This is a genomic window from Lacrimispora sp. 38-1 (genome assembly GCF_049890855.1).
Lineage (GTDB): Bacteria > Bacillota > Clostridia > Lachnospirales > Lachnospiraceae > Lacrimispora.
On record NZ_JBANEW010000043.1, the window covers coordinates 1 to 57,671 of the forward strand.

Below are 57,671 nucleotides of genomic sequence, written 5' to 3' on the forward strand. Positions count from 1 at the left end.
GTATAACCGAGGAAAAAGCTACTACAGTAGCATCGTAAAGTAACACACATTCGCAATAAGCTCTTTACAGCTGAGTAAATATATCTTACATATAAAAAAGTGGTTTTTGGGGGTGCACACCCGACATATCGGGAGAGCGCTTGAATGGCATTCAAGAGGTCATGGGTTCGAATCCCACTATCTCCACTTAAACAATAAGCCGCAGGCATGAAAGCTTGTGGCTTAAATTATAACTTATAGGGACGGGACACTTGATAAATCAAGGACAAAAAAGGTACATTTTCAGTGAGGTGACCCCTTAAAGTTAGACTTTATGGCGAGGTGGATTTTTCCACTTCGCCTTTTTGTTTATGCTGCCAAAAGGCTGAGTCTGTATTCTACAGGGCTCATCCAGCCTAGTTTCTCTTTTATTCTTTGCTCATTGTAATACTTTATGTATTTCTCTATCGATTCTTTCAGTTCATCATAACTATAATAAACTACTCCATAATACATTTCTTGTTTCATTATTCCAAAGAAGTTTTCCATAACTGAATTATCATGACAATTCCCTTTTCGAGACATACTCTGAAGGATTCGATTTTCCTGTAAGGTGTGTACATATGCCTTCATCTGATAGCCCCAACCTTGATCTGAATGAAAGGTTCTACGGTATGGGCAATCAGATGTAATTTCTATTGCACTGTTCAGGGCATCCATTATGTTTGTGGCAGACGGTATTGGAGATATACCGTAGCTAAGAATTTCTCTGTTATACAAATCCATAAATGGATCTAGGTATAACTTTTTGATAATCATTTTTCCTTGAGCATTAACATCATAATACTTAAACTCCGTAGTGTCAGTAGTAATCTTTTGATGTGGTATCTTTGTATCAAAACGTCTACGCAATCTATTTGGAGCTGTTTTACCAACTTTCCCTTTGTAAGAACTATATTTGCGACTTTTTCGGGTAAAAGAAGTAACTTGTATGGATATTTTCTGCATTATTCGTTGAATCCGTTTCTTATTTACGAAATATCCCTGTTTTCTTAGTTCGCCCATCATACGTCTGTAACCAAAGTCTTTGTGTATAAGACGAATCTCTAGAATTTTCTCTTCCAGTCCTTTGTCAGGATTTTCTCGTTCAAATCTTTTTTGCCAGTACATGTAGGTTGCCTTTGGAAAGCCAACAACTGCGAGGATATCTTTTAATTTGAATTCTCCTCGGAGGCTGTGGATGATCCTCGCTGTTTTTTCAGAAGAGTTTCCTCTTCTAAACGCAGCCTCCTCAGTTCTTTTAAATAGGCATTTTCAATCTTAAGTTTTAAAAGTTCATCTTCAAGTTGCTTCACGCGCTCAGCACTTGTATCTACAGGAGTATTATCTGAAAATGAATGTACTTGATTATCCTTATTATCTGATTTCAAAGACTTCCTACGACCTTTCTTCTTAGGTCTCAAAGCATCAGATCCAGCGATTCTAAAATCATTTACCCATTTGACTATCTGTGTAGGATTATTGATTTTTTGTTGAAGAGCTAATTCCTGATACGAAACCTCATTTGTTAAATATAACTCTACCACATGAAGTTTGTATTCGAAAGAATATTTTATTTGTTTTCTAGAACGCATTAATCCTTCATCACCAAAAGCTTGATAATTATTAATCCATTTTTGGACATTGCTTAGCGCAGGGACATTATATTTATCCGCTAGATATCTAGTTCCTCCTTTGCCAGCCAGGTAATCTTCAACTATTTTTTTCTTGAAATCAAAGCTATATTTTGCCATGAAAAAACCGACCTCCCAATCGTTAGATTTTGGGTCTAACTTTTGGGGGTCGGTTCATCAGTTTAGAAAATGTGCCTTTTTTCTATTGAAAAGAGTAAGCAGAATCAGATTATACCATAGAAAGCAAGTGAAAAAGGGGAAAGTCATAACAATTGTGGAATTGCTTGAATAAAAACCGAGAGTCCCTCTTAATAAGAGTTGAAAGATTTGAAGAAATAACTACTTTTCTTGAAGAAATAAGTGTTTCAAATTTAAGGAAAAGTGATTATAATAACGGAAGAAACTATAATAAAGTGATATTTTTGCGCAAGATATCCAGACATCTGAAAAATACTTGCAAAAGTAAAATCCACATGCCGAAGTTTGTTTTTCATGGAATGATATCTGTCTGCAAGATGAAAGTGAAATAGTAATTAATGTCTCAAAAGTTTCGGTGTTAAAATAATCTTATCGGATTCAATTACATGTAGCTGTAATAATTCAAGCAGCTTTGAATCAAGAAGCAACTGAGCCAGTTCAAATGGGGTACGACCATTAAAACTGGCTCTTGCTGTACTGTTTATATGGTTAGTCATTAAAATGATGTCCTGTGGCGTATAATCGGTCAGAGAAATACCCTTAGGTATAATTTTGCGGATATATTCATGATTTTTCTCCAGTTTTCCTTTCTGCCAGGAAGCAAGAGGATCGCAGAAAAAAATCTTTGTCCGTAACGAACCATCCAGACTAGTCTCCAATGCCACAGGATTTTTGAACTCGGAGCCATTATCTGTGATGATGATTCCGAATAGGCGACGAAAGAGTTCAAGTCCTAATCCTTCTTCTAGCCTATCAAAAACTTCCTGAACGCATAACTGTGTGCATTCCTCCAATAAAAATATCAGCATGAAGTTACAGTTGCGAAAAAGCATGGTTAGTAATACCTTGCCCTTTTTGTTAGAACCATGAACTGTATCAAGTTCAACGACGTTTTCATAAGGATGTTCAGAAATATAATCTTGTAAATCTTTGTAGGTACGATTTTCACGATAAGTAAAATTTGTCTCATTATCTGCCCTTTTCTTTTTTCTAACTTTGTATTTTACTTTTTTGGGCAGATCAATATTTCTAATCGTAAGTATGTTTTGATTAATGTAGTTATAAAGTGTTTTCATGGAGCAGGGAATTTCATCTTTGTGTACGCAATAGATGTGAGCGATGGATTGTCCTTGTTTGATCAGTGGAGTGATCAGACAGTCAAGTTCATACAATTCCTGTCTGGAAAGTCCGATGCCTTCTCTGGAGTTTTTTAAAGAGTCAAGATAAGCTGTATGTGCAGAATTAGCTCTGTAATAAAAGTGAGGCTTGGAACATTCATAAACCATACTTCAACCATTACAAACGAAAGGAGACTTTGTTGTATAACGACAAGAATCAGAGAAATAGTCAGGGCATAGAGAACGACAATCGGTTTTGCGACAGATAGAACATCGCTTGTCAAGAGGACAATCAGCGCATAAATGTTGTTTGGGACATTGAACTTTGTGCAGGCAGTCATTAGAAGGAGAATTACGTAGAGAGTTTCCGACTCTACGTTTGAAAACTTCTTTAGAAATAGTGGTTCTGTCCCTTCTAAGCATATCTGCAATGCGTGAAAAAGAATAGTTGCGGTTTAAGCCTTCTTCAATATCGTATCGATCCTGAAGGGTAAGATGTTTGTATTGGTTATTTTTATCATCCATAATAAAATACCTCCTGTGGCAGGCAGACATCATATAAGTATTTATAACATTTATGAAAGAGTAACTTCCCAAAATTTGAACGACTAACATCCTAAAAAACAGAAAAAGTTGTACTTAAAAATACATTTAACGACTTAAAAATACATTTAACGAAAAATTGAAGGTCGATTTCAAAATGTGAAACTCGCTTACAAAACGGGAAACTCGGAATGCTATTGACCCAAAACTGCGGTAAAGTTGACATAATATTACCCAAAATTACATGTAGCCGGTTAATTGTTACATAAAACACAAATTTGACGATTTATGGTATATAATGTAACATTAGAATTGTATTACATATTGATTAATAAAAAAGTCCAAACAGATGCGAGAGGTGCTATTTTATGAATGCAGTAACATCAGGGAATCTAATAATCATCAGCGATCTGAACATCAGTGAAATTCAGGAATTTGATATGAAGATAGAGAAAAACTGTCATACCGCTGCCAGGATCACAGGAATCCCTGCCAGTCCTTTATTCCTCTAAATCTCCTTAAACTATCATATTCCATCAGTGCTTCCCGTCCATCCGGATAATTCACTTTCTCCAGAAGTCCTACGAGAGTATAACTGAAGCATGGGTCTGCTTAGTATGTATCAATATAATGCTTTAGGCCATAGAATTGGAAAAACGGTCTGGGATAAAAAATACCCCGGCGGTGAGAGTGAACAGGAATATGTTCTTGATTTTACTAAAAGAGGAAAAAATCTGCTGGAGAAGATTGAAAACGGAGAAACAGAGGATTATGTATGGGATAAAAATGTTGTAAGTTCTATTGAAAAATACTGTAAAAAGCAATTCTTAAATGACGAGATGGGAAGTAGTATCCGTGCCTGTTACAGCAATGGACGGCAGGCTGGATTATGGGAATATGATGAGTTTGGAGAAGCAGCGGATCAAGGCGGGAGGACGGAGCAGATATTTGGATTTACCGGCTATCAATGGGATGAATCCAGCAGGACCTATTATGCTCAGGCAAGAGAATATTCTTCATCTTTAGGGGCATTTATCAGCGAGGATGCTGTAAATGATATTATTGGACTTCCACAGACTTTGAATCATTATGCGTATTGCTATGGAAATCCCAGCAAATGGATAGATGTAAACGGGCAATTTACTCAGAAAGAAGCGAATCAATTGATTGCCGACTATTTAGTCGATGAATATGGGAGGACATTTGAGGCTTGGAAGGATGATATTACCGACAAGATAGATCAGGTGGGGAAATCTGTACATCATGGTGTAGATGTAGTTGGGAAAGTAGTTAATGACGGGGTGCAAGTGGTAAAAGATGGAACTAGTAAGGTAAGTGCCGCTGTTAACGAATTCTGGAGTAATGAAATATATGGAGAAGATATTGAAATATTTAGTAGGGGGGATTTAAGTGTAGATTCACACATCGGAGGAAATATTATAGTAATTTCACAAGATTTAAAATCTAAATTTAAAGGTTGGTCGATTAATTTATCTGTGGATATACCAGGTGCCGATACTTCAATAGGTTTTAAAATGTCTGGAAAAGATATGAATATTAATTCGTGGAAGACAAAGAGTTATATAAAGGTAAAAGATGTTGACAAAAAGCTTAATTACTCAACTGGAATAGGGTATAACAAAAACGGGATTTATATTAATGAAAGCTGGAGTGGAGGAATGGATACGTTACCTTTAGATCTCCCAAATGGGGTAACTATTGATTCATTTGAAAATGTTACATGGTCAATTTCGAAGGATGAAACAATAGTACCATGGAAAACAGTATTAGAGTGTGTTTCTGTGGTAGCATTAGTTACTGTAGCGATAGTTTTAATTCCAGAAACAGGTGGTGGGTCCTTGGGTCTGCTATGTGGAGCATAGTATTGAATAATTAGTCAGAAGGAGATATCAATGAAAAGAATAATAAAATGCATAGGACTTTTTATGCTTGTAATACTGGGATTATTTATGATGCTGGTTGTTTTAATTATAATTTCTGCATTTAACTCAAAGAATAATAGAAGTAACGAAAGTGATTCTGGAAATGTAATAGTGAAGTTTGAAGGGAGCGGGGAGATGCCAAACTTTGAGGAGCAGGATCCTGTTTTTGCAGATACAATGGAAGAGGCACTTACTGTGGTAAATCCCCAAGTCTATTTTGGCGAAGATACATACATAGACCAAGTAAGTTATATCATAAAAGTTTTTGAAAATGATAGATACTCCACAATGTTCTACCTTTCAGATAAGAATTCAAAGGAAGGGGCATTTGTTGCAGCCAAGTTTAGTATAAAGGCTGTAAATGGAAAAAAACAATTTGCATTAATTGATATAATACGTCAGGGATATAGTGATTCTGGAAGCCATAAAGTAACACCTGAAAAAACATTTAGCATATTTTGTCAAAAAATACAAGTGTTTGATTTTGGTAATTTGAGTAATTTTGGTATTGTCGAAGGAAATAGATTCATATTTGGAGGGATTGATACAGTGGATGTAAAAAAACTTAAAATAGAAGGTCAGAGTCCAACTGAAATTATTGAGTTTCCCCTCTATGGAGAGAAAAATTATTTTTGGTATTATGAAAATTTAGTTAGCGATAAACCAAGTTCAGAATTTGATATAGAAGTGGAGCAATAGTGAAAATCTGTTTTTTCTGTACTTACATAAAAAATGTTATAAATGAGAAGAAGAAACACCTCTTTTTATACTTATTACTTTGTAGATGAGGTAAACGCCGCTTATTATGCTCAGACAGAGATGATACTGCTGATACTTAGAAAAAAACAAATTAATTTAATGTTGGCGTGAAGGTTATTTAGATGAAAAGATCCGATATCTTATATTTTTATTATATGGTTGTAGTCCATTGTGTTATACTTTTATTTTTTGTATATCTTGTTGCCCGTAAGAAAAAGGCTTCTGATGCATTAAAAGAGGGTATACTCAAGGAGTGGGTGGAAACAGGTAAAAATCAGTATTATTTTGAAGTGGTATTTAGATTATGTATGCTTTTAGTTGTGGTATGGTATTTTGGAATTTGTATACCGTATTTTAAAGATATTTCTTATGCTAGAAATAAAGATTTTAATATTGTTACTGGAATAACAAAATCTCAAGATCATAGCCGAAATAATACAGTTAGAAAAAGATATTTGACGATAACTGAAAATGAGACAAACAAAGAGATTAGAGTTAAGGTCCTAGATAGGTTTATAGATAAAGGGGAAATAATGACAGTTGTGTATCTACCGAATACAAGATTTGGTAGTAGAATTCAGAAAGAGGAGTTCAAATAGAGATGCAACATTTTATAGGTACTTTTTTAGGGCTGGCATTTACGGTTACGGTAATAAATATATGGATTAATTGTTTAAAAAAACAAAAAGAAAAGGTAGAAAGTGAAAGTAAGGTTGTCAGAATACCACTACCTTATAGGTACTTAGGAATCTTTACTTTGGCAGTAGGCGTGCCAATGACAATATTTTTCTTTGTTGGTCATGCTTTATTGCATATTAAGATTATAGGGATGCCAATAAACTTATTAGGATTGTTTATTATTTATATTACATATCATTGGAAGATTTTAGTAAATTTTGATAGTATAATTGTGGTACATAATTTTAGATACAAACGAAAAAATCCATTTTCATCTATAGAAAAAGTAATATTACGAAATATTATAATTACCAATGTAGAAATGGGAGAGAGTATGGAGATTTTTGTGAGTGGGAAAAAAATTACTAATCTAGATGAATGCTATGAAGGGTACAAATATTTAAAAGAAGTATTAATAAAAAATTATGTCAAAATAGAGCAAAAATGAATCTTGTGTCTAAGTTAGGCTTAAAAGCAGATTATTCCGCCAAGACAATGGTCTGCTTTTTTCATGGACTGTGCCAGGGGGCGTGATGCGCCGTGAAAGAGAACTCCTCATGAACACAGGAAATTATATTTATGAAAAAGAGGATCTAGTGATAAATGGAAATCTGCCATTAAGTTTTCAGCTGTTCTAGCCAGAAGGTGCAAATTCCGGCTCAACTGAGCATGTGAACGCGTTTCCGCTTCAGATGAACAATAAAATATCTATCATGTTATAGCCCTTTCGTAGTCATTAATTGATTACGAAAGGAGGCATATATGCAAGACTACAACACAATCATTGGTACAATTCAGATGTGTCTGAATAAGTGCCCTACCAGATCCGTTATGGATCGGTACAAAATTGGCTAAGGCACAGTATCACTGATTATGAGTCGATATGAATCCGGAGGATTTTCAATTGAGGAACTCCGGATAGTGCCACCGAAAGAGGTTGAATCCTTGTTTTATCCGCAGACTAATCTTCAGCGGAAGGATGTTTTTCTTCCAGATTTCCAGTATTACTATGATCGGATACATACCCAAAGCAGTTCTACGAGTACTATAATAAGTTTGTGGAAGACAACTACGGTGGTGAGCACGTTTCCATGCCATTTTACTTTATATACATCAAGTATTTGTATAAAAAAGAAGCAGAAACGTTGGGGATTAGAGGTTCAATTATGTAAAAAAGCTGCTGAGGAGTTTGGAAATTTTACAGAACAGAATATAGGAAAACATATAGGTATTATTATTGATCAAGAGATGTATTCCTATCCACTAATTTCGGAAAAAATTGAAAATGGCATATTTGAGATGGATAATATTAAAGACGAAGAGAATGCATTAATTATTAAATACTTATTTTTATCTGAATATTTACCCTATGAATTTTCGCTTCGTCAATAAATTTATAAGTTGGAGGAATATGCTATGAAAAGATTTATAGCAGCTATAATTGATATTGTTTTATTTTATATTTTTATATTCCTTGGCAAATCTTTTTTCTGTAAAACGGTGTTATTTAAAGACCTGCATAGTAGCTAAGAATTATTATTGATTATGGTTGCAGAAAAACTAATATACATAAAACCAGAACAAATGTTCTTTTGTATATTGCACTCCACGATATGCTCAGTTATAATGTAAGAAGCGATGTGGGAGGTAATGTAATGATACGATTATTTGAGTTTAAAGATGTAGATAGAATCATTGAGATCTGGTTGGAGGGAAATGTAAACGCCCATTCATTTATAGAAGAATCCTATTGGAAAAATAATTATAAATCTGTAAGAGCCATATTACCCAATGCGGAAGTATACGTGTATGAGGTTGGAAATGAAATACTGGGATTTATCGGAATGGATGCAGATTATATAGCTGGAATTTTTGTGGCAGAAGGCCATCAAGGACAGGGGATTGGTCATCAGTTGGTAGATGCAATGAAGCGAAAAAAGAGATTATCCTTACATGTCTATGAAAAGAATAACGGAGCGGTGGCTTTTTATAAAAAAGAAGGTTTTTGTATTGAAAATTATTTAACAGAAAAAGAAACTGGTGAGAACGAGTATCTAATGGTATATAATGCGGCTAATTCTGGTTCCTCAGTAAAAAACATTCATAATATTGTTCTATAATACGTTTTTTTGTCAACATACAGACAGGACTTGAACAATTATCGGCGTGGGTTCTATGGACGGGAATACTGGCCGCCCTGTTTACGGCATTGTCGCTGGCACACCCTTTGAGTTTGGCATTTGTTTTAGTAAAGAATAGAAAAAACTTGACGTGATATATGTTTTCGCTTATTATAAAAGAAATATAGTATTTTTACTGGGAAAGGTAATAACAAATATGAACTCCATACTTAAATGGGTAAAACTGGAATCTATTATGATCGCAATATTTCAAGTTAAGGCTAGAAGTGCGTCCAAATTTAATAGATTCAAAGTTAACCATATAAGGTTTTTGGAGTGTTCAGATTAATATCATTTGTTATTACGATGATAATTATATGAATTGCGACCCAAAGCTTATTGGCTTTGGGTTTTTTGCGTTCATTTTTAAGAAAAAGTAGAGTCAGGTTTTAATTATATGAAAGGTCAGGTAGAGTCATGATAGAATTAAGTATTAATAATTTAACGAAATTTTATGGAGCAAACAAGATATTTGAAACAATAAGCTTTGAGGTAAAAACGGGGGAGAGAATTGGACTGATTGGTAAGAATGGGTGTGGGAAAACTACAATTATGAAGATTATTATGGGTAAGTTTAAGGAAAGCAACTTAAATTTACAAGGAACGATTGAGGATACAGAGCAGGTGAAGGTTGGGGAAACTTCGTATGGGGAGGAGGCTTTGGAAGATTATCAGGCTGGAGAGGTAAATCTTCGTAAAGGGATTAAGGTAGGGTATTTAAATCAGATACCTGTTTACAGTGAGGATACCAAGGCGATTGATGTAATCCGCATGGCTTTTCAAAAAGTCTTTGATTTGAAGAGACGGTTATCAGAGCTTGAAGGGATGTTTCAGACTTCTTCGGGTGAGGAGCTTGAAAAAGCACTGTTAAGTTACGGACGGCTCACGCAGGAGTATGAGATAGCCGGAGGATATGAGCTGGAAACGAAGATTAACAAGATTACAGAGGGACTTAAAATTAATGATATTTTAAAGCAACTGCCATTTCACAGTTTAAGCGGCGGAGAAAAAACCAGAGTGATTTTGGCGAAGATACTTCTTGAGGAGCCAGATATTCTGCTTCTTGACGAACCTACCAACCATCTGGACTTAGAAACCACAGAATGGCTGGAGGGCTTTTTAAAGGATTATAAAGGTTCTGTTCTGATTATATCCCATGACAGATATTTTCTGGATCATGTTGCTATGAAAATCGTGGAGTTAGAGTTTAGCCGGGCTAATATTTATCTGGGGAATTATAGTTATTATGTATTGGAAAAAGAGAGACGGTTTTTAATTGACTACAGGAATTATATCAACCAGCAGAAAAAGATCGAGCAGATGGAAAAACAGATTGAGCGTTACCGTATCTGGGGAAATATGAGAGACAGTGAAACGATGTTTAAACGGGCAAAGGAATTGGAAAAACGTCTGGAAAAGATTGAAGTATTGGATAAACCGGTCCTTGAAGGCAGGAAGGTGCGCCTTAATCAGGATATCGCAAACCGTTCCGGTAAAATGGTATTGGAAACCGAACACTTAAGTAAAAGTTTTGGTGATACAGTATTACTAAAAAATATTGATATGAAAGTATATTATCAGGATAGTGCCTGCATTATCGGGAATAACGGCTGCGGTAAATCTACCCTGCTAAAGCTGATATTAGGAGAATTAAAACCAGATTACGGTACGGTAAAAATTGGTGCTCAGGTTAAAATCGGTTATCTGCCCCAGCAGGTTGTTTTTGAAGATGAAGTCCAGACCATACTTGAGTACTTTTCCGCTCTTCACAATATTACTTATGAAGCTGCCAGAAACCAGCTGGCAAGAGTATTATTCTTTAAAGACGATGTCCATAAGAAAATAAGATTCTTATCCGGTGGTGAGAAGAGCCGGTTAAGGTTATGTTCTTTAACCTTTGAAAAAGTGAATTTTATGATTCTGGATGAGCCAACCAATCACTTGGATATTGATTCCAGGGAAGTGCTGGAGGAAACTTTAAACGCATTTGAAGGAACCCTGTTATTTGTATCACATGACCGGTATTTTATAAATAAAGTTGCAGGTAAAATCATGTCATTTGAAAATAACCATCTTATTACTTATCCGGGAGATTATACGTATTATCAGGAAGAATTGCAAAAGGCGGGAAATTTTAAGGAACAGTCCCAAAAGCCGTCTGAAAAGAAACCTTCCATTGGGGTAGAGGTGAATCAATACAGCAGAACGGATAACAAATCCCGGAAGTTGAATACGAAAAAGTCAGATATTCTTGAGAATGAGATTATAGCCATGGAAGCTGCTTTAAAAGCGCTGGAACAAGAGATAAATAATAATAATTCCAATTCCGCATATTTAATGGAACTATTCTTAAAAAAAGAAACTATGGAAAAAGAACTGGATTCCGCTTATGATAAATGGGAGAACTGTCAGTATCTATAATAATTCTTATATAAATTCTACGACTCGTGGGTGTGATTATATAAGTGATTGAAATATAATATCCTCAAAGAAAGGCGGTGTCGGTTTGAATCAGGTTAAAATCGGAAGATTTATTGCAAAAATGAGAAAACAGCAGAATTTAACTCAGTGCGAATTTGCTGATACCCTTGGAATTAGCAATAAAACTGTAAGTAAATGGGAATGTGGCAACGGAATGCCTGAATTGTCCCTTATGATGCCAATTTGTGAAATTCTCAAAATTAATCTTAACGAACTGTTTTCAGGAGAAAGGCTGACCGATGCAGACTACAAAAAGAAAGCAGAGGAAAATATAATGAAACTTATAGAAGAAGCGGAGAAAATGAAAAAGAATATTGTCGGTGGTAAAGTTTTAGGTGAGGTGGCTAATATTGTTATGAATGTGAGCGAAGCTCATAAAACTAATATTGAGTTTTGGAATACAATAGGTAGTGAATTTTTGGGTGTAACAGCGTTACCAAAGTGGGGAGGTTATTTACCATCAGAGGAGAAGCTGAACTTACTTGGGGATTTGTCAGATAAAAGTGTACTTGAAATCGGCTGTGGTAATGGTCACTCCTTAAAATATGTTGCAGATTTAGGGGCAACTGATTTATGGGGCTTGGATATATCTGCAAATCAAATTGAAAGAACTGAAAAATATCTTCAGACACAAGGAATCAGTTCTAAACTAATTTGTTCACCTATGGAGGAAGAATGTGGATTACCAATTAATTATTTTGACTTAGTTTATTCTGTTTATGGAATTGGTTGGACAACAAATTTGGACAAAACCTTTAAGCGCATTCATTCTTATTTGAAGAAAGATGGAGTATTTGTTTTTGGTTGGTCCCATCCTATTCATAAATGTGTGTCAGTTGAAGATGGCAAACTTGTTTTTAGTAATTCTTATTTTAATGAAGAATGGTATTGTGCTGATATGAGTAACAAAGAAATTATGCTCTCTAATCGTATGCTGAGTACATATATTAACTCTTTAGCCAGAAATGGTTTTATTGTTGAAAAACTAATTGAAGAAACTGATAAAGAAAAAGCAATGGCATCAGATAATGATTTTGGCAGAAAAGCATTAATGTTGCCAACAGCTTTTGCCATTAAGGTGAGAAAATTGTAGGAATATGGGAATTGCGATGATAGTGATAGGTATTGGATGTTTATTATCTGGCGTGGCAAGCCTGTTTATTGACGGTGCGAAAAACGGTATCGTATTTGGTGTTCCCTTTGCAATTGGTATCCTCATGATGTTATACGGGCAAATAAAATATAATCATGGATTATTTTAAACGCATCTTAGTCTGTCGTTGTGTAAATATCAAGTTTAATAATAAGAACACATTAGAAGCTACTAACTATGAAATATTAAGTTAGTAGTTTTTTATGCAGCAAACTAAAATTTGAAGCACAAGTACCTTGCGTTTTTATTTAACGGGGGGCATTTTTTATACTTGTAGACACTTAAAAGTTGTAGTACAATAAAATGAGAACATATATTCGGTAAAGATGAAGGCTGTTATATTGTGATGTATAGCAGGGGGAGGTATCCGATGCAAGGTTCTAATCTATTAATGTATAGAACCTAAGACGGGATTGCAAAAATTGGAGTGACATTTGATAATGATTCGGTTTGGCTTTCAATTGATCAAATGGCCGAATTACGGGGAGATGGATGACGATGAACGGAAAAGATGTAAGAGTAGGCGCATGCCTATTAGCTGGCAACATGGACAGCATGGTTCGATTTTACAGAGATACATTGGGCTTTCATACTCAATGGGATGGTGGGAATTTCGCAGAGTTTGAAACGGCAAGCGGCGGACTATCCTTGTTCATGTATAGCAGGGAAGCGTTCGCGCAGGCAATTGGGGAGAGCTACGTCCCTCCAAAAGGAATCAATCAGACATTTGAAATTGCCCTATGGTTGCCCTGTTTTGCCGATGTGGATGCGGAATATGAGCGACTATTGAAGCTGGACGTGCAATTTCCAGCTGGAGAACCCATAACCTATTCTTTTGGCATCCGCAACTTTTATGTTGCCGATCCGGAGGGGAACCTACTTGAGATAGGCAGTACGAGCGAAACGTAGATCGGAAATTCGCTCCATCAAAACGAAACAAATTAGGATAATCAGCGATGCCGCCAAGGAACTAACGGTTACAGGCGGCATCTTTTATAATACTCTGACATCCTATGGTGAGGCGCTAGAAAGTGCATTATGCTGCGGTTGTGTTGATAGCCTGGTTCGGTTCACGAAAGACCTGCTACTGCATTTCGACCGCCTTCGCTTTCAAACGGAAAATCTTTATCAGATTATTATTACCTAATATAACAAAAATTATAAGGGCTGACATAATGCCGATCATACCTCCGAATAGAAATGGTGCGTTGGAATTAATATGATCCCACAACAGCCCGGCAATAATTGAGGATAGGAGCAAGCCAATACCCTGAAGCATCCCGTAAAGCCCAAGTATGGTTCCCTTAAATTCAAACGGAGAGTTTTCTACAATAAAAGCCCGTTCCGCGCCGCTGACAAAAGCGGTGTATGCGCCGTATGCGATAAACAGAAGCAGGATGGCAGGCTTCACTGATAGAAACGCGAACCCGAGATAGACAAGGCCGTAAATCAAGTATCCCGGTACAAGTATTTTGCTTCTCCCGAATTTATCGGACAATTTACCTGACGGAATGGCAAGAATGGAAGTGGCTACATTAAAAATCAGATACAGTAAAATGACCTGCGATGCTGAAAATCCCCGTTCCTGGGCTTTCAGTAGTAAAAATGTATTCGATGAATTTCCAAGGCAGAAAACAAATATTACGGCAAGGTACATTTTCAGCTTCCTATCAAGCTTTAACCCTCTCAGTGTGAGCTTTTCACATGTTGTAACACTGCTTTTATCTTCTCTGACGGTAAAAATGATCAGAATCCCAATGACCGCAGGTATGATGGAAAACAGGAACGCTTGATGAAACCCAAAGTTCGTTGCCACAAAAATGTAGGCAAGCAGAGCACCGAGGGATGATCCGGCCATATCCAGCATTTTATGTAGTCCGAATGACCCGCCAAGTTTTTTGCTGTCACTTGACTGTGCTACAAGAGCATCGCGTGGAGCGGTGCGGATACCTTTTCCGGTGCGGTCGATCACTCTTGCGACTAAAACGCCGGGCCATGACGTGGCCAGAAGGAGAAATATCTTATAAAAAACAGACGCGGAATATCCGGCAAAAGCAAGACGCTTTTTGTTGTGGTACACGTCTCCGATATAACCACTAAACACCTTAAGCAGCGATGCAATACTTTCAGCAATTCCTTCAATAACCCCCACGATGGCGGGTGACGCTCCAAGCGTGGCTGTCAGGAAGAGAGGTACCAGCGGATAAACCATTTCGGTACTCATATCGGCAAACATGCTGACAAGTCCGAGCAATACAATATTGGATAAAACTTTTTTCTTTTTCATTTTAACCACCTATGCTTTTTCATTAAATTCATATACTTTGTTACAGAAGTCATTCAGAACCTCCGTACATTTAGACAGCATTAATTTTACTTTTCCCTGAAGCGGGGTACAAAAAGAATCCCTTGCTGCTATTTTTTCATACCATTGTTTAAGTTTGCTGAGTTCTTCCTCATTTTCCTCGATTTCAGCAAACGTAAAATTTTCTCGGGCTATTTCCTTGTCGATTTCCTTAAAAAATTCTTCGCATTGTTCTATAAGTTCCCCGTATTCCTCATCTCTTGCCGCATTGAATTTTTCAATAATTATTTTTTGACCATCTTCATTAACAAAGATCGACATAACAAACGCCTCACCGCCATTTTGGAGAACCTCATTTTTAATTTCATTTAATAAGCTGTAGTTTCCGGCATTTGAAGACAATATCCACATGGATTGTTGTATACTAACCGCTCCGATTTTTTTCAGCTTTCTCCATATGGATACTCTTGTTCTTGACGGCTCCCTCGGCAAGGTATAATTAATCGCTATCCACTCGTTTTGTTCCATAAAATCACCTCTGAAAATGTAATACTGGTTACAGACATAATATTATCATATTGTAATACTGGTTACAATATGATTATTATAAATTACTTCAATTTCTACGCGGTCGTTTTTATTTGTATCACTCAGTCAGCTGGTTTTATATAATAATTTATAATGAAATGATAGAGGTGAATTACCATGGTTCAAACGCCGGACGTTCCGGATCTTCCATATACACTGCAAAACGGGATTAAATTCTTTGAACTCATTGCCGAGCCGGTGAAAAGAGAAATACTCCCCGGCCTGTATATAAACGGCTGGGGGTACAACGGAAGTATACCTGGCCCGACCATTCAGGTATACTACGGAGACTATGTGAATATTAGAGTTGTCAATCATCTGCCTCAGGCAACAAGTGTGCATTGGCACGGGTTGGATGTGCCAAATGTAATGGACGGTGTGCCTGAAATAGAGCCGTCGCCCCAAATTGAACCCGGTGAGTATTTTGATTATCATTTTAAGATAACAAATCCTCCGGGCACTCATATGTATCACACGCACTTTAATACCCCTGTTCAACAGATGATGGGGCTTGGCGGAGCGTTTATTATTTTGAGTCACAATAGGAATACAAACATACAGCGCGACTATTTTCTGATGCTTCAGGAATTCACCGTAACTGGGCTTATGATGGGAGAAATAACCCCGGGTACTTATGACCTCAATCCAATGTCTCATGATTTTAACTTTTTCACAATCAATGGACGCTGCTTTCCGTATGTAACTCCGCTTAGGGTGAAAGCGGGAGAAAATGTCAGGATCAGGTTAGTAAACATCGTACACGACGCCCATCCCATGCATATCCATGGGCACCAGTTTACTGTATCAGCCATCGATGGCAATACAATATCTGCTAATAACAGACTTGTAAAGAATTCGGTTAATGTAGCTTCGGGCGAGACATATGACTTGGAATTCAAAGCAAATAATCCGGGATACTGGCCCTTCCACTGTCATATTCCTCACCACATGTCCAACAATATGCAAATGGCAATGGGCGGGATGTCAACTGTAATCGAATATCAGTAGTGGAGGAAATGTACGCTCAAAGCGAGATACGCTTTCCTTAACGGAACTGGTAATGTTATTCCAAGATCTGCTTCTGCCATAAGGTAAGCAGCGGAAATCCCAATTCCAAGAGCACAAAAACCAAATAGCTATTGGAGGGCAGACCGCACGATAGTATGGAAATAAAACGACCTATTCCTCCAAGGAAAAATAATAGCGCTATAATCCGAAGAGTTGTTTTTTCATGGTTGATCCGCGGGATCAGCCACAACAAGACTATACCAATGCCTAACCATAGACCACTATAAAATCGTACATTGCTATCTAACATAAGGAGACCTTTTGAATATTCCTGCCCAGCAGAAAATCCATAGTACCAGTTGACTGCCCCATAGGCAATTCCCAGATAAGCTGTATATAGGGCTAATATACTAATCAAACCAAGAATCAGCTGCATGATACGCGTTGATATATTCCTCTTTTTAAAATTCTTATTTTTCACTCCATCGTTCAATACTAATTCACGCTTCTTTCTTTATGTATCTAATTAATATATATCGTTTCGATATTGTTGGCTGAAAAAAATGCACTTTCCTTGCTTTTTATATAGGAAATGTGCCCCTAATTATAAATAGGTCTTATTTTTTGTTTATAGGTCATTTAGAATGGCTCTTGCCAAATCATCTGCTGTTTTTCTGGCTCTGTCACTAAAATCTGAAGCATCGCTAAATGGAATGATGAACTCACCAACAAGTTTTGTATGGAACATACCTTTATTCTCACCATCAAAACTTCTGCGGAAAAATTCCTGTACCAAATCTGCATTACCTTCTTCCTGTCCGGCACAGGTAATGAGTAGTGCCACACGTTTTCCATCTAATAGTGGTGTATTGGTCAGACTAAAAGACCGGTCAACAAGAGGCTTCAACTGTGCAGTGAGATCAAAGCTATATAGAGGGGAAGCATAGATCACAGCATCTGCAGAAATAATACGCATAAATACCTGTTCAGTATCGTCTTTTTGTATGCATCCGGATGCATATTTGTTTTGCATACAGGCGTAGCATCCCAGACAGCCATTTATGTGATAATCAGTTACATTAATTCGGTCAATTTCATGCCCTTGGGACATCAGTTTTTTCTCTAAAAATTCAAGTGCGGCAGCGGTTTTTCCATGTCTTTTGGGACTTCCCATAACAGTTGCAATTTTCATATTTTTTCTCCTTCGATTTGTATTAATAAGTTATTGCACCAGTTAATTATAAATTGATAATAATTAACACCATAAACCATTGTAGAATACAGAAAGGTGAACTGATTCACATCATATGCTTTTTCAACTTCCGACTTTTCTTTATTTAACTGATTAAAACATGATTCCACTTCTGTTATAAATGTTTTTATATTCAATGTTGCTTTTTCTTTAGGTAAATATCCATAGAAGTAGAAATAAACTAAATGCTCCTGTTTCGTTTTAGAAAAAACAATGGGTTTTTCCAGCCAGCTTAAAAAATATGACTTACCTATATCAGTAATGGAGTATAGTTTTTTGAATTTACTGCTCTCAACAACTTCACGACAACTGATGAAGCCTTTTTCTTCCAGCCTTTTTAAAGCTGGGTAAATGCTTCCAAAACTAGCGTCAAAGAAGTAGGATGTGCAGTTTGCCATCCACTGTTTTAAATCATATCCGCTCATATCTTCTTTCATCAGAAAACCTAAGATTATGTATTCTAACATATGACCTCCTTATATCATTAATATATGTATCGAACCGATATATTTAATATTATAATAGCAAAATTGGATTTGTCAATAGCTTATATTTAGAAATGTACGGACGTGGATATTGATTCCAGGGAAGTGCGGGAGGAAACTTTAAACGCATTTGAAGGAACCCTGATATTTGTATCACATGACCGGTATTTTATAAATAAAATAGCAACTTTTATGTTGCCGATCCGGAAGGGAACCTACTTGAGATAGGCAGTATGAACGAAAAGTAGATTGGAAATTCTTAGCCGCTTCTGTTTCATAACAGAAGCGGCTAAACGTAAAATTCTCTTTTAATGAGCAGATGTTGGGGTTAATTGAATTGCAGGGATTGGTGGCTCAGACATTCCATGCCCAATGAAAAAGCTGGTGTGGGGAGGCTGATTGTAGGCCACATTTTGCCAGGCAATTCCCATACGGTATACAGGATCATGCATGAGAGTATGAATACGCCGTGTTGTGAAATCAGTCGTTGTATATATATTCAGGTAACGACTGTCGGATGTTCTGAATACAACCTCTTCTCTCCAGTCACCAAAGAGGTCGGCCTGTAAACATGGGGTTGCTTTGGTCCCGTTGTTAGAGGCACAGCCGTCGGCACGGAGTAAGGTTTTGCCCCCATACTTAGTAATGGTTGTTCCGTCTAATAATTCTCTGAGTTCATCACCATCCCACCAGATGGCAAAATTCACCTGGGAGGGTGCAGTGCCTATGATTTCTCCGGTACTGCTGTATAAGGGGGAGCCTGAGGCCCATACTTCCTCTCCGGGATAGCTTGCTGTCAGATCGGCAGAGCAGGCCCTGCCCACATCACCTGAAGCGTCATATTTAAACAGTATATGGCCTGTTCTGGCATCACGCATAGCCGCCCCCACTCCGCCGTTCGTCTTCGTGGACTCAAAAGAACTCCAGATTTCTAAACCGGGATGATTGGGATTTAAGTCTCCTAAATGCATGGCATCACCGTGCTGCAAGCCAGTTGTATATAATCCTTTTCCGTTGTGATCAATGGTACAGGCTCCATAGATAATTTCATCCATTCCATCCCCATCTACATCAGCAACGCTGAGATTGTGGTTTCCCTGTCCGGCATAACCGGAATTGCCCCGGCTGTTACTGTCAAAAGTCCAGCGTTTAATAAGCTTGGAACCGTTCCAGTCATAGGCTGTAAGAACTGCTCTTGTGTAATATCCGCGGCACATAACCAGACTGGGATGTTCACCGTCCAGGTAAGCTATGCATGCAAGAAAACGATCTACACGGTTTCCGTAGGAATCTCCCCAATCGGATACGTTTCCTCTGACCGGTTCATAATTGGTTGTATAGAGTGCCTTTCCGGTAAGTCCTTGAAATACAGTTAAATACTCAGGACCTGATAGTATATATCCGGAAGAATTTCTGTAGTCAGCATTGGGATTTCCTATGACGGTACCAAGGGCGTCTCTGCTTCCATCCGCTGTCTTACAGGCAATCTCGGCTTTTCCGTCGCCGTCTAAATCATAAACCATAAACTGGGTATAGTGTGCACCTGCTCGTATATTTTTGCCTAAATCAATTCGCCAAAGACGGGTTCCGTTCATTTTATAGGCATCCAGGTAAACGTTGCCTGTATATCCTTTTTGGGAATTGTCTTTTGAATCAGAGGGATCCCACTTCAATATAATTTCATATTGTCCATCTCCATCCAAATCTCCCACACTGCAGTCATTTGCACTGTAGGTATAGGAAACTCCATCCGGTGTCATACCTCCTGATGGGATCTGCAGAGGAATTTGCAGATAATTTTTATCCCATACACGAACGGCAGATGATTTGTTTTGTTCGTTACCATTTACAACAGCGCTTACTTCATAAGTGGAACCGGTGGTTCCTGTTGTATCTAAATAATTGCTGGCTCCGTTAATGGTTGCTAGTTTCTTTGATCCACGATATAAGTTATAAGATACATTTGATTGTTCGGTCCCTAAAACCCTCCAGCTGATAAAGACACCATTATTTACTTTAACAGCTGTTACACCGCGGTCTAAATACTCCATCTGCCTTGCCGGTGCTGCGCCTGCCTTTTCCTGTGGGATGGAAAGTACTAAAAAAACAGTAAAAATAAAAAGAATGTACTTAATTTTTTTAAACATAAATTTACCTCACCTCAATTGATTTAATGAGACATATCAAATGAATGGGATAATGGCTTAAAAGTTTATCCCTAACTTTTTTTACCAATATTCATTTGAACTGAAATGAAAGGTTGTTAAATACCTTTCATCTGATAGAAATAGTTCTTTATTTGTTTTGTAAACTAAGGAAACAAAAAGAAAAAAACGGAAAACAGCCTCCCAGTTGATTGCTTATACAAAGTATATCAAATGGGAGGCTGTTGTTATTTAAGTTATTTAATTACATTCGTTTTTATAATTTGCTTTAATTCCTTCTCGTGAGTAAGTGGTTCGGTTGGGTAGCCCAGTACAATGCCGGAAACAGGTACAAAGCCTTCAGGCAGATTAAGTTCTTTAATTAATGTCTGATCTGCGCTAAATGCGCATAAGGCTCCTAAAATATATACACTGCCGAGTCCGGCATCAGTTGCAGCAAGTGTCATATTTTCTATTACGCAGGCTGCATTTGCAAGTTCGATATTTGGGAACTGCTTGTTTGGTATACAGGAAACCAGTACAAATGTTGGTGCACCATATAATGGGTCAGAAGAGGGGGTACCAAATACATTTGCAGCAGTACTTGATATTTTCTTAAGAATTTCAGAATTTTGAATAACTGTCAGATAAACTGTATCATACATTCCTCTTCCTATTGGTGCGGCACATCCAGCGTTTATTATGTTCTTTAAAGATTCATCACTGATTTGTTCTGGTTTATAACTTCTTGCAGACTTACGCATAGCAATAGCTTTCATCATTTCCATGGTTATTATCTCCTTTATCATTTATAATTTACTCAAGTTAAAATACTTGGTATAATAATTATACCTATACCGTTATTTAATAACAAGTACGCAGAAATATATGATCTGGTACTATTTTTCTTACCTTGGAGGTATGTTATGGCTAATGAAATGGAATTGGATAGATACTTAAATATACTTAAGTCAACAGAGAGCAATAATGAATGTCCAGTAAAATGTACACTTGAGATAATCGGCGGCAGGTGGAAGCTAAGAATATTACTACAGCTGCTAAAAAAAGAGGTAAGTCGTTTTAATAAGCTAAAGAGAGAAATACCAGGCATTACAAATACAATGCTTTCAAATTCATTACATGAACTTGAAGAAAGCAGGCTGATTCAAAGGATTCAATACAATGAAATGCCTGTAAGAGTTGAGTACTCATTAACGGATTACGGTAAAAGTCTTTTGCCTTTATTTTACGAAATAGCTGCCTGGTGGAATAATTACAGCCATTGAATTGACATGAGGAACATTCATTATGAGAGAGAAATTAGTCAGTAAAAAAAGCCAGAAAAGAAGTATCTTATTCATGACCTCTTTGATGGTGGTTATTGTTGCAGTTTTATTAAAAGAGTATTCCATTTGGGAATTAATGAAAGCGGTTGGAAATGTTCATTTATTCTACCTTATTACCGGAATTGCATTAATGTTTTTCTTTGCCGGGTGCCAGGCCATGAATTTTTATATGATTATGCCCCATGCTGCTGATAGCAGGTTGGAAAATAAATAATGATCGGTGAATGATATAGCCAAACATATCCACGGCTTAAAAACAGTAGGGTAATATCAGCATTCTTTTAATCTTCTATCATACTTCTATCATACTTCTATCATAACTTTTTATTAAAATTTAAAATATAAAATCTATTGGAGGAGATTAAACTTGAAAAAAAATAATTTTATTAGAGGATTAAGAATAATTATTTTACTTGGATTGTTAGCTTATGTTACATATGGAGGGTACATGCATCAAGTTTTAGGAGGTGGGAAAGCCCCTTCTGTTCATGCACTTTGTCCATTCGGTGCGTTAGAAAGTTTGTATACGTTGCTTTTTATGGGAAGTTTTATACAGAAGATATATTCAGGGACGGTGGTTTTACTGCTATTAACTGTAATTATGGCAATTCTGTTCGGACGCAGCTTTTGCGGCCTGCTGTGTCCCTTTGGTGCGCTGCAGGAACTGTTTGGAAGAATAGGAAGGAAAATTTTAAAAAAGCACTTTATCATGCCTGCATATATAGACAGACCTTTGCGGTATTTAAAATATTTTATACTTCTTTTAACCACAGGAATGGCATGGCATTATGGGGCGCTCTGGATGGCACCATACGATCCATATTCTGCATATGCGCATGTATCAGTATTTAGCGAGTCCATAAAAGAAGATCCATTAGCAGTTATCGGCTTTCTATTACTTATAGTCACAGTAGCTGGATCTTTTATATATGATAGATTTTTCTGCAAATATCTTTGTCCGGTAGGAGCCTTTTATGGTATTGTTAGAAAAATCAGTCCTACAAGGATAGAACGTAATGCAGATTTATGTATAAATTGCAAAAAATGCAATAAAGTATGTCCTGTAAATATAGAAGTAGAAAAGTCGGAGAAAATCAACAGTGCGGAATGTATAAACTGTAACGAATGTGTTCTTGTATGCCCTAAAGAAGGTGCGCTGGAAATCAGGACGGCAGGAAAGAAAATTCAGCCTTTCACATTTCTCCTGATTGTTGTTGGAGTGTTTTTTGGAACCATACTTGTAGCTTCGTTAACCGGAAATTTTCAAATTATGCCTTCAAAGCTGGAAGAAGGGCAAGTTATCACAATATCGGAGATTAAGGGGTATTATACAATTGAAGAGGCAGCTATTGCAACAGGATTGTCATTACAGGAAATATATGAAATATTAGGTATTCCAGAGAATATTTCAAAAAATACTCAAATGAAACAAATATCAAATGAAGTTGAGAGCTTTGACCTGGATGAAGCAAAGTTAAAGGCATCAGGAGATGCTTCTGTAGTTAATGAGACGGTAATGCCTGATGTATCGGATAGTTCAGATCAAGTTGATATAAGCGGAATAAAAGGATCAATGACGATTCAGGAAGCATCGGATTCTATGAAGATGGAAATAGAAGAGTTCTATATTCTGTTTAAAATTCCGGAAAGCGTACCTGAGCAAACAAGGATGAAAGATATTGAAATCGTTTCACCAGGGTATGATTTTGAAAGTATTAAGGAATCTTTGAGGTAACTGTAAAAAAGAATCACATACGGCATATTCTTTTAAACCCTGATAGTTTTGTGACAGAATCACATAAAATCCGATTTTATATTTGAATTATCCGTAGTATAATTTATACATATAAATCCTGGGGATATTGTGATGCAGTAAGAGGTGAAGGGAGTAAACCATGGATAAAAAACAGATACTGGTAGTAGATGATGAACAGGGAATCCGTGATATTATAAAAGAATATCTTGTATTAGAAGATTTTGAAGTAATTGAGGCTGCAGATGGTGTAGATGGATTGAATAAATTTAAAAACCATATGATTTCGTTAGTAATACTAGACGTAATGCTTCCGAAAATGGATGGTTGGAAAGTATGCCGTGAAATAAGACTGACTTCCAGTGTGCCAATTCTTATGTTGACAGCAAGGGGTGAGGAATATGATAAACTCTTTGGTTTTGAACTTGGAGTGGATGACTATATGGTGAAACCTTTTAGTCCAAAAGAGCTGCTTGCAAGGATAAAAGCAATTTTAGGAAGAAGCAATAAAGCAGTCAAGGAACTGGAAAAACCAAATAAACTGCAAGTAGAAGAGATTCTGATTGATTTTGATGCAAGGAGTGTTTTTTTGGGAAATGAGTTGTTAAGCATGACTCCAAAAGAATATGATTTATTTTCTTTTTTTGTAAATAATCAGGGTAAGGTATTTTCAAGAGAACAGCTGTTGAATCAGGTTTGGGGATATGAGTTTTTGGGTGATGTCAGAACGGTGGATACTCATGTAAAAATGCTTAGAGAAACACTGGGAAAATACCGAAAATGGATTACGACAGCCTGGGGAATTGGATACAAATTTCAAGCGGGTGAAAATAGTTGAAAAGTATAAGAGCAAAACTCTGGGCTGGGATGATGATACTTGTAGGAGTAATTGTTATCCTTCTATGGCTTTTTCAAATTGTTTTTCTAAACAAATTCTATACTGTGCTTGAGATAGGAGGAGTAAAGAAAAACGCAGAAAGCATAGTTACACAAATTGAAAAGTTAACTGATTTAAATCAGATAAATAATGAAGAAAGTATTCTCGTGAATATAGAAAGTTATATCTACGAAAAACAGTTATCAGTAAGAATCATTAATTATGATTACAGGGTACTCTATCAGGGAACTTCCGGAAATAATATGAATATGCCTGGGGTTATGCAGGAAGCTTTTTTAGAAATTACACAGAATGCAATGAGCGGAGAAGAATCAACACAGGAGGTTGTGCATCCGAAATATGGACATAAATTCACCATAATAGGTATACCAATTTGGAGTGAACATGTAATAAAGGGTGTCATGATTGTAACCATGCCAATGGCTTCTATTGAAAAAACAGTAGATATTCTTAAAAGCCAGCTTGTTATTATAACCTGTGTCCTTCTTGTAGTATCGCTGCTTATTTCATATATACTGTCTAAAAAGTTTGCCGATCCGATATCTAAGATCAGCCGGCAGGCGGATAGTTATGCCAAAGGAGATTATCATGCACGAATCAATCATATAAGTGATGATGAAATCGGAAAATTGGCTGAGAGAATGAATGATATGGGTGAAGCGCTAATACGAAATGATGTACTTCAGAAAGAGCTGATTGCAAATGTATCCCACGAACTTCGTACTCCACTTACGTTAATACGTGGTTATGCAGAAACACTTCGTGATGTAACAGGAGAAAATACGGAGAAAAGAGAGAAACAGTTAGGTATTATTATTAAAGAATCAGAACGTCTGGGAAATATAGTGGAAGATATTTTAAATCTTTCCAGACTTCAGGCAGGAGCAGTCACATTGGCAATTGAAACATTTTCACTTAAAGAAATGCTTCTATCAATCAAAGAGCACTTTGAGCTGGGTGAAAAGGACAGGATCTTAGATTTGGCTGGTGTATTGGAATTAGAGGGGAATCTGCTGGGAGACAAGAACAAAATACAGCAGGTTTTCTATAATCTCATAGGAAATGCGTTCCGTCATTCCAGGCCTGACCAGCCAGTGGCTGTGGCTGTAATACCCAATGAAAAGATGGTGAGAATTGAAGTCAGGGATCGTGGTGAAGGAATAGCCAGAGAAGATATTGAACATGTTTTTGAGCGTTACTACAAAGGAAAAAGATCGGATAGTAAAAAGGAGGATGGAACAGGGTTGGGTCTGGCCATAGTAAAAAGCATTCTGGATATGCACCAGGTACCATATGGAGTAGAGAGTAAGGTTGGAGAGGGGACCGTATTCTGGTTCGAATTAGAGAGAGATAATGACAAGTTGTCATATATATAACCTGACAAACAGCTGTCATGTTACTTATACTATAATATCCATAGTAAGTAAATAACTATTAATTATTTCTCTCGAGGGAGGTAAGTCATGAGTACAGAGTATATTAATCTGACAGCAGACAATTTGATGCAAAGGGCAAGGTAAATTCGAAACAGTCATTTATTAAATGAGGGATATTTGAAGAAGCTGCTTAAGAGGGAGATATGATGAAACCAGATGATATTTTAGAATACTGCACATCGAATTTAGATGGAATAGTTCTTATAGAAAGCTGGGGTGAGAAAGGTATTTATTATAATCCCTGCAATACATTAAAACGCGGTGTATATATATTAACTATTAAAGAAAAAGATGGCGATAATGATAAAAGTTCAAATCTTAACCGGGATAATATATTCCGGGTCAATCTGGGTATAAGAAAAACAACATTTAAAGAGCTTTTTGGCGAAATTCCCAAACGCCCTTCTGCAGGTAATACCGTTGATATGAATTACGATTTTACGGAATTAGATAAAATTATTCCGCACCCAGTCTATGCCTGGATGGGGTGGATCAGCGTACTGAATCCATCGATAGAGACTTTTGAAACTTTAAAATCTTTCATTGAAGAAGCATATGGATTTTCCAAAGAAAAGTTTAGTAAAAAGAAGTAAAAATATAGATGGCGCAATTAAATTTCTTATGATACAGATGTATATGGACAGTCTTTTTAAGGCTTTCAACTAAATAAAAATCTGTTGTGAGACCGCTCATTTTCAGAGTTTCTATTAGAGAGAAACTTGCTGATCTGAAAATCGACGGTCTCTTTTTATAGTAATCCGCAGAGGGATATACCAAATGAAATTGAAGGCAATTAACATAGGATCAGCAAGCCCTGGTAATAATAAAAGATATCAACTTTGACATGAGGATTATACATTATGAGAGAAAAAATAGTCAGTAAAAAAAACCAGATAAGAAGTATCGTATTTATGGCCTCTTTGATGGCAGTTACTATAGCAGTTGTATTAAAAGAGTATTCGATTGGGGAATTAATGGAAGTGGTTGGGAGCATACATGTATTTTACCTTTTTACCGGAATTGCATTAATGTTTTTCTATGCCGGATGCCAGGCCATGAATTTTTCTATGATTATGCATCGATTAGGATCAGCTGCTTCGTATAAAAATTGTATTGATTATGCGTACATCGGAAATTATTTTAGCGCAATTACACCTGGAGCATGCGGCGGTCAGCCTGCTCAGATGTATTACATGAATAAGGATAAAATCCATGTTGATATCTCTGCCATCACTATATTTCTTATGGTTTTTGAAAGTCAGATTGTAATTGTATTAATGGGCGGAGTCTTTGCGGTGTTACGATTTTCGATCTTAGCAAAGTCTGCGAATTGGTTTATCTGGCTATTATTTTCAGGAGCCTCTGTTATGCTTTTTCTGACGGCTGTTTTATCGGCATTGATGTTTTCCAGAGTAATGATTCCTTTTCTGATTGATCTGGTATTACAACTTGGTGTAAAATTCCATCTATTTAAAAAGCCAAAGGACATAAAAGAAAAACTGGATATTCTGATCATCTCTTACCGTGAAAAATCAAGAATGATTATAAAATACCCGGATTTGTTCCTTAAGGTGTTTGTAGTTTCAATGTTTCAATGGATTGCATATTGCTTTGTAACATATCTGGTTTATTTAAGCTTCGGTTACAGGAAGAACGATTGCCTTGATCTGATGGCAGGTCAATCCTTTATTAATATTGCAGTTGCCGCAGTCCCCCTTCCGGGTTCAGTTGGAATTGCAGAAAAAGCATATTTAAATGTGTTTGGTCAGTTTTATCCGGGTGAGCAGCTCCCATCCGCTATGATCTTAAGCAGAATTATTAATTTTTATTTTCCTCTTTTAATCAGCTATATTGTTTATGCTTTTGCGCATCATAGGATTATGAAGGCACAGAGGCGTTCGAGTATCTGAAATTAAAGGAGTTCACGAGCATGAAGAAAACACCTAAAATAGAAGTTTGTTCATATTGTTCTGGTTTTGACGTCAACGAACTAAAGAATAAAGTAAATGCAAAGATTGGCTGTATTGGAAAATGTTCGAAAAAGAATCCGGAACTTAATGGAAAAGTATATGGATTCCTTAACGGTGAATTTACAGTTTGCGATACAAAGGAAGAGTTCTTTGAGAAAATAGACAAATTAGATTCATTTGTTTCAGATAGCAATAAGAGCCCTTTAGTTGACGCATTTTTAGAGCACCATGAAAAGTGGTATGATGAGCATGAAAAGCTGCGAGAACTTTGCCTGGCTTGTCAATTGACAGAAGAATTAAAGTGGGGGCAACCCTGTTACACGTTAAATGATAAAAATATTGTTATTATCGGCGGATTTAAAAATTACGTCGCACTGTCATTCTTCAAGGGAGCATTACTCAAAGATGAAGGTGAAATTCTTGTTCGGCAGACGGAACGTGTTCAGGCTGGACGACAGCTTCGGTTCAGTTCAGTGGAAGAAATTACTGAGAAAGAGACGATGATCAAAGCATATATCGGAGAAGCTGTGGAAATTGAAAAAGCCGGTATGAAAGTGCCTGTTGAAAAAAAGACAGAGATCAAAATTCCGGACGAACTGCAGGCGAAATTCAATGAAGATCCAGCCTTTAAAAACGCATTTTATGCATTGACTCCAGGACGTCAAAGAGGATATATTTTTTATTTTAATGGAGCGAAGCAGTCTGTAACCCGGGTATCGCGAATAGAAAAGTGTATGACTAAAATTTTTAAGGGATTAGGTGTAAATGATTGAAAAGAAGGATGAATTAAAATAATATTTTTTGTTGACATATAGTCTGGTTGGACTAAAATATACACATAGTCTAATTAGACTAACTATTAAACTAAAGCTTTTAACGCATACCCCAAATGAATTGATCGAACCTGGGATATCGTAACGATAAATCTGTTTTAAAAGAAATTGTTCATAAAAACTTATAATAATTTGTTGATTGGCAGAATTACATAATTCTAAATTCCAAATTAACAAAATAGGAGGTTATATGTCAAATAATCAAAATGGGAATGTAAACGAAATCATTTTTGGGTACTGGCAGGGATATACGAAAAGTGACGATGCACCGCGAGGGTTGAAGGATACACCTGCCAAAGTGAATGTTGTGTCTCTCGCATTCGGAGTAATTGATGATAAGGATCCCAACAATATTATTATGTCGTTTCTGACGAGTAAATGGAGCAGACAGGAGATTATGGAAGGTATTAGTTTTCTACATGCACGTGGAACAAAAGTGCTCCTTTCGCTCAACGGCCAGCCCAAATTACAGTACGGCGGCTGGCCTGCATTGGACCCCGAAAAATTCGCATCGAATACAGCAAAATTATTAAACGCTTGGAATCTTGACGGAATCGATCTTGATAATGAAGACAATTATAAACCAGGCGATGAATTTGTTGAGGTCATTAAGGCATTACGCAGGGTATTGAACCCCGGAGCAATCATTTCACTGCCTGTATACCTTGGAAAGTGGCGTGACGAGTATCTCTTTAAAGTTCGTGAAATTGTAGACTATGTATGGACTATGGCTTATTGGAATGACTATAATGGACAACGGGAGCTTTTAAACGTATATCAAAAACTGCTTTACCCATCAAAGGCCGGCATGGGTGTAGGCATTCCCGGAATGGCTAATCCTGGGCAAAGCACACCCCCTGATGCTGTGCCGGATATGGCAGCCTACACACCGCAATCTGGTATTATGCTCTGGGCACTGAATTCTAAAGATGCTCCTGCATGGTACAAAATGATTATTGATCACATGCCGCATAAAAGTATCGATTTGGCAACACCGTGACGTCATAAACGTGTGGCTTTAAATAAAAATACGAAATACGAATTTAAACCCTCCAGTATACCACCACCTTGAATTAGTGATGGTATACTGGTTTTGTTTTATAAAAGAGAATAAGGAGATGATAGATGACGTGTTCATTAAAATTAAAGGTGCAAAAGAAAATAATTTAAAAAACATTGATGTTCAGATCCCTAAAAATAAGCTGATCGTATTTACCGGACTGTCCGGCAGCGGTAAATCAACACTGGCACTGGAAACGCTGCAAAGAGAATGTCAGCGGCAGTATATGGAATCCATGGGTATGACAATGGAGATGGGAAGCAGACCGAAGGTTGAGCGCATTGACGGATTGTCACCGGCTATATCAATAAACCAGCATCAAACCAGTAATAATCCGCGTTCAACAGTAGGGACTGTTACTGAAATCTCCGCATATCTGCGTGTTTTGTTTGCCAGGCTGGGCGAAAGACCCTGTCCTCACTGCGGTAAAATAATTGCACGGAATTACTATGATACAGAGAATGTTCTTTATTCAGAAATGCCGGATCAGGAAGCTGACAATATGGAACTGTATGAGGATACACTTCCCTGTCCCCACTGCGGCAGGCATGTTGTAGAACTTACAGCCAGCCATTTTTCCTTTAATAAACCACAAGGTGCATGTCCCGTTTGCCGGGGAATTGGAGTTGTGAGTTTGCCGGATATCAGCCTTCTGATCGACAAATCCAAAAGTATCCGGGAATTTGCGGTTTCCGGATGGGATCAGGTTTTTATTGACCGATACGGAACTTCCATGCTTCAGGCGGCCAGGCATTATGGATTTGAAATGGATCTTGATATATCTGTGAACCGATATAATGACGTTCAGATGGAACTGCTTTTATATGGTGTTTTGAGCAAACAGTTTCAGAAGCGTTTTCCGAATATCGCACCACCGAAGACAGTACCAGAAGGCAGGTTTGAAGGTGTCGTAACAGGTCTTATGCGAAGATATATGGATAATAGTTCTGCGAGTGCCAGACAGAAAATTGAGAAGTTTTTAATTCGCCGGGAATGTCCTGAGTGTCATGGGATACGCTTCAGGACAGAAACACTGGAAGTAAAGGCTGGTGGAGTCAATATTAAGGAACTTCTCTCCATGTCCCTGATCAGTGTCGACAAATGGCTGAAAATGCTTCCTGCTTCTGCAGCACCGGAGAGCTGGAATATTGTAAGACAGGTTGCTGCTGATTTGGAGAGCAGAATCCATCGAATTATTGATGCAGGTGCAGGGTATCTGAGTCTTGATCAGCCTGCCGCATCCCTGTCTGCAGGGGAGTGGCAGCGTATCAAGCTGGCTTCCGTACTGGGAAGTGGTCTGACCGGAGTGCTGTATGTGCTTGATGAGCCGACTTCTGGTCTTCATTCCCGTGATACCGGAAGAATCATTGAGGTGTTAAAGCGCTTGCGGGATATGGGCAATACGGTTATTGTAATTGAACATGATGTGGAAGTCATGAAGGCGGCGGATTATATCATCGATTTCGGACCCGGCGCTGGCAAAGACGGTGGAAGGATCGTAGCCTGCGGCAGTGTTCAGGAAATCATCAGCTGCGAGGAATCTGTCACAGGAAAATATCTTCAGAACAGCTTTTATCAGGCGAAACGGAATAAGCTTCCTGGCAGCAAAGACTATATAGGCATTAGAAATGCAAATGTTAACAATTTGAAGAACATCAATGTTGATATCCCGCTTGGGCGGTTTGTTACGGTGACAGGCGTCTCAGGAAGCGGTAAATCAAGCCTGATCTTCGGACACCTGGCGGAAGCGGCAGATGCCTATTTCCGCCAAACAAAAATGAACAGCACTCCGGATATATCAGGTTTGGAAAAGCTTACAGCCGTTGTGTCCATAAACCAGCAATCCATTGGACGCTCCAACCGTTCCAATGCGGCGACCTATACCGATCTCTTTACTGACATACGCGATTTATTTGCCTCTCTGCCGCAGACAAAAACAGGCGGTCTTACAGCAAAGCATTTCTCCTATAATGTGGCTGGCGGAAGATGTGAGAAATGTCAGGGTACCGGCAGACTGTCCATTCCCATGCACTTTCTGCCGGATGTGGAGGTGATCTGCCCTGTTTGCCGAGGCAGGAGATACCAAAAGCCAGTTCTGGATATTCGATACAGGGGACATAATATCTCGGATATTCTGGAACTAAGCATTGATGAAGCACTGGCCCTGTTTGTTGATGAGAAAAATATTGCTGCCAGATTGCATATTCTTCAGGATGCAGGGCTGGGATATCTGGGGCTTGGGCAGTCCACTGCAACCTTATCCGGCGGAGAAGCGCAGAGACTGAAGCTGGCTAAGGAGCTTTTAGGCGGCGTCGGAGGAAGAGTACTGTATCTGTTTGATGAGCCAACTACCGGACTTCACCCCCATGATGCATGCAGACTGGTTCATGTATTTGACCGTCTGGTAAAGCTTGGAAACAGTGTAGTGGTAATAGAACATAATTCGGAAATGATACTGGAATCAGACTGGGTAATTGACCTCGGTCCGGAAGGCGGGAATGAAGGCGGCGAAATTATAGCTCAGGGAACACCGGAGGAAATTATGAAAAATCCCTGTTCCTTCACAGGCAAAATCCTTTATGGGCTTTCCAGCAGGCTTTAACTATTTACAATAGTATAAAGAAAGGTATAATGAATAATAGAAATGATAAGGAAGGAGGCAGTTCATTGGCAACTTATAGAACAACTCAGATAGCAAAGCTCATCGGGGTTCATCCCAATACAATACGGTTTTATGAGGAGATGCAGCTGCTTCCTGTGATACCGAGAACAAAAAGCGGTTATCGTATTTTTGACGACAGACATCTTGAACAGCTTCGTTTTCTTCGCACTGCTTTCCGTGCTGAAATTATCAGTGACAGATTAAGGAAGGAAGTCTATAATATAGTGAAAACGGCTGCTGCTGGTGATGTCAGCGAAGCATACCAAAACACACAGAGATACCTTGAGCATCTTCGGGAAGAAAGAAAAAGGGCTGAGGAAGCAATTCGCATCACACTGGATATCATTGAGAACAATGGAAAATCAGATGAAAACGTTGTTTTCTGCGGAAGAGTAAAGGCCGCTGAAATTCTCGGCATCACCATAGACGTTTTACGTGACTGGGAAAGAAATGGTCTGATTCTGGTACCCCGCAGTTCCAACGGACATAGAAAATATGGAGTAAAAGAAATGAACCGGTTGAAAATTATCCGAACTCTTCGTAATTCTCATTATTCCATGATGTCTATACTGCGTATGCTGAATCGTCTGGATCAGGGAGACCGGAATATCCGTGAGGTTATTGATACACCTGATGAAGAGGAAGATATTGTATGCGCGGCAGACAGATATATTACAGCACTTGGCATGGCTGAAACGGATGCACAGGAAATGACAGAAATGCTTGAAATGATGATGAAAAGATTCTCGGTGCAGTAAATATTAATTTACTCGAAAAGCTTAATATTGCCAGGCGCAATCATTGCAGGTAAATCGGAAGGCATTGAGATAAGGTGAATCTTGTACAGAGGGTACATAAAAAACTACTGACATGTATTCAAAGAAAAAATAAGTCTAGCACAGGGTTTAGAGCCTGTGAACACTAGATATTAAATGGAGGATAGAAAAATGATGTATTATTTTGTTGCTCAGATACTAATAAATGATGAAGAAGAATATGAAAAATATCTGAAAGATACCGATGAAGTATTTAGTAAATTTGAAGGAAAGTACCTGGCTGTCGATACAGATCCAACAGTGCTGGAGGGTACATGGAATCATGAAAGAATTGTCATTATTCAGTTTCCAGATAAGATGAAATTTGAACAATGGTATGAGTCACCAGAATATAAAGCAATTCTTAAGTACCGTCTGAAAGCTGCCAAATGTGATACATTATTGGTTAAAGGATTACTATAAAGAGTGTATGAATCGGTAAAATTATTACGAGGTAACCACTAAATAATATTTGAATAATTAATAAACCTTCCAGTATGCCACCAGTTAAAAAGCTGATGGTATACTTTTTTTATAAAATTTAGCAGGAGGAGTAATATGGATTTCAATAAGAAACAAAAACAAAAATGGTGGACAAAGGCGATGGCATTCCTGATTGGTCAGGGTATTTCACTCTTTGGTTCGCAAATCGTCCAAATGGCAATTATCTGGTATGTAACACTGGAGACATCATCTGGAATATGGGTTACAATTCTGACACTGGCAGCATTTTTACCGCAAATGATTATATCGTTGTTTGCCGGAGTCTGGGCAGACCGCTACAACAGAAAGCGAATCATAATAACCGCAGATACAGTAATTGCTGCAGCAACCCTGCTGCTTGCCTTTTTTATGATGTCGGGGAACCTTGGTGAAGCTGCCCTGCCAGCAATTATTGCAGTCGCTGCAATCCGATCCATAGGCAGTGGAATACAAACACCAACAGTAAATGCGATGATTCCTCAGATAGTGCCTGAAGATAGACTTATGCGTGTAAATGGTATCAACGGGAGTATTCAATCCGTTGTTCAGTTTGTCTCCCCTATAGCGGCCGGAGCAATCATGGCGGCCGGTCCTATTTACAACATCATGTTTATTGATGCAGTTACTGCAGTTTTTGGAATCAGCATACTGGTTTTTATAAAAATACCGAAGCATCAGGCAGCTGAAAGAACAGAGCCGACATCAGTATTTGCAGAAATGAAGGAAGGACTTCAATTTACCTGGAATCATAGATTTCTTAAAAGGTTGCTTATAACATATGGTATCTACATTTTTCTCTGTGTACCTTCTGGTTTTCTTACGGCACTCATGATTCAACGTACTTTTGGCAACAATGTTACATTTCTGACAATTAATGAAACGGCAGGCTTTGCAGGAGCTTTAGTTGGAGGACTTCTGCTTGGGGCAACAGGCGGATTTAAAAACCGAAGCAAAACATTGTTTCTGGGAATGATACTTTATGGAGTTGCTTCTCTTGCAGTAGGTTTCACTAATATTTTCTGGATTTTCGCTCTACTTATGTTTTTTATTGGATTGACCATACCAGCTGCCCAGACAGCAGTTTTTACTCTGGTACAGGAAAAGACCGATCCTTCCGTGCTTGGCCGGGTTTTCAGTCTGGTTAACGTGATGTTCACGGGTTTTATGCCACTTGGCATGGCTGTTTTCGGACCACTTGCTGACGTCATCAGAATACAGACGATGGTTATTATATGTGCGGTTTTTATTATTATTCTGGGTTTGAGTATTGTACTATACCGCAATTTTTATAAGGAAGGAGTTACGGCATCGTTGGTGTAAGAAGATTTTTATTTATTTTTTTAATTATTATTATTTATTCTTGTAGGCATCTAAATGCTATAGTACAATGGAAGGAGAACGTATATTCGGAAAAGCGGAAGGCGTTTTTATTATGACGTAAGGCGGGGGAGATATCTTATGCATATTTCTAACCTATTAATGTTTACAATGGAAGACTGGATTATAGGATACAATTATGAAATATGGATTCTGGTTATACAGAAGGAGAAAATGATATGAGTATTTTATCGATTGCCAGTAATGCCTCTGCATGGAGAGGCTATGAATATTATGAAGGAAAAAGGGTTATCTCTTGGAATCAAATGGATAAGCATGAATTTGAGGGAACGGTTAGAGGCAGCGGAAAAGAACCATACCACGTGATGATTGACACTGAACATCCTAAAAAGTCAACATGCAATTGCCCGCATGCTGAAGGAAAAAGAATAGTATGTAAGCACAAGATCGCCTTGTTTTTCACAGTCTTTCCAAAAGAGGCAGACAGGTATATAGCTGAAATAGAAGAATATGAGAGAGAAGAGGGGGAGCGGGAGCAAGAACACTACGATCAGATCGTCAGATATGTAAAGAGTCTTTCAAAAGAAGAACTGAGGACTGCATTAATTAATGCGTTGATTGAAGCAGAAGAAAGAGACCGATATCGTTAGCTAAAAAGACAAGAATTGCCATTAATATGGCTCTTTTTTCATAAATGCCTTCTTTACACAAGAACTTAAGAGATAGCCAAGAATGCAGATAATATGCGTTTTTTGGCTATTTTTAATGTTATAAAATGCTAAAAAGAACGATGGTGTTAAAATACAAGGAAGTTTCAAAACTGGAAGTTTACAAAGATGTGATAAATTGCTTTTTAAATAATGAAGATGTGGATGCGAATCTATGATGAGAAATTACGAGCAGCTTAAAAGAGAATGCGATGAGACTGAAAAATTTATTGAATCCATTTCAGATAGTCAGCTAAGACGCATATTTCGCATGAGATACATAGACGGAAAGAGTTTATTTGTAATCGGTAATAAGGTGCATCTTGATAAAAGCAACGTTAGCAGAAAAATCAACCTGTTTTTTGAAGTCGCAACGCATACAACAAACGCAACATTATAATGAAAATCAGATAGGACATCAAAGTATGTACCAATCAAAAATGCGAAAAAAGAAAGGAAGTAATATTTATGGAAGAAGGATTTGAAGTAGTAAATTTACATGGTTGTGCGAGTGGAGTAATTCCAACTGCGACCATTGGAAAAAATGGAAATTGGTATATTGGAAACAAGGATACCGGAGTATCAGCAAAAGGAGAGACAGGCGCACAGGGTCCACAGGGTGAAAAAGGAGACCAAGGCGAAATCGGACCAGCAGGTCCACAGGGAATCCAAGGCATCCAAGGAGAAAAGGGTGATAAAGGTGACCAAGGCATCCAGGGCGAAAAAGGTGATAAAGGAGACCAAGGTGAAAAAGGTACCGATGCAGATCCGTCAGAACTGGAAAGATTAAGCAGCGAGATTGATGCGCTAAAAGTAGAGGTTGCTGAAACAAAAAAATCTGTAGCTGATGGTAAAGCCCTTATAGCATCAGCGATTACAGACAAGGGCGTGACAACAGAATCAGATGCAACTTTTCAGGTGATGGCCGATAATATTAATAAACTTGCGGAAAATAAATATTCAGAAGGATATAATGATGCACTATCTTATATTAATAAAAATGCTAAATTGGTGGATACTACGTTAAATCCGGCAGGAGTAGGTGTTACATGTGATAGCACTGGGGGTGATGGTAATGGTGCAGAAAATACAAGTAGTGTTTCATTTGTTGGAACGGGTGTTTCAAGAATTGTATTATCTATTTCAGCATATAAACAGGGTGGAGAAGCCAATGGAAGTATGACTATTACAACAGTATCAGGAAAAGTATTAGGAAGCCACTCATATTCAGCCGTGAGTGGTCAAACAACAACTAGTACAAAGAAATTTGATATATCAAATATAAATGAAACTATAATAGTTTCTACTTCATCACATGCTAGAGCTTGGGGAGGTACTAAAAGTAATAGAACTAGAAGTGGTGTAGACTTTGCGGTCACTTATAGTAAATTAACATTAAGTTAAATTATGCCTGAATAAATCAAAATTATATAATCTTTTTATTACCAAGGCAGTAATGCCTTGGTAATAAAATAAGACTGTAGACAAAGCGGGACTTATTTTACAGCCCCAATCAATAAAAATCGAAAGGAAGTAATGTTTATGGAAACAGGATTTGAAGTAGTAAATTTACATGGTTGTGCAAGTGGGGTAATTCCAACTCCTACAATCGGAACAAATGGAAATTGGTATGTTGGAAACAAGGATACTGGCGTAGCTGCAAAAGGTGCAGACGGAGCAGTTGGCGCACAGGGTCCACAGGGCGAAAAAGGAGATCAGGGAGAAATCGGACCAGCAGGTCCCCAGGGAATCCAAGGCATCCAAGGAGAAAAGGGTGAAAAAGGCGACCAAGGTATCCAAGGTGAAAAAGGAGAGCAAGGCGAAAAGGGAACAGATGCAGACCCGGCAGAGCTGAACAAATTAAGCGGCGAGATTGATGCAGTAAAGAAGAGTTTAACTAATGTTTCAACGGAGCTGGAATTAACAAAAAAATCTGTCGCTGATGGGAAGTCACTCGTCGCATCAGCGATAACTAATAAAGGAGTGACTACTGCTGCAAATGCTACTTTTCAGACGATGGCGTCTAACATTTCGACTATGGCTACTAACCAATATAATTCTGGGTATTCCGCTGGAGGAAATGGCAAATATCAATGGCAATATTTAGGAAATTTATCAATAGGATGGAGTAAAGTAAAACAGTACACATTTAATAATGTTGGCTCAAATGTCGTTCAAGTAATTCCGGTATTTAAATATGAGACGACAGTTACAGGTGGATCAGTTAATGAGACTATAAATATAGGAACATCATATGATGGCAACAACGTTACTATATCATTTGCAACTGAAGAAACATTCATAAATATAGATGTTTATGTATTGAAAAAATAGTTTTATAGAAATGGTAATATGAAATCAAAAGATTGCAGATTGCTTTTCACAAATTCCCCTCATTACATGAAAGACAGGTGTCTTTGCTTTTCCCCCATTCATTGATTATTTCTAAAGCAGGAAGAAGAGATTTACATTTATCAGTAATAGCATATTCAACATGAGGTGGAATTTGGCATAATTCTTTTCTGCTGATTAAACCATGCTGTTCGAGAGCCTGAAGAGATCGTGTTAACATAATGTTTGTAATTCCACACAGATGACGTTTAAGCTCATTATAACGCATACTGTCATAATGAGAAAGTTCCCATATGATAGCTAATCGCCATTTTCCGCCTAAAATTTCTAAAGCGCGAATTACTGGACATTTTTCATAATAATAAGGTTTTAGATTTTTCGTCTGTTCTTTCATGTTTAATCCTTTCCTCTATCAGGGCACAAAAATGTGCGTACTTATATTATGTTTTCTAGTATTGTATCATATTTTTATAAAATAAAAATCAGCTTGGAGGAATTATTATTATGGAATATGAAGATATTTTTAGAAAGAGATATTCTGTACGAAAGTATAAGGATCAGTTGGTTGAGGATGAAAAATTGAATAAAATTCTGGAAGCTGGAAGGTTAGCGCCTACCGCAGGAAATCATCAGCCACAAAGAATTTTAGTTGTGAACAGTGAAGAAGGGCTTGCAAAAATGCAGGCATGTACACCTTGTCATTTTAATGCAAAGCTATTATTTTTAGTTTGTTATGACAAACAAGCAGAACATCACAATCATTATGGAGATCAACGACCGTATGGTGAGGTTGACGCAAGCATTGTATTAACGCATATGATGTTGGAAGTATATAATTTAGGGCTTGGCAGTGTTTGGGTCGGGTTGTTTAATCCTCAATTGTTAAGAAAAAAATTTTGTATTCCAGATCATTATGAAATACTTGGTATCATGCCTGTTGGTTATCCAGCCGATGATGCTGAACCCAGTAAGATGCACTATGAAAAATATCCCGTTGAGGAAACCGTTTTTTATAATACATTCAAATGTTAAAAATATTGATGCGCTGTCTTCTGCAGGCATACCAATCTATGCCTTCAGGGAAAGGGCGGGAGCATATCTATATTTCCTATAACTACCTACTTTAATTATAACACAATGAAAATGGAAAATATAGACTTATAATACATGGCATATATATGTATACTAATATTGTAATTCTACTTTGGTTATAATTAATTGGTCTTATTAATTTGGAGGTAAGATTAGATGAATATTAAATTTGATCCCAATAACAATATCATTAAACTCTGTATAATCGGGATGAGTTTAGAAGATAGTGGGAACTTAGAAGAAGCAAACACGATGTTTCATAAAGCATGGAATGAAGCAGCAGATGACTATGAAAAATTTATTGCAGCTTATCATTTCTCCCGTCAACAAAAGGATATTACAGACAGATTGAAGTGGCTGGAAACATCTTTACAGTGTGCGCTAAATGTAAATGATGATGATGTAAAAAGTGCATATTCAACGTTATACGTAAACATTTTCCATTGCTATGAGGCGTTGCATGACTTTGATCATGCAAAAAGAAATTATGAATTATCTGAATTATATAAAGGTGTGCCTTCTGATAAAGGACCGTTTTATCATGGGACTAAGGCAGATTTAAAGATTGGTGATTTACTGACAGCGGGAGGAATTTCAAATTACAGGCCTGAGCTTCAAATGAATCACATTTATTTCACAGCGAATATCAATGGTGCGGGACTTGCAGCGGCATTAGCAAAAGGAGAAGGAAGAGAACGCGTTTATATAATAGAACCAACAGGTGAATTTGAAAACGACCCCAATGTTACTGACAAAAAATTCCCAGGTAACTTAACACGTTCATATCGCTCAAAAGAGCCTTTAAGAATTATTGGAGAGGAAACAGAGTGGAATAAACTGACAACTACGGATTTAAACAAATGGCGTGAAAATTTAGCAAAAAGCAAGGGCGAAATTATTAACTGAGGTGTCTTCTATTGGAGTTTAATAAATGAGAAAAAAATTAAGTTTAACTCAATATCTGGATGAGAAGGGGATCAGTAGTGAATTGATTCAGACAATTGAATCGGTGTTTACCCTAAGATCATTAAAAAAGGGCTGCAACCTATTGAATATGGGGGAAAATTCGAAAGTAATCTGTTTCATTCTTCAAGGTATCGTAAGGGGAGTATATATTGATGAAGAGGGAGATGAAATTACAAAATGTTTTTCGAAAGAAGGAGAATGGTGCTGCTTTTATAATATTCTTAGTGATGGTCCGTCAAAGTATTGGATTGAGGCTCTGGAAGATTGTCAGATCGCAGAGATAGGGGTAGAACAGCTCCGCGGTATTATAAAAAAGTACCAGCAGTTTCGGATTCTTTATGACGAACTGTATAATGACGCCTTTATGTTAAGCGATGAAAAGGGTGTATCCTTTCAGCGAATGAATGCAAAACAAAGATATCTCCATTTTGCAGAAAAATATCCTGATATCGAAGAACGTGTGAAACAGGAGTATATAGCCTCTTATATTGGAATTACTCCAAGTTCCTTAAGCAGAATTAAAAGAGAACTGTAGTTGTCATTTGGCAATTACAACTTTCTTTTTTTTTGATATGATTTAGAAAATAAATAAGAAGGAGTAAAAATTATGGAGCGTAAAGTTACTTTAATAACAGGTTGTTCTTCAGGTTTAGGAAGGAGATTATGTATTCTGTTAGCTGAAAAAGGATATCTGGTAGTCGCCACAGCAAGAGATATCAGTAAAATAGAAGAGGTCCCGGCGAATATCAAATTGGAAATGGATGTAACTGATGAAAAATCTATAAAAAATGCAATGGAAACAGTTATCAGACAGTATGGAAGAATTGATATTCTGATAAATAATGCAGGATATTCGGTCAGGTCTGCAATTGAAGAAATCGATTTAAAAGAAATGTCCAAAATGTTTGAAGTTAATGTATATGGAGTCATCCGTATGATACAGGCAGTGGCACCATATATGCGAAAACAGAATTCTGGAAAGATTATAAACATTGGTTCCATTTCTGGGAAGTTGACAAGTTATGTAAATGGCAGTTATTGTGCATCAAAGCATGCAATAGAGGCAATCAGTGATGCGGCGAGAATGGAATTGCAGAGTTTTGGAATTCAGGTGTCTGTGATCGAACCGGGTGCAATTAATACAGAGTTTTTCAATACACTATCGATAAACTCAGATGAAAAAATGAAAAATAGTAAGTCGCCCTACATTGGTCTTTACCAAAAGGATCTGAATTATAGAAAAAAGCAGAAGCGGGCTGATGCACGAAAGGCAGCAGAAGATATCTATAAGAGACTCAAAAAGAAAAAGTTGAAGGCCCGCTATAAGATAGCAGTGCCCCCAATTTTTAATTTGATGATTATACTGCCAGATGTTGTAAGAGAAAAGATGATGCTCAAATAATAAATAACCTGACTATCTGTTGTCATGTTATTTATGCTATAATATCCATGGAAAGGTAACAATTGTTAATTATTTCTCTATAGGGAGGTAAATCATGGGTGCTGAATATATTAATCTGACTGCAGAAAATTTGAATCATGAACATTTATGCTGTGCCATCGCCGATAAAAAACATCAATGCGGAGTTGATGCAAAAAAAGCCTGGCTGAAAGAAAGAATCATTGAAGGACATGTATTTAGAAAATTGAATGGAAAGGGCAAGGTTTTCATAGAATATGCACCTCTCGATAAGGCTTGGGTGCCTGTTACCGGCGAAAATTATATTTACGTCTATTGCCTATGGGTCTCGGGAAGCTTTAAAGGAAAAGGTTATGGGAAAGAATTGATAGAATCCTGTATTGAAGATGCGAAAGCGCAAGGGAAGTCAGGTGTTTGTATAATCAGCTCAATAAAGAAAAAGCCCTTCCTTTCCGAAAAAAAATTTTTAGAACGGTTCGGTTTTACGACTGTTGATAATGCTGGAAAAGAATATGTTCTGATGGCATTATCGTTTGACGGAGAAACGCCCCGGTTTTCTGAAGATGTAAAAAAGCAAAGAATCAATAGCAATGACCTGACGATTTACTACGGCTTGCAGTGTCCTTATATTCCAAATTGTATCGAACAAATCGAAGGCTACTGCAATGCTAACAATATCCCTCTTACCCTGATAGCAGTCGATACATTGGAAAAGGCAAAATCAATTCCGTGTATTTTTAATAACTGGGCGGTTTTTTATAACGGTAAATTCGAAACGGTGCATTTATTAAACGAGGGATATTTAAAGAAATTACTTGAACGGGGGTGATTTAGTGGAATTGAATAACTCATCAGTAGTTACGTGGCTGCTTAGTGGTGACGTATCAGTACAATATCAAACTCACAGAGACCTTCTTTGCTCTTCGCCAGAGATAATAAACGGGTTGAGGATGAGAATCGCAGAGGAAGGCTGGGGAAAGCGCTTTCTGGAAGGGCGCGACGAGCAGACAGGTCTGTGGGGAAACGGTATCTATTCGCCTAAATGGATTTCCACACATTACACGCTGCTTGATTTGAAAAACATTGGTTTGGACCCAGCTTGTCCTCAGTATGCCGAAAGCAGCAGGATCCTGCTTGACGGGATGTGGACAAGTAAGGGACAGGCAAAAAAGTACCGCTATCAGGATTTGTGTGTCTGCGCCATGATTCTTGGTATTTGCTGTTATAGTAAGCTCCAGGAGAAAAAGCTCAATGAAATCGTGGATTACATATTGGAAAAGCAGTATCCGGATGGAGGATGGAATTGCAATTGGGATAAAGGCGATATGCATAGCTCCCTGCATACCACACTGTCTGTATTGGAAGCCTTCCGGGATTATGAGTTTAATGGGTATGGCTATCGGCTTGATAAGATCAGCGAATGCATTCCTAAAGCGTGGGAGTTCATCCTAAAGAAAAACCTGTTCCGGTCGGTGCATACGGGAGAAATAATTGATCAGAAGATGCTGAAACTGTCTTATCCATGCCGCTGGAAGTACGATATCTTAAGGTGTATGGATTATTTCGCATCTGTTCAGAAAAGCTATGATTCCCGCATGGAGGAAGCACTGGAACTAATCATACAAAAGAAACGGAAAAACAACTTCTGGCCGGTACAACAGAAGCATTTCGGACAGGTTCACTTTGATATGGAGCAGACTGGCGGCGACAGCCGCTTCAACACCCTCCGGGTTCTGCGGGTGTTGAAGCTTTATCGGCCCGGGCTATTTGGGGTATTGATCAGTAAAGGAGATAAACGGGGTGACTAAATTGGAAATGACGATAAAAGAAAGAGTACATGAATTGTATTGGAAATATGATATTAATTGTGCAAGAACAGCATTAACCTGTTTATGTGAATTATTTCATGTTAGTCTGGAGGAACAAACCTTAAACTCTGCGATTGGTTTGCATGGAGCAGGAGGATATAGAGCTCAATGCGGGTTAGTTGAAGGTGCTTTGATGTTTATTGGAATTTATTTCAGTCAGAAAGGAAAATCTGATGCTGATATAGCTGCGCTTTGTTACCAATATGCTGATGAATTTACCGAAAAATATAAATCATTAAAATGCTTCGATTTACGTCCAAATGGTTTTAGTGAAAACGATCCACCTCATGCCTGTGAGAAATTAACTGCTGAAACGATTGAATTTTCAAGTGAATTTATTAAAAAATATGACGTAATTTAGATCAAAAGAGCAGACACGGTTAAGCATTTCTTTTTCATCTGTGGTAAATTGTTTAGTGAGAGGTAATCAATATATGCACGCATGGGAATCCATACAAAAAACTCTGAATCATATTGAAGAAAATCTTGGTGAAGAAATTCAAATCGAAAAACTTGCAGAGATTGCCGGACTGTCACCATTTTATTATCAGAGATTATTCACACGGTTGGTAAAAACTTCGGTTCGGGATTATATTAAGCTGCGCCGTTTGGCCAGATCCACAATTAAGCTGCATGACAAAACCAACCGCATTATTGACATTGCGATGGAATACGGTTTTGGGAGTCACGTAACTTTTACACGTGCTTTTACGAAAACCTATGGGATTACGCCATCGCAGTACCGGAGCAATGCTGTTAGCTTACAAAATTTTGAAAAACCCGATTTATTGCTTGGTTATATTGTGATTAATGAAGGGGTTCCGCTCATTAGTGATGGATTAGTTTTGGAAATGAACCGTAAATTTCTCGATAAACCAATTAATTTTCTTGGTGTGACTGGCTATTATTTTTTTCGTTCAGGTAAAATGCTTGGCGAAAAAACCGGCGTTGATACAATTGGTGAAATCTGGGACAGGTTTTATAATGAACTTCCAAATATTCCATATATCCCAGGTGGGCGTTGGATTGGTGTTTCTTTTAAGGGAGATGCACCAGATAATTATTCCAGTTATTTTATTGGTGCGGAAATTGACAAAGATGACAAAGATCATAACCTGACTAATTGGCAGCTGCCCATGCGGGAATATGTGGTCTGCGGATTTGAATCTGAAAACCATGAGCAGATAATAGTCAGTATGGGGAAGGCCATGAAATATACCCGGTTTTGGCTGAAAAAACACGGCTTGACTGCCGATGGATTTTTTCCCGAAATGTATTATAAAAGCAAGTCTGACATCGTTTATACAGAGTTATGGATTCCGTTTAAAAAACGGGAATAACATAAATTTATATACTGGAGGAAAAGTAAATGAGTATGTACCAGGAAGGATTAGAACTATTGGAAGAAAAATTTGGCGGCGGCAAGGACAATGTTATATCACTTGCGACGATTGCACGGGAGCCGGGCAATGATGGAACCCCCCGCCCTGTTGTCCGTAGTGTGGACGCCTATTATGAAGACTGCACATTCTATGTTGTTACAAATGCCAAATCAAACAAGATGCAGCAAATTGATCAAAACCAGGAGGTTTCGGTAGCAGGATGCTTAGAGATGTTTACCGCTAACGGAGTAGCTGAAAACCTTGGCTGGGTGCTTGATCCGAAAAATGCCGTAATTAGAACCAAGCTCCGCACAGCTTTTGCAGAGTGGTATGACATGGCAAATAATGAAAAAGACGAAAATTGCTGCTTTTTAGCTATCCACCTCACAAAAGGAACATTAAACATCAACCATTGGGAAAAATTATACCACATGGATTTTGTAAATAAAACTGATATGAAAAATGGGGGGATTTTTTAAGGAGTATTCTTAAGCAGTTATCATTATAAAACTTCCTGTTTGTTTACTTGTTGAGAGTATAGCAAACAGGAGTTTTTTTTATATTCTTTACTTTAAGAATGCTATAGATCATGGAAAAGGAAAGAGCGTTGTGATACAATGAAAAAGCAGGTTTTAATAAAAAGTTTATACGAAGGAAGAATTCATGGAGTATAGAAGAGCTATAAGATCAGAAAAAAGCAAATTTCAAAAAGAGCTGGAGAAAATGGTATCCAAAAGGATTATCATCATCATACTGATTGGCTGCTTGTTTTTTTCGGTTGCAATTATTGTAATAAATTCCGTGAGTCAGGAAGTGAATAGTGAACGGCATCTGGAGGTAATCAGTACAAATTTTTTGGATGTATATCAGTCCACTGCGAATTTCTTAAAAGATAAAGACAATACTCAAAGTTTCCTATATTGTATTAAAAAAGAGAAAGACGCAAAGGAAATTAATTATTTAGTCAGCAAATATAATGTAGAGGCAAAGGTAGATATTAATTTAATTCTGATCAATCAGGAAAATCAGGTTGCGATGACAAACTTTTCGACAGAGGATATGAATCTTCACAGGATCGAGTTTAATCGGATTGCAGCTAAGAATGCAAGAGAGAATGGAACGGGTATTTATACCACGGTTTATTTTTTCAAAGCGGATGCACCAGAATATCTGATGATGCTGCCGCTATACGATCAGGACACCTATTGCGGAACGGTGGCAGCGTATCTGAAAAATACAGATTGGAATAATTGTCTGTCACAGGGGCAGTATGATACGATTATTACGAATGAAAGGAGTGATATTATCTATTGTTCCAACAACAGTCTGATCGGGGAAAACGCTGCAAATAAATACGTTGGAAAGGCTGGGAGCAAATATGTAACATTAAATGGAAATCGTTATTTAAGAAGAAGCAAAGATCAGGAGAATGAGAACATTTGTATCTATTCTTTTATTTATTCACCTGAAAATTCTGCATATATGTTAATCGGTGTCATTACAATCATAGGCTTAGGTGCTGTCTGGACCATTATGTTCTTTCATATGCTAAGTGTGATGTCGAAGAAGACTTCGGAATCTGTTGAACTTTTAGTCAAAGAAATCCGCATTATTCGAAAAAAAGATACCAATCATGAGATTACACTGCGTACAGGTGATGAGTTTGAAGAGATTGCAGAGCAAATTAATAAGATGGTAAAGAGTATTAATGAATTGAATCATAAAAATGTTGAATTAATTCAGATAAATGGACAAATGGAGATGCAGAATCTTCAAGAGAGAATGAATCCTCATTTTATATATAACACACTGGATAATATTAAATATCTTATTGTATCGGACCCAGTCAAAGCAGAGAACATGATTGAACGCTTTACGCATATTCTGAGATATAGTATTAACAATACGAAAAATAGGGTACTTCTTCAGGAGGACATCATTTATATTGAGGATTATCTGTTTATCCAAAAGATTCGTTTTGGAAACCGGTTTGATTATACCATTGAGATTGAGAATAGGTGTGAACAATTCTTCATCCCCAAGCTTCTGTTGCAGCCACTGTTAGAAAATTCTATTAAATATGGTTTCCAAAAGAAAACAGATATTCATATTAAGATAGGCGGTTATATACAGAAGGAATATCTGTATCTGGTGGTAGAAGATGATGGAGGGGGACAGCCAAAAGCGACCATAGAGTTGTTAAGAAGCATCACAAACAGAGAAAAAATGGAGACAAAACATAATGGCTTACAGACGATTAATCGAAGAATTTCACTGGAATATGGTAAAGAAAGCGGAATGATAATAGAGAGTCGGGAAAATGAATTTTTCCGGGTAGTATTGAAATTGTGGTTGGGAGAAAATTGTGTATAGTGTACTGTTAGTGGAAGATGAGGACATCATCAGAAAAGGGATTCGAAATTCTGTTCCATGGGAAAGATGTGAAAGCTATGTTGTAGGAGAAGCATCCAATGGGATAGAAGGAAAAATGTTGATTGAAGAGTTAAAACCGGATATTGTCATTACGGATATTAATATGCCGGTCATGGATGGACTGCAGATGATTGCCAATACAAAGACTGTGTTTGATTATGTTGCAATTATACTTACCGGATATTCGGATTTTGAGTATGCGATGGAGGCGATTCGCAATGGTGTATCTACTTACGTCTTAAAGCCCTTAAATATGGAGGAAATGAAGGAAGCTTTAGAGCAGGCAGTTTTAGAATCTAGAAATATCCACTATTTACGGGAGCGCAATGAAAAAATAAAAGAACTGGTGAACATTTCTCTGATAGAGGAAAAGACCTGTTTTGATCCGGTCATACAACAGATTTTACAATATATAGAAGAGCATTACCAGGAAAAAATTATATTATCTGACTTAGAAGAAGTACTGCATTACTCAGAACGATACATAAACCAGAAGTTTCGTAAAGCGTTAGGAACAACAGTAATCGAATATTTGAATCGGTTCCGGATACAGAAGGCATTGACAATGTTAAAAGACAAGAATATAGCTATAGCAGAGGTGGGGTTTCTCTGTGGAATAGGTGACTACAAATATTTTAATCACGTCTTCAAAAAATATATTGGGTGCTCTGCCAGGGATTATCAGAACAGAGTGTTATAAAATACCGGACAAAACTGTTCGGTATTTTTTCCATTTGTTCGGGATAAAGAGTATGAAACAGAGTGCAGATCCTATATGATAAAGTCATCTGAAAAATTATATTTTATGGGAGGAACAAAATGAAGAAAAAAGGTATTGCATTACTTATGGGATTGATTACAGCAGCCTCTCTTATGGGATGCGCAGGTACAGCGGCTGATTCGACAACTGCCGTACAAACAGAATCAACAAAAGCGGCAGAAGAAACAACAGCAGCAAAAGCGGCACAGGGAGGCGGAAATCTGGTTATTTATTCACCTAACTCCGAAGGACTTATGAACGCCACGATTCCTTTATTTGAAGAAAAATATGGAGTCAATGTGGAGGTAATCCAGGCGGGTACTGGTGAATTGGTAAAGAGAATTCAGTCAGAGAAAAATGATCCATACGGGGATGTCCTCTTTGGAGGTTCCTGGTCACTGGCATATGACAATAAGAATCTTTGGGAGCCATATGTATCAGCTAATAATGACAATGTGATTGATGCTTACAAAAATACCTGTGGTTTTATTGCCGGTAATGTATTAGACGGCAGCGTATTAATTGTGAATACAGACCTGCTTGGAGATATTGAGATCAATGGTTATAAAGATCTGTTAAATCCCGAGTTAAAGGGAAAGATTGCTACAGCTGATCCGGCTAATTCCTCCTCCGCCTTTGCACAGCTTACCAACATGCTGCTGGCAATGGGAGGCTATGAGGATGATGCAGCGTGGAAATACGTAGAAGACCTGTTTACCAATGTTGATGGTAAAATCTGTGAAAGCTCTTCCGCAGTTTACAAAGGAGTTGCAGATGGTGAATATGTAGTAGGGCTTTCCTATGAAGATCCGTGTGCACAGCTTGTAAGAGATGGCGCACCCGTTAAAATTGTATATCCAAAAGAAGGAACAGTATATCTGCCGGCATCAGCAACCATTATCAAGGGCGCAAAAAATATGGATAATGCAAAATTATTTATCGATTTTATATTAAGTGATGAAGTACAGAATATATGGGGAAGTACGTTAACAAACAGACCGGTTATCAAGGATGCAAAGACAAGCGATTTCATGAAACCTATATCTGATATAAAAGTAATTGAAGAGGATATTCCATATGTAAGTGGGAACAAACAGAAAATTGTTGACAGATACACAGAAATTTTCACTGATTTACAGAGCAAATAAAACTTAAAATATTATAGGGCATTAACGTCTAAAGCATGGAACAAAACCCATGCTTTAGACAATCAAGGGGTCAGTTTACAGTTTCTGGAAAGGGTAAGGTTGGGTAAATGAGCAAAATTTCAATTAAAAATGCTGTAAAAAAATATGGAGAAACTACTGTCATTCCACAACTGAATGCTGAGATAAAAGATGGGGAACTATTTACGCTCCTTGGTCCTTCCGGTTGTGGAAAGACAACATTACTCAGAATGATTGCAGGATTTAATTCCATTGAGGGGGGAGATATTCTGTTTAATGACACCCGTATCAATGATATGGATCCAAGTAAAAGAAATATTGGTATGGTTTTTCAAAATTATGCCATTTTCCCCAATCTGTCAGTGCGGGATAATGTAGCATTCGGATTAAATAACCGAAAAGTAGAAAAAGAGACATTAAAGGCAGAAACAGATAAGTATCTAAACCTGATGCAGATTATGCAATATGCAAACCGCATGCCAAATCAATTATCCGGAGGGCAGCAGCAGCGTATCGCTCTTGCAAGAGCGCTTGTAATATCCCCGGACGTATTACTGATGGATGAGCCTTTATCGAATCTGGATGCAAAACTGCGTCTGGAGATGCGGAGTGTCATTCGTCATACACAGAAAAATGTTGGAATTACTACCGTATATGTAACCCATGATCAGGAGGAAGCAATGGCGATCAGCGATACAATTGCTGTTATGAAGGATGGGGAGATTCAGCACATAGGAACACCAAGAGACATTTATCAAAGACCATGTAACGTTTTCGTGGCAACCTTTATCGGAAGAACGAATATCATGGAGGCAAAGGCAGATGCGGGTAAGATTGTATTTAAGGATGGGTATCAGGTAGAACTTCCTGTGTTAAAAAATGCAGGAAACCAGGAGGTTTTGTGCTCCATCCGTCCGGAAGAATTTGTTATCTGTAAAAATTATGAGACGGGGATGAGGGGAACTGTTAAGGAATTTACCTATTTAGGATTGAATACACATTACAGCATTGAGCTGGAAGATGGGAACATCGTAGAGATCGTAGAGGAATCTTCGATAAAAGAAGAACTGCAGCCTGGTCAGAAAGTGATGCTGCAGGTGAAGAAAGAAAAAATCAATGTATTCAATAAACAAGGTGATACGAATCTGGTAAGGAGCGGGTTTTATGAAGAATAATAACAAATTCCGTTTGGATGTATGGGGATTCATTACGCTTGCTGCAATTGCATTGTATCTGCTGTTTCTGATTTACCCTATGGCTTATTTGATAAGACAGTCTGTGATAGACAGCGAGACAGGGGCCATCACAATGGCGAATTTTGCAAAATTTTTATCAAAGAGTTACTATTTTGATACCCTGTTTAACAGCTTTAAGGTATCCATTGCTGCGACGTTATTATCGTTGGCGATTGGAACACCGTTAGCATATCTGTTCTCTGTATTTAAGATAAAAGGGAAATCCATTTTAAATATTCTAATTATTGTGGCATCCATGTCTGCACCATTTATAGGCGCGTATTCCTGGATTCTGTTACTGGGAAGAAGCGGGGTTATTACAAAATTTTTTAAAAATATAGGAATTATCATTCCGCCTGTCTATGGATTTACAGGAATCGTTCTGGTTATGACATTGCAGTTATTTCCTCTTGTGTTTTTATATGCGAAAGGAGCTTTGAAAAACATAGATAATTCTCTGATCGAAGCAGCAGAGAATTTAGGGTGCTCAGGCTTTCGGTGTTTTTTCAAAGTTGTAGTACCGTTAATTACGCCTACGTTATTGGCAGCAGGACTTTTGGTATTTATGAGATCCTTTGCTGACTTTGGTACACCGATGCTGATTGGAGAAGGTTATCGTACATTCCCGGTAGTTCTATACACAGAGTTCATTAATGAGGTTAGTGGAAATGATGGTTTTGCAGCCGCAATTGCGGTGATTGCAATTGCAGTTACGACAGTCGTATTTCTGGCACAGAAATATGTGGCGAACAAGAAGTCATTTTCGTTAAATGCCCTGCACCCAATGGAAGAAAAAACAGCACATAAGAATATTTCGTGGATGGTTTATTTGTTTTCTTATCTGATTGTGGGAATTGCAGTTTTACCCCAATGCTATGTGATTTACACATCCTTTAAAAAAACGGAGGGAAAAATATTTACATCCGGATATTCTTTGGAAAGCTATATAACGGCATTTGGCAAACTGGGTAAGAGTATTCAAAATACGATTATTATTCCAGTGCTTGCATTAATTGTGATTGTAATTCTGGCAGTTGTGATTGCATATCTGGTAGTGCGCAGAAGAAATACACTGACAAACACAGTCGACATCTTATCCATGATACCATACATAGTACCTGGGACTGTGCTTGGTATTGCATTACTCAATGGATTTAATCGAAAACCATTGTTAATTAGCGGAACGATGCTGATTATGGTAATTGCGTTGATTATTCGAAGACTTCCTTATACGATTCGTTCTTCCGTAGCGATTCTTCAGCAGATACCCATAAGCATTGAAGAGGCAGCAATTTCACTTGGTGCTTCTAAAATGAAGGCATTTTTTCGCATCACGGTTCCAATGATGTCTGCAGGAATTCTATCGGGAGCAATTCTTAGCTGGGTAACTATGATTAGTGAATTGTCTACAGCAATTATTCTGTATACTGGGAAAACAAAGACATTAACAGTTGCAGTATATACAGAAGTGGTCAGAGGAAATTATGGAACGGCCGCCGCGTTGTCTGCGATACTTACAGCATTGACGGTTGTATCCCTACTCGTATTTAATAGATTTAATAAAGGAAAGGACTTAAGTTTGTAGATGAGAAAAAAGCTTTAAAATCTGATTGTATGGTTATGACTGAATATATAAAAAAATACTCTGAAAAATTTTTGCCCCTCCAAATTTGTAAAGTTTGGAGGGGTGATTTATTTTGATTGAATCATTTTACAATATATCATAAAATAAAGTATAGTATGAAAGGCGGTATTTACTTTAGTACACAATATTATTTTACATAGAGAGGGAAAAGAAAAATGGGTTTTCTCAAGAAATTTTTTAATGGAAAGGATAATGTAAACAGCCAGGAGGAAAAGGTTGATGATATTATTCTTCAAATTTTAAAGGAAGAAGGGATGTTAAAAAACATTCAGTCTGAAATTATAAACAATGAACTGGTAATAAATGACTGCAAGATGATTATAAAAGCAGGAGTAAGCAATAAAACTCAACATCAAAATGCAATAGTACTCCAGCTTGATTTTATCATTAAGCATGAAAATTTTGATACTGAGATTATGGAATCTGTAGCAGGAATTGGAAGGGAAAATGACATTTATCATGCAATAAGAAATGGTACTGCCACTTTTGTTTCTAACGTTTTAGAGGTTATAGCTGATGGGTTTTGTGATACACATAATCCGGAACTTGATTTTGAGACGGTAATAGGAGATCGCCAGCAGATATGGCATCCTAAAATAGGGGGATTGCATGCACAGGGATATTGCAGCATAAATACGATTGATAACAGCAGAATATTCAATATATTGAAAGATGAAATCGTACCGAGATTAGGAACAAAACGTTTTTACTGGATTAAGGTATATGTATCCCGCCAGGCAGATGGGGAAATCATTACACAATGTACTTTTAACAATGAACCATTTTTGAAAGCACAGCAAAAAATGGAAAAGTATGCCAAAAGCTGGAATACAGAGAACCAATTTAAAGGAGAAAAGCAATTTATACTTATTAGACAATGCGATAAAACTTGGAAACAGGGAAAATATAATTATGAAAATCTGAAAAAGTATGTTTTTGGAACCATGGAATTATTTGAGATTTGTTCAACTGAGGCAGATTGGGAAGGACTTTTTGAAAGAATAGCTGACTTAACGGGGGATATAGACTTAGCCATTGAACTATATTCTTTTATTCCTGAACTGTATTGTAAATTTGCTTTGCCTGAAATTCAATATTCCGATGAAGTCGTATTAATTAAGCCTGACGGGTCTAAGACTAATGTATATTTATCACAGTTAAGCAGATTAACTCTCATCAAAAGATTAATAAGAGAAAAATTGCATTCAGGTTTTGATAAAGACAAATATAACCATGTTTTATTTCAGAGTGCGACGTTCAAAGCAATTAATAACGCTCTCAATCAGGGAGGTGAACTGGAAAACCTGGCAACCTTGCCGTTAGCTATTAATGTTACAGAAGATTATAACCCATTAAATTAATCTAAAGGAGATTTTATAATGTATAAGAAAAGTGCTGTTTTTAGCTTTATTTTTATTTGCTGTGTTATGATTTCAGGCTGCCAAAGAAGGGATTTTACAGAAGTTACAACTAATACAAATGAATATTCTTCTTCCAATAATAATGTAGAAACAAAGAATCAGGCTTCTATAGATTCTGATACTGATAACTTAGATATTGAAAAAGTTGAATCAGTTATAGAAAATAATATAAATAGTGTTTTTGAAGGTAATATTGGGAATCAAAATATATGTATGGTTGTTTATAGAGATGGCGAACAACTATCCGCTTCCTATATCACACAAAATGACGATGATGGAGAAATAAAATTGCAAGGAACAATACAATTAGATAATGCTTCTTTTGTTTTGCAAAATGAAAATAATAATATAATTTTTAGAGGTACAATTAAACCTGATACCAAGGAAGGTGATTTATTAGATGGAACCTTTACAAATGTTGAGAAATCCCATTTTTCCCTTGCGCATACACATACAATAGGCAATACATATGAAACACGCTACTCGATACCTGGCACTAATACAGAGGATATAGAAGAATTTGCAAAAAAAATCAAAGAATATATTATTGAAAATAATAAACAAGGCTTTGCAGAGCTTATTGATTACCCCATTAATATAAAAATAAATGAGAAAAAAATTGCCATTAATAGTTCAGAGGAATTCGAAAAAAAATATGATGATATAATAAACTCTGATTTTAAACTTGCACTTTCAAAGGCATATACAAAATATTTAGATAGCAACCCTACAGGAATTATGCTTGCAAATGGAAAGATATGGATAAACTATATTAATAATAAAGAAGGTTTACGAATTTTTGCAATTAATAACTTTTAGAAAATATATCAAAGCAGAAAGTTAAAGGAGCGTATTAATGAAGAATGTCCAGTACATGATGAGACATTTATCAACGATTTTCAATGTTGGAATTTTCGGAATGCAAAATATGGAGATTATAAGCTATACGGAGGCTTACGAGCACCATCTTCTATATACAAATGAGCAATTACGGGATTTACTTGTGCAGGGGGCTATAAAACAGGATGCTCCTTATATCTATATAGATAAGCATCAGGTCTATTTCAGCTGCATCAGGGAGGGGAATTGTTTTTTCATGATTGGACCGATGAGCATAAAGATATTGTCCAGTGTTGAATCTCACCAGTTTTATAAAGAATACGGATTTAAAGCAGAGGAAGAAAAACGTTTAAAAAAATTTTCTTTTGCAGAGATACTGGATATTGTTGAAATTATCTCGCATTATCTGACAGGCTTGGAGTACGAGGACAGTGAATTAATACGTCTAAATCATCTTATGATACATTCGGAAGACCTGGAGGAGGAAAAAGTTCTTTTTACGTTAAAAACAGAAGAAAAAGAATTGTATCATCATACTTATTTAGAAGAGAGAAAACTACTTGATTGTGTTCGAATGGGAGAGGTTGCCGATGCACTTAGGTTAAATCGTCAGATGGATATGGGCATCGGGATATTATCAACCAAAGAAATAAATCACTTAAAGAATACTGCGATTGTTGGGATTACACTTTGTACCAGAGCTGCAATTGAAGGCGGAGTATCCCCGGCCATTGCATATCGTATGAGTGATTTTTATATCCAAAAGTGTGATAGCTGCGTGGAAGCGGTTCAAGTAATTGAATATAGAAATCACGCAGTAAGTGAACTTACAAAATGTGTCCTGGATAAAAAGAGCAGAAAGACATCTAATTATGTAGAACAATCAAAGGACTATGTTGAAAAGCATTATCGGGAGAAGATATATTTGGACGAAATTGCAGAACGGCTCGGTATTAGCTCCAGCTATTTATCGCGTATGTTTAAGCAGGAAAGCGGAATAAGACTTCAGGATTATATCATTAAAGTGAGATTGGAACATGCAGCCAATCTTTTAAAATATTCAGAGGAGACTATTTCAAACATTGCAGAATATGTCAATTTCCCATCTCAAAGTTATATGGGAAAGCAATTTAAAGAGAGATATCATATGTCACCTAAAAAATATCGGGAGACATATAAACCGGCGGAATATTTCGGCGGATAAAATAGGGGGGAGACAAAATAAAATATATCAGATCGCAAAACGGCATAAATAGAGTAAAAATAAATACAAAAAAGACAAATTAAAGATATAAATATTGTGAAAATCAAGATAAGATACGAACATGTAAAACGCATGCGATATTAGTATTTATTTTTAGAAAGGTAAAAGGAGAAGAGATATGTTTAGTTTTGCATCAAAACACAATGATTTAAAAGAATCTCTTACATGGGGCGAGCGCATTGGGTACGGGATTGGCAATTATGGTATGGCATGGGTAAACGCATTGATGTCAGGGTTCTTTATGATTTATCTGACTAATGTAGCAATGGTAGATATTGGTGTAGCAGGAACACTTATAGCTTTGTCAAAGGTGTTTGACGGGATCAGTGATCTGATTATGGGGCGAATTGTTGACCGCACAAAATCAAAACATGGAAAAGCCAGGATCTGGCTTGTAAGAATGTGTATTCCAATGGCACTTTCATTACTGTTGTTGTTCTGCATTCCGGCTGATTGGCCGGCAATGGTTAAATATGTATATATTTTTATTATGTATAACCTGGTAAATGCAGTATTTTATACCTCCATGTATGTTCCGTATGCTTCTATGAACTACTTAATGACAAGGAATAATTATGATCGTGGTTTATTAGGTAATATGAATCAGATTTTCATGACATTGGCCAATATTACAATGAATACATTCTTAATCAAATGGTTAACAAAATTTGGTGACGGAGATATGTATACACAAAAAGCATGGACAATTACATTTTCAATTATAGGAGTTATTATCATTGCAGCAAGCGTAATTGCTTTCTTTGGAACAAAAGAAAGAGCTTCAGAAGTAGAGAAGAAAGAAGAAAAAGATAAAGTATCTGCGATGGTTGCAGTAAAAGCGTTATTTAAGAATAAATACTGGATTCTTATGACATTATGCATGTTCCTTATCTTTTTTGTTATTGTTATGTACGCAGTAGCAGCAGCGTTTTATGCGCAGTATGTACTTGGAGAGATTGCTCTTTATGGACCAATTAACAATGCAATCTCTGTTGCACAGTTTGCAATTATGTTCCTGACACCATTCTTTATGAAGAAATTTGGAAAACACAGAACATACCAGGTCGGGCTTTTTGCTATGATAATTGGATTTGCCGGAACCGGACTTGTAGGAACAAACCTTCCTATGTTAATTCTTTTCAATGCAATCAAGGGGATTGGCCTTGGAGCAGCTGGCGGTATGGCATTTGGTATGGTATCGGATACAATTGAGTATGGAGAATACAAATCAGGGGTTCTTGCAGTAGGTATGGGAAATGCCGGTATCACAACAGCTCAGAAATTAGGTTTGGGATTAGGTCAGGCAGTTCTTGGATGGATCCTTTCGGGTGTACATTTTGATCCATCACAGCCAGTACAGGCGGCTTCAGCTCAGACTGCAATCAGTTTCTGCTATAACTGGATTCCGGTTATTTGTATCGGGGCATGTTCTGTACTGATGTTATTCTATCACTTAGACAAAGAACTTCCAGCCCTTCGTAAAGAAAATGGAGCTGAATGGACGGAAGAAGAAATATAACAAAGAAGAGATAATCGATTACAAACAGACGGTTGACCGCGGCGAGAAATCGTCGCGGTCAACCAACGTTAGGAGGATGAAAACAAAATGAAGGTATCAGATTTAAAAATCAACAATATGAAGAATCCGGTTGGATATCTGATGGAACGGCTTAGCTGCTCATGGAAAGTGACAGAAACAAAGGCGAAAGATCAGAAGAATGTCATAATTGAAGTATCACTAGATGAAGATTTTGAGAATATCTGTTTTGTAAAAGAAGGGGCATTGCTCTGTCAGACGGGCGAGGTTTTAGAACTTTCACTTGAACCATATACCAGATATTATACTCGTGTTACTGTAACTACAGATTTGGATGAGACAAATACGAGTGGAGTCTCTTATTTTGAGACTGCAAAACAAGACGAAGACTGGATTGGTAAATGGATTACAACCAAAGATGATGATCGATTCCATCCTACGTTTTCAAAATCTTTTTCATTGAAAAAAACAAAAAACATAAAATCAGCCAGGCTTTATATTT

Annotated in this window: 58 protein-coding genes (1 of these 58 running past the window's edge); 47 read left to right on the forward strand and 11 right to left on the reverse strand. The window is 37.3% G+C overall.

All coding sequences use genetic code 11. The features are described from left to right. Positions 1-348 precede the first annotated feature (348 nt). From V7D18_RS08305 to V7D18_RS08315, 3 genes are all read right to left on the reverse strand, one after another. A protein-coding gene (locus V7D18_RS08305; protein WP_426153269.1) for an IS3 family transposase occupies positions 349-1,772 on the reverse strand; the annotation gives its coding sequence in 2 pieces (ribosomal slippage) (positions 349-1,247 and positions 1,247-1,772; 1,425 coding nt in all). Between the two features lie 413 nt (positions 1,773-2,185). Continuing rightward, positions 2,186-3,136: an IS30 family transposase gene (locus tag V7D18_RS08310; RefSeq protein ID WP_426153271.1), complete on the reverse strand. Its 951-nt coding sequence runs from the start codon at positions 3,134-3,136 to the stop codon at positions 2,186-2,188. A 3-nt stretch (positions 3,137-3,139) separates the two neighbouring features. Beyond that, a complete protein-coding gene (locus V7D18_RS08315; RefSeq protein ID WP_426153273.1) occupies positions 3,140-3,493 on the reverse strand; it encodes a helix-turn-helix domain-containing protein in 354 nt (117 codons plus the stop codon). A 386-nt stretch (positions 3,494-3,879) separates the two neighbouring features. Between V7D18_RS08315 and V7D18_RS08320 the strand changes: the two genes are divergently transcribed. The 11 genes from V7D18_RS08320 (at position 3,880) to V7D18_RS08370 (ending at position 13,614) form a co-directional block, all read left to right on the forward strand. Then, complete coding sequence (locus V7D18_RS08320) at positions 3,880-4,023, forward strand: hypothetical protein (RefSeq protein ID WP_426153275.1); 144 nt, start codon at positions 3,880-3,882, stop codon at positions 4,021-4,023. A gap of 105 nt (positions 4,024-4,128) precedes the next feature. Then, complete coding sequence (locus V7D18_RS08325; RefSeq protein WP_426153277.1) at positions 4,129-5,394, forward strand: RHS repeat-associated core domain-containing protein; 1,266 nt, start codon at positions 4,129-4,131, stop codon at positions 5,392-5,394. Between the two features lie 30 nt (positions 5,395-5,424). After that, on the forward strand, positions 5,425-6,153 hold the full coding sequence (locus V7D18_RS08330) for a hypothetical protein (RefSeq protein ID WP_426153278.1): 729 nt from the start codon (positions 5,425-5,427) through the stop codon (positions 6,151-6,153). 182 nt (positions 6,154-6,335) lie between these two features. Then, a complete protein-coding gene (locus tag V7D18_RS08335; RefSeq protein ID WP_426153280.1) occupies positions 6,336-6,812 on the forward strand; it encodes a hypothetical protein in 477 nt (158 codons plus the stop codon). 2 nt (positions 6,813-6,814) lie between these two features. Beyond that, positions 6,815-7,339 carry a hypothetical protein gene (locus tag V7D18_RS08340; protein WP_426153281.1) on the forward strand — a complete coding sequence of 175 codons (525 nt, stop codon included), beginning with the start codon at positions 6,815-6,817 and terminating at the stop codon, positions 7,337-7,339. A gap of 473 nt (positions 7,340-7,812) precedes the next feature. Then, complete coding sequence (locus V7D18_RS08345) at positions 7,813-8,283, forward strand: SecDF P1 head subdomain-containing protein (RefSeq protein ID WP_426153283.1); 471 nt, start codon at positions 7,813-7,815, stop codon at positions 8,281-8,283. 263 nt (positions 8,284-8,546) lie between these two features. Then, the gene (locus tag V7D18_RS08350; RefSeq protein WP_426153286.1) at positions 8,547-9,011 is read left to right on the forward strand and encodes a GNAT family N-acetyltransferase; all 465 of its coding nucleotides are present in this window, start codon (positions 8,547-8,549) and stop codon (positions 9,009-9,011) included. A gap of 477 nt (positions 9,012-9,488) precedes the next feature. Further along, complete coding sequence (gene abc-f / locus V7D18_RS08355) at positions 9,489-11,492, forward strand: ribosomal protection-like ABC-F family protein (protein WP_426153288.1); 2,004 nt, start codon at positions 9,489-9,491, stop codon at positions 11,490-11,492. An 85-nt stretch (positions 11,493-11,577) separates the two neighbouring features. Beyond that, a complete protein-coding gene (locus V7D18_RS08360) occupies positions 11,578-12,645 on the forward strand; it encodes a methyltransferase domain-containing protein (RefSeq protein ID WP_426153289.1) in 1,068 nt (355 codons plus the stop codon). 16 nt (positions 12,646-12,661) lie between these two features. Next, complete coding sequence (locus tag V7D18_RS08365) at positions 12,662-12,814, forward strand: hypothetical protein (protein ID WP_426153291.1); 153 nt, start codon at positions 12,662-12,664, stop codon at positions 12,812-12,814. 389 nt (positions 12,815-13,203) lie between these two features. Next, on the forward strand, positions 13,204-13,614 hold the full coding sequence (locus V7D18_RS08370) for a VOC family protein (protein ID WP_426153293.1): 411 nt from the start codon (positions 13,204-13,206) through the stop codon (positions 13,612-13,614). 175 nt (positions 13,615-13,789) lie between these two features. Here V7D18_RS08370 and V7D18_RS08375 read toward each other — a convergent pair whose 3' ends face one another. Together V7D18_RS08375 and V7D18_RS08380 are read right to left on the reverse strand one after the other, a co-directional pair. Further along, positions 13,790-14,992 (reverse strand): MFS transporter, encoded by a 1,203-nt coding sequence (locus V7D18_RS08375; RefSeq protein ID WP_426153295.1) that lies wholly within the window; start codon positions 14,990-14,992, stop codon positions 13,790-13,792. A gap of 9 nt (positions 14,993-15,001) precedes the next feature. Beyond that, complete coding sequence (locus V7D18_RS08380) at positions 15,002-15,538, reverse strand: Chromate resistance protein ChrB (RefSeq protein WP_426153297.1); 537 nt, start codon at positions 15,536-15,538, stop codon at positions 15,002-15,004. Between the two features lie 177 nt (positions 15,539-15,715). On the opposite strand from V7D18_RS08380, the gene V7D18_RS08385 reads away from it, so the two are divergent. Beyond that, positions 15,716-16,606, forward strand: a complete 891-nt coding sequence (locus V7D18_RS08385) for a multicopper oxidase family protein (protein ID WP_426153299.1) — start codon at positions 15,716-15,718, stop codon at positions 16,604-16,606. Between the two features lie 55 nt (positions 16,607-16,661). Here the strand turns inward: V7D18_RS08385 and V7D18_RS08390 are convergent, their stop codons facing one another. The 5 genes from V7D18_RS08390 to V7D18_RS08410 all read right to left on the reverse strand — a co-directional run bounded on the left by V7D18_RS08390 (position 16,662) and on the right by V7D18_RS08410 (position 21,275). Beyond that, positions 16,662-17,099: a DUF4345 domain-containing protein gene (locus V7D18_RS08390; RefSeq protein ID WP_426153301.1), complete on the reverse strand. Its 438-nt coding sequence runs from the start codon at positions 17,097-17,099 to the stop codon at positions 16,662-16,664. 135 nt (positions 17,100-17,234) lie between these two features. Further along, positions 17,235-17,798, reverse strand: a complete 564-nt coding sequence (locus tag V7D18_RS08395; protein WP_426153303.1) for a flavodoxin family protein — start codon at positions 17,796-17,798, stop codon at positions 17,235-17,237. Next, a complete protein-coding gene (locus V7D18_RS08400) occupies positions 17,795-18,325 on the reverse strand; it encodes a PadR family transcriptional regulator (protein ID WP_426153305.1) in 531 nt (176 codons plus the stop codon). The genes V7D18_RS08395 and V7D18_RS08400 overlap by 4 nt, the downstream gene beginning before the upstream one ends. A gap of 326 nt (positions 18,326-18,651) precedes the next feature. Continuing rightward, the gene (locus V7D18_RS08405; protein ID WP_426153307.1) at positions 18,652-20,490 is read right to left on the reverse strand and encodes a rhamnogalacturonan lyase; all 1,839 of its coding nucleotides are present in this window, start codon (positions 20,488-20,490) and stop codon (positions 18,652-18,654) included. 254 nt (positions 20,491-20,744) lie between these two features. Beyond that, positions 20,745-21,275, reverse strand: coding sequence for a nitroreductase family protein (locus V7D18_RS08410; RefSeq protein ID WP_426153309.1), 531 nt, complete (start codon positions 21,273-21,275; stop codon positions 20,745-20,747). 138 nt (positions 21,276-21,413) lie between these two features. Here V7D18_RS08410 and V7D18_RS08415 point away from each other — a divergent pair, with 138 nt between their 5' ends. The 16 genes from V7D18_RS08415 to V7D18_RS08490 all read left to right on the forward strand — a co-directional run bounded on the left by V7D18_RS08415 (position 21,414) and on the right by V7D18_RS08490 (position 38,122). Then, the gene (locus V7D18_RS08415; RefSeq protein ID WP_426153311.1) at positions 21,414-21,773 is read left to right on the forward strand and encodes a winged helix-turn-helix transcriptional regulator; all 360 of its coding nucleotides are present in this window, start codon (positions 21,414-21,416) and stop codon (positions 21,771-21,773) included. A gap of 22 nt (positions 21,774-21,795) precedes the next feature. Beyond that, complete coding sequence (locus V7D18_RS08420; RefSeq protein ID WP_426153313.1) at positions 21,796-22,047, forward strand: hypothetical protein; 252 nt, start codon at positions 21,796-21,798, stop codon at positions 22,045-22,047. A gap of 153 nt (positions 22,048-22,200) precedes the next feature. Continuing rightward, the gene (locus V7D18_RS08425) at positions 22,201-23,568 is read left to right on the forward strand and encodes a 4Fe-4S binding protein (protein ID WP_426153315.1); all 1,368 of its coding nucleotides are present in this window, start codon (positions 22,201-22,203) and stop codon (positions 23,566-23,568) included. Positions 23,569-23,728: 160 nt separating this feature from the next. Continuing rightward, entirely contained in the window at positions 23,729-24,424 is a 696-nt protein-coding gene (locus V7D18_RS08430) for a response regulator transcription factor (RefSeq protein ID WP_426153317.1), read from the forward strand. Continuing rightward, positions 24,421-25,860 (forward strand): ATP-binding protein, encoded by a 1,440-nt coding sequence (locus tag V7D18_RS08435; protein WP_426153319.1) that lies wholly within the window; start codon positions 24,421-24,423, stop codon positions 25,858-25,860. Before V7D18_RS08430 ends, V7D18_RS08435 begins: the two co-directional genes overlap by 4 nt. Positions 25,861-26,063: 203 nt before the next feature. Beyond that, complete coding sequence (locus V7D18_RS08440) at positions 26,064-26,513, forward strand: DUF6194 family protein (protein ID WP_426153321.1); 450 nt, start codon at positions 26,064-26,066, stop codon at positions 26,511-26,513. Between the two features lie 267 nt (positions 26,514-26,780). Beyond that, positions 26,781-27,830 carry a lysylphosphatidylglycerol synthase transmembrane domain-containing protein gene (locus V7D18_RS08445; protein ID WP_426153322.1) on the forward strand — a complete coding sequence of 350 codons (1,050 nt, stop codon included), beginning with the start codon at positions 26,781-26,783 and terminating at the stop codon, positions 27,828-27,830. Between the two features lie 20 nt (positions 27,831-27,850). Beyond that, positions 27,851-28,663, forward strand: coding sequence for a DUF1801 domain-containing protein (locus V7D18_RS08450; protein ID WP_426153324.1), 813 nt, complete (start codon positions 27,851-27,853; stop codon positions 28,661-28,663). Between the two features lie 250 nt (positions 28,664-28,913). After that, a complete protein-coding gene (locus tag V7D18_RS08455) occupies positions 28,914-29,723 on the forward strand; it encodes a glycoside hydrolase family 18 protein (protein WP_426153326.1) in 810 nt (269 codons plus the stop codon). 118 nt (positions 29,724-29,841) lie between these two features. After that, positions 29,842-32,385, forward strand: a complete 2,544-nt coding sequence (gene uvrA / locus V7D18_RS08460) for an excinuclease ABC subunit UvrA (protein WP_426153328.1) — start codon at positions 29,842-29,844, stop codon at positions 32,383-32,385. 65 nt (positions 32,386-32,450) lie between these two features. After that, complete coding sequence (locus V7D18_RS08465; protein WP_426153330.1) at positions 32,451-33,203, forward strand: MerR family transcriptional regulator; 753 nt, start codon at positions 32,451-32,453, stop codon at positions 33,201-33,203. Between the two features lie 189 nt (positions 33,204-33,392). Next, positions 33,393-33,683, forward strand: coding sequence for a DUF1330 domain-containing protein (locus tag V7D18_RS08470; RefSeq protein WP_426153332.1), 291 nt, complete (start codon positions 33,393-33,395; stop codon positions 33,681-33,683). 135 nt (positions 33,684-33,818) lie between these two features. Beyond that, entirely contained in the window at positions 33,819-35,063 is a 1,245-nt protein-coding gene (locus V7D18_RS08475; RefSeq protein ID WP_426153334.1) for an MFS transporter, read from the forward strand. 236 nt (positions 35,064-35,299) lie between these two features. Further along, positions 35,300-35,731 carry an SWIM zinc finger family protein gene (locus V7D18_RS08480; protein WP_426153336.1) on the forward strand — a complete coding sequence of 144 codons (432 nt, stop codon included), beginning with the start codon at positions 35,300-35,302 and terminating at the stop codon, positions 35,729-35,731. 525 nt (positions 35,732-36,256) lie between these two features. Beyond that, positions 36,257-37,192 carry a hypothetical protein gene (locus tag V7D18_RS08485; RefSeq protein ID WP_426153338.1) on the forward strand — a complete coding sequence of 312 codons (936 nt, stop codon included), beginning with the start codon at positions 36,257-36,259 and terminating at the stop codon, positions 37,190-37,192. Between the two features lie 138 nt (positions 37,193-37,330). Further along, positions 37,331-38,122, forward strand: a complete 792-nt coding sequence (locus tag V7D18_RS08490; protein ID WP_426153340.1) for a hypothetical protein — start codon at positions 37,331-37,333, stop codon at positions 38,120-38,122. Between the two features lie 46 nt (positions 38,123-38,168). Here V7D18_RS08490 and V7D18_RS08495 read toward each other — a convergent pair whose 3' ends face one another. Further along, the gene (locus V7D18_RS08495; RefSeq protein WP_426153342.1) at positions 38,169-38,534 is read right to left on the reverse strand and encodes a winged helix-turn-helix transcriptional regulator; all 366 of its coding nucleotides are present in this window, start codon (positions 38,532-38,534) and stop codon (positions 38,169-38,171) included. A 110-nt stretch (positions 38,535-38,644) separates the two neighbouring features. Between V7D18_RS08495 and V7D18_RS08500 the strand changes: the two genes are divergently transcribed. From V7D18_RS08500 to V7D18_RS08590, 19 genes are all read left to right on the forward strand, one after another. Continuing rightward, the gene (locus V7D18_RS08500; RefSeq protein ID WP_426153344.1) at positions 38,645-39,172 is read left to right on the forward strand and encodes a nitroreductase family protein; all 528 of its coding nucleotides are present in this window, start codon (positions 38,645-38,647) and stop codon (positions 39,170-39,172) included. Positions 39,173-39,745: 573 nt separating this feature from the next. After that, the gene (gene arr / locus V7D18_RS08505) at positions 39,746-40,138 is read left to right on the forward strand and encodes an NAD(+)--rifampin ADP-ribosyltransferase (protein WP_426153912.1); all 393 of its coding nucleotides are present in this window, start codon (positions 39,746-39,748) and stop codon (positions 40,136-40,138) included. A 25-nt stretch (positions 40,139-40,163) separates the two neighbouring features. Continuing rightward, a complete protein-coding gene (locus V7D18_RS08510; RefSeq protein WP_426153346.1) occupies positions 40,164-40,733 on the forward strand; it encodes a Crp/Fnr family transcriptional regulator in 570 nt (189 codons plus the stop codon). Positions 40,734-40,805: 72 nt separating this feature from the next. Then, entirely contained in the window at positions 40,806-41,600 is a 795-nt protein-coding gene (locus V7D18_RS08515) for an SDR family oxidoreductase (protein ID WP_426153348.1), read from the forward strand. Positions 41,601-41,694: 94 nt separating this feature from the next. After that, complete coding sequence (locus tag V7D18_RS08520; RefSeq protein WP_426153350.1) at positions 41,695-42,447, forward strand: GNAT family N-acetyltransferase; 753 nt, start codon at positions 41,695-41,697, stop codon at positions 42,445-42,447. 4 nt (positions 42,448-42,451) lie between these two features. Further along, a complete protein-coding gene (locus tag V7D18_RS08525) occupies positions 42,452-43,426 on the forward strand; it encodes a hypothetical protein (protein WP_426153352.1) in 975 nt (324 codons plus the stop codon). Further along, the gene (locus V7D18_RS08530; protein WP_426153354.1) at positions 43,419-43,847 is read left to right on the forward strand and encodes a C-GCAxxG-C-C family protein; all 429 of its coding nucleotides are present in this window, start codon (positions 43,419-43,421) and stop codon (positions 43,845-43,847) included. Before V7D18_RS08525 ends, V7D18_RS08530 begins: the two co-directional genes overlap by 8 nt. 73 nt (positions 43,848-43,920) lie before the next feature. Further along, entirely contained in the window at positions 43,921-44,826 is a 906-nt protein-coding gene (locus V7D18_RS08535) for a helix-turn-helix domain-containing protein (protein ID WP_426153356.1), read from the forward strand. Positions 44,827-44,855: 29 nt separating this feature from the next. Further along, positions 44,856-45,347 carry a pyridoxamine 5'-phosphate oxidase family protein gene (locus V7D18_RS08540; RefSeq protein WP_426153358.1) on the forward strand — a complete coding sequence of 164 codons (492 nt, stop codon included), beginning with the start codon at positions 44,856-44,858 and terminating at the stop codon, positions 45,345-45,347. Between the two features lie 184 nt (positions 45,348-45,531). Beyond that, on the forward strand, positions 45,532-47,241 hold the full coding sequence (locus V7D18_RS08545; protein ID WP_426153360.1) for a sensor histidine kinase: 1,710 nt from the start codon (positions 45,532-45,534) through the stop codon (positions 47,239-47,241). Further along, entirely contained in the window at positions 47,234-48,001 is a 768-nt protein-coding gene (locus V7D18_RS08550) for a response regulator transcription factor (protein WP_426153362.1), read from the forward strand. The genes V7D18_RS08545 and V7D18_RS08550 overlap by 8 nt, the downstream gene beginning before the upstream one ends. A gap of 119 nt (positions 48,002-48,120) precedes the next feature. Beyond that, positions 48,121-49,209 carry an ABC transporter substrate-binding protein gene (locus V7D18_RS08555; protein WP_426153364.1) on the forward strand — a complete coding sequence of 363 codons (1,089 nt, stop codon included), beginning with the start codon at positions 48,121-48,123 and terminating at the stop codon, positions 49,207-49,209. Between the two features lie 107 nt (positions 49,210-49,316). Further along, entirely contained in the window at positions 49,317-50,402 is a 1,086-nt protein-coding gene (locus tag V7D18_RS08560) for an ABC transporter ATP-binding protein (RefSeq protein WP_426153366.1), read from the forward strand. Next, positions 50,392-52,047, forward strand: coding sequence for an ABC transporter permease (locus V7D18_RS08565; RefSeq protein WP_426153368.1), 1,656 nt, complete (start codon positions 50,392-50,394; stop codon positions 52,045-52,047). Before V7D18_RS08560 ends, V7D18_RS08565 begins: the two co-directional genes overlap by 11 nt. Positions 52,048-52,262: 215 nt before the next feature. After that, a complete protein-coding gene (locus tag V7D18_RS08570) occupies positions 52,263-53,468 on the forward strand; it encodes a DUF6348 family protein (RefSeq protein ID WP_426153370.1) in 1,206 nt (401 codons plus the stop codon). Between the two features lie 18 nt (positions 53,469-53,486). Then, positions 53,487-54,347 (forward strand): hypothetical protein, encoded by an 861-nt coding sequence (locus V7D18_RS08575; protein ID WP_426153372.1) that lies wholly within the window; start codon positions 53,487-53,489, stop codon positions 54,345-54,347. A 37-nt stretch (positions 54,348-54,384) separates the two neighbouring features. Then, positions 54,385-55,572: a helix-turn-helix transcriptional regulator gene (locus V7D18_RS08580; RefSeq protein ID WP_426153374.1), complete on the forward strand. Its 1,188-nt coding sequence runs from the start codon at positions 54,385-54,387 to the stop codon at positions 55,570-55,572. 178 nt (positions 55,573-55,750) lie between these two features. Further along, entirely contained in the window at positions 55,751-57,151 is a 1,401-nt protein-coding gene (locus V7D18_RS08585) for an MFS transporter (RefSeq protein WP_426153376.1), read from the forward strand. A gap of 87 nt (positions 57,152-57,238) precedes the next feature. Beyond that, on the forward strand, positions 57,239-57,671 hold the 5' portion of the coding sequence (locus tag V7D18_RS08590) for a family 78 glycoside hydrolase catalytic domain (protein WP_426153378.1). Its footprint extends 2,330 nt past the window's final position; 433 of the gene's 2,763 nt are visible here — the first part of the coding sequence; its start codon is at positions 57,239-57,241; the stop codon falls past the right edge of the window.

Excerpts from the sequence above, each read along its gene's own strand:
- V7D18_RS08480 (WP_426153336.1), top strand. The coding sequence starts at position 35,300 with ATGAGTATTTTATCGATTGCCAGTAATGCCTCTGCATGGAGAGGCTAT.
- V7D18_RS08395 (WP_426153303.1), bottom strand. The coding sequence starts at position 17,798 with ATGAAAATTGCAACTGTTATGGGAAGTCCCAAAAGACATGGAAAAACC.
- V7D18_RS08415 (WP_426153311.1), top strand. The coding sequence starts at position 21,414 with ATGGCTAATGAAATGGAATTGGATAGATACTTAAATATACTTAAGTCA.
- V7D18_RS08580 (WP_426153374.1), top strand. The coding sequence starts at position 54,385 with ATGAAGAATGTCCAGTACATGATGAGACATTTATCAACGATTTTCAAT.
- V7D18_RS08315 (WP_426153273.1), bottom strand. The coding sequence starts at position 3,493 with ATGGATGATAAAAATAACCAATACAAACATCTTACCCTTCAGGATCGA.
- V7D18_RS08475 (WP_426153334.1), top strand. The coding sequence starts at position 33,819 with ATGGATTTCAATAAGAAACAAAAACAAAAATGGTGGACAAAGGCGATG.
- V7D18_RS08500 (WP_426153344.1), top strand. The coding sequence starts at position 38,645 with ATGGAATATGAAGATATTTTTAGAAAGAGATATTCTGTACGAAAGTAT.
- V7D18_RS08565 (WP_426153368.1), top strand. The coding sequence starts at position 50,392 with ATGAAGAATAATAACAAATTCCGTTTGGATGTATGGGGATTCATTACG.
- V7D18_RS08370 (WP_426153293.1), top strand. The coding sequence starts at position 13,204 with ATGAACGGAAAAGATGTAAGAGTAGGCGCATGCCTATTAGCTGGCAAC.
- V7D18_RS08490 (WP_426153340.1), top strand. The coding sequence starts at position 37,331 with ATGGAAACAGGATTTGAAGTAGTAAATTTACATGGTTGTGCAAGTGGG.
- V7D18_RS08450 (WP_426153324.1), top strand. The coding sequence starts at position 27,851 with ATGAAGAAAACACCTAAAATAGAAGTTTGTTCATATTGTTCTGGTTTT.
- V7D18_RS08440 (WP_426153321.1), top strand. The coding sequence starts at position 26,064 with ATGATGAAACCAGATGATATTTTAGAATACTGCACATCGAATTTAGAT.
- V7D18_RS08380 (WP_426153297.1), bottom strand. The coding sequence starts at position 15,538 with ATGGAACAAAACGAGTGGATAGCGATTAATTATACCTTGCCGAGGGAG.
- V7D18_RS08350 (WP_426153286.1), top strand. The coding sequence starts at position 8,547 with ATGATACGATTATTTGAGTTTAAAGATGTAGATAGAATCATTGAGATC.
- V7D18_RS08335 (WP_426153280.1), top strand. The coding sequence starts at position 6,336 with ATGAAAAGATCCGATATCTTATATTTTTATTATATGGTTGTAGTCCAT.
- V7D18_RS08560 (WP_426153366.1), top strand. The coding sequence starts at position 49,317 with ATGAGCAAAATTTCAATTAAAAATGCTGTAAAAAAATATGGAGAAACT.
- V7D18_RS08485 (WP_426153338.1), top strand. The coding sequence starts at position 36,257 with ATGGAAGAAGGATTTGAAGTAGTAAATTTACATGGTTGTGCGAGTGGA.
- V7D18_RS08325 (WP_426153277.1), top strand. The coding sequence starts at position 4,129 with ATGTATCAATATAATGCTTTAGGCCATAGAATTGGAAAAACGGTCTGG.
- V7D18_RS08405 (WP_426153307.1), bottom strand. The coding sequence starts at position 20,490 with ATGTTTAAAAAAATTAAGTACATTCTTTTTATTTTTACTGTTTTTTTA.
- V7D18_RS08540 (WP_426153358.1), top strand. The coding sequence starts at position 44,856 with ATGAGTATGTACCAGGAAGGATTAGAACTATTGGAAGAAAAATTTGGC.
- V7D18_RS08570 (WP_426153370.1), top strand. The coding sequence starts at position 52,263 with ATGGGTTTTCTCAAGAAATTTTTTAATGGAAAGGATAATGTAAACAGC.
- V7D18_RS08375 (WP_426153295.1), bottom strand. The coding sequence starts at position 14,992 with ATGAAAAAGAAAAAAGTTTTATCCAATATTGTATTGCTCGGACTTGTC.
- V7D18_RS08430 (WP_426153317.1), top strand. The coding sequence starts at position 23,729 with ATGGATAAAAAACAGATACTGGTAGTAGATGATGAACAGGGAATCCGT.
- V7D18_RS08535 (WP_426153356.1), top strand. The coding sequence starts at position 43,921 with ATGCACGCATGGGAATCCATACAAAAAACTCTGAATCATATTGAAGAA.
- V7D18_RS08585 (WP_426153376.1), top strand. The coding sequence starts at position 55,751 with ATGTTTAGTTTTGCATCAAAACACAATGATTTAAAAGAATCTCTTACA.
- V7D18_RS08575 (WP_426153372.1), top strand. The coding sequence starts at position 53,487 with ATGTATAAGAAAAGTGCTGTTTTTAGCTTTATTTTTATTTGCTGTGTT.
- V7D18_RS08330 (WP_426153278.1), top strand. The coding sequence starts at position 5,425 with ATGAAAAGAATAATAAAATGCATAGGACTTTTTATGCTTGTAATACTG.
- V7D18_RS08445 (WP_426153322.1), top strand. The coding sequence starts at position 26,781 with ATGAGAGAAAAAATAGTCAGTAAAAAAAACCAGATAAGAAGTATCGTA.
- V7D18_RS08510 (WP_426153346.1), top strand. The coding sequence starts at position 40,164 with ATGAGAAAAAAATTAAGTTTAACTCAATATCTGGATGAGAAGGGGATC.
- V7D18_RS08365 (WP_426153291.1), top strand. The coding sequence starts at position 12,662 with ATGATAGTGATAGGTATTGGATGTTTATTATCTGGCGTGGCAAGCCTG.
- V7D18_RS08400 (WP_426153305.1), bottom strand. The coding sequence starts at position 18,325 with ATGTTAGAATACATAATCTTAGGTTTTCTGATGAAAGAAGATATGAGC.
- V7D18_RS08310 (WP_426153271.1), bottom strand. The coding sequence starts at position 3,136 with ATGGTTTATGAATGTTCCAAGCCTCACTTTTATTACAGAGCTAATTCT.
- V7D18_RS08340 (WP_426153281.1), top strand. The coding sequence starts at position 6,815 with ATGCAACATTTTATAGGTACTTTTTTAGGGCTGGCATTTACGGTTACG.
- V7D18_RS08385 (WP_426153299.1), top strand. The coding sequence starts at position 15,716 with ATGGTTCAAACGCCGGACGTTCCGGATCTTCCATATACACTGCAAAAC.
- abc-f (WP_426153288.1), top strand. The coding sequence starts at position 9,489 with ATGATAGAATTAAGTATTAATAATTTAACGAAATTTTATGGAGCAAAC.
- V7D18_RS08515 (WP_426153348.1), top strand. The coding sequence starts at position 40,806 with ATGGAGCGTAAAGTTACTTTAATAACAGGTTGTTCTTCAGGTTTAGGA.
- V7D18_RS08470 (WP_426153332.1), top strand. The coding sequence starts at position 33,393 with ATGATGTATTATTTTGTTGCTCAGATACTAATAAATGATGAAGAAGAA.
- V7D18_RS08545 (WP_426153360.1), top strand. The coding sequence starts at position 45,532 with ATGGAGTATAGAAGAGCTATAAGATCAGAAAAAAGCAAATTTCAAAAA.
- uvrA (WP_426153328.1), top strand. The coding sequence starts at position 29,842 with ATGATAGATGACGTGTTCATTAAAATTAAAGGTGCAAAAGAAAATAAT.
- V7D18_RS08495 (WP_426153342.1), bottom strand. The coding sequence starts at position 38,534 with ATGAAAGAACAGACGAAAAATCTAAAACCTTATTATTATGAAAAATGT.
- V7D18_RS08420 (WP_426153313.1), top strand. The coding sequence starts at position 21,796 with ATGAGAGAGAAATTAGTCAGTAAAAAAAGCCAGAAAAGAAGTATCTTA.
- V7D18_RS08320 (WP_426153275.1), top strand. The coding sequence starts at position 3,880 with ATGAATGCAGTAACATCAGGGAATCTAATAATCATCAGCGATCTGAAC.
- V7D18_RS08455 (WP_426153326.1), top strand. The coding sequence starts at position 28,914 with ATGTCAAATAATCAAAATGGGAATGTAAACGAAATCATTTTTGGGTAC.
- V7D18_RS08520 (WP_426153350.1), top strand. The coding sequence starts at position 41,695 with ATGGGTGCTGAATATATTAATCTGACTGCAGAAAATTTGAATCATGAA.
- V7D18_RS08410 (WP_426153309.1), bottom strand. The coding sequence starts at position 21,275 with ATGGAAATGATGAAAGCTATTGCTATGCGTAAGTCTGCAAGAAGTTAT.
- V7D18_RS08555 (WP_426153364.1), top strand. The coding sequence starts at position 48,121 with ATGAAGAAAAAAGGTATTGCATTACTTATGGGATTGATTACAGCAGCC.